A 57,671-nucleotide genomic window follows, 5' to 3' on the forward strand; every position below is an offset into this window, starting at 1 on the left:
CTTACTCTCTTCTAGCTTTTTCGCTTCTTCTTGTTTCTTACTCTCTTCTAGCTTTTTCGCTTCTTCTTGTTTCTTACTCTCTTCTAGCTTTTTCGCTTCTTCTTGTTTCTTACTCTCTTCTAGCTTTTTCGCTTCTTCTTGTTTCTTCTTCTCTTCTAATTCCTTTTGCTTCTCAACCTCACTCACTGGGTTTGCTGTTTCATCTACTAATAACTTCTCAAAATCTTGAATTTTTTTATCAATCACTTGTAAATTAACCTCTTTATCAACATACTCACAGTTTTCTTTCACTATATGAAAACCAGCATTCACATACGAGAATACTTGCTTATTCGATTCAGTTGTATTTCCTTTTAACTCTTCTTGTATTTGATTATAAGGTTCTTCTATTGATTTATATACTTTTTGTAACGCTTCTCTCTCAGCAGTTATTTTCTCACGCCCTTGCTTCCACGTAATAAGCGCCTGTTCTAACTCTTGAATGGAGGTAGCAGTTTCTTTTGATTTCATCCCTTCATACTCATGCAAAATGACTTCCTTATGTTCCTTAGCTTGTTCTATTAATTGATCAACTGTTTTTGGAAAAATACTTGCTGTCGAAATTGTAGCCGTTACTTTCGTTTCATGAACGAATGACGCTTCTGTATAAGTCATCATTTGAGAGCCTAAATAAAAAGTAATAGAACACAAACATGGCAATATAAGCATCTTTTTGAATTTGCGAGGTGGCTTCAGCATTTTAATCTCTCCTATCGAACAACTCGTTCTTTATCAAGAACTATATCTTTATTATAATAAAGTGAATTACAAAATGATATACAAATTATGTTTCTTTTTATATTTCTCTTTTAACATAAAAAGAGACTACCGCTTTTGATAGTCTCTTTTTGTTGTCCTTATTGTTTTCCTTCAGCATCGCCTTGTTGTGCATCAAACGTCCAAGTTAATTGTAACTTATCGCCTTGGAATTCATTTTGATCTTTTTTATTATCAACAAACTCAAATTTCACTTTGAATTTATCAGATTTACCTGCAGAAATACCTTTTTCATCCCAGAACCAAGCAGCTAAATCGTTATTTACCGCAGTAAGTGTGTCACCCTTCAATTTATCTAGCGTTGTTTCCTTTACGATTGTTTCATGCTTGTCTACATTTTTTAAGAATGTTACTTTAATATGCTTACCAAAATCATCTTTATTATCTTTCTTCACATCTTCTACTGTATAATCTGTTTTTAGTAGTACTTTTTTAATATCTAATGTCCCTTTATTTTCTAATTTAAATTCTTTTTCAACTGTATCACCAGGTTTTAAATTGGATACATTAACAACTGTTGATGGATTTAATGCTAAATCCAGCGTACCAGCCGCAAATGTATTGTTTGACACTTCTTTATCACTGAAAAATGCAAACGTTCCTCCGCCAACTAATGCAGCCCCTAATACTGCTGATGCGATACCCATTCCTAATTTTTTCTTTAAAGTCATGTCCATATCCCCTTAATATATATTTGTTAATTTCCTAATAGGAAACTATAACCAAAATAACTAGACGGATTGTTCTACTTTTTTCTCTTTCTTTTCTCCATCAATGCTACGAATCGCACTAAAAATAGTAATCGCTGAATAGCCTAGTAAAAAGATTCCTGGAATAATAAGAAGTAAAGCAGCTCCAGCTTTTGAATTCGCATAATTTAATGCATACCCTGCATAAGGAACTGTAATATCTGCATATTTCCCAATGACATTATCCGCAAGTACTGGTTCTAAATCAGGGCCATTGTTGTTATCCCCTTTTGTTTCATACATTACTTTTCCATTTGTATCTTTCACACCGATAATACGGTGAGTGATAATTTTTTCATCTTTCTCTTTAAAAGTAATAACATCACCTTTTTGATATTTAGAGCCATCTTTCGTCGGTTCTATCGCAATGATTGATCCTGTTAAAAATGTTGGTTCCATCGATCCTGATAACACTGATTTAAATTGATATCCCATCACCGTTGGATCCCCACCGCTAGCTTTTGAAGAAATAACTACAAAAGCTAAGCAAACCATTAATGCAAATAAAACAAATGAGATAACGTTGCTAATCACCTTCCAAATTAATTTCATTGTTTCTCTCCCTCTCCGTTGTTTTATATTATTTGAAGTATGCAATATTCACCTTCGTTCTTTAACAAGAACACAAGTAAATAATATAACGAACGAAATGGAAATGCAATAAGAAAATTTACAATTATTAGTTATTTCCAATATAAAAAGGACTGTGACAAATTCTCTTCACAGCCCTTTAAACTAGTAATTTATTTTTCTTCTGATTTCATTCCTTTTGTATTTCGGCGTAACACTACAAATAAAATGGCTCCAAATAATATGGCAGCACCTATCCCAATGCTTATTATTTTCACGTTTGATTCATTTACTTCAGGCTCGATCGTATCTTTTTTAGGCATTGCAAAAGTAACATCTTCTTTAGAAAGAACATTAACCGTCGCAATTGTTTGATTATTCTTTGTGATATCAACTGCCCCAACTACCTCACCACGATGAATTCCTTTATGATACAAAGAATCTTTATCTAATGAAGCCGCACGGAAAATCGTCCTCACATTTTTTCCTTCATCTTTCTTAAGCATCACTTCTGCACTTTTTTCAAGCTCGCTATCAATATCTTTATTTAAATACGTTGTCTTTTGATGCCAACTATGTTTATCTAGTACAGTTTGCTTCACAAATTGACCAAAAGAATAGTCCGCCATCTGCTTTAAATCTTCATAAATTTCAGGTCTTTGAGAAGCCATTACTACATTTATAATACGATTTCCATCCTTCTCATTTAATAGAACGAGCGTATTGCGTGCTTCATTTGTAAAACCTGTCTTACCGCCAATACTAAATGGATTTTCAAAATAAGTAGATTTATTAAAAATAGAAACCGTCTGCCTAGATGTCGTAACTGTCGTCCTTTTCGTATTCATCGCTTGCAAAATCTCAGGGTACTTTTGCACACCTCTCGTAATCATAGCCATATCAAATGGTGTTGTATAATGATTCGGATCATGCAATCCATTTGGCGTGACAAAGTGACTATCTGTCGCCCCTAATTGCTTCGCTTTCTCATTCATCATATTAGCGAAATTCTCAACACTTCCGCCAATACGCTCCGCAATCGCATACGACACATCATTTGCACTCAGTACCATTAAAATCATAAGTGCAGTATTTCTATTAATCGTCTCACCAGGTTGAAACTCAATTTGATAATTACTCTTCTCTTGATCTAATGCTAATTGTGAAAACGTAAATTGATCCTCTGGCTTCGTATGTTCCATAAGTAAAATCGCCGTTAACACTTTCGTCATACTAGCCGGAAATGCACGATGATGTGCGTTTTTGTCATACAAAACATCTCCAGTTTTCGCATCAATCGTAGTTGCAAACTGACCAAAAACATTTGGCCCTTCCTTAGGTGGTGGTGCCACTTGTTCTGGATTCACTCCAATATTCGTCTCAGCACGTAACGTCATAGGTGTCAAAAAAAATAAACAAATAACGGTAATGAAAGCCAAAATTTTCTTAAAATTTACCATATGACTCTCCCTTTTCACTATACTCTCACAGTTTAAAAATTGAATCTACCAATCTACATGTAATTTGTATTAAATTGGAAGAATATTTACTGTTTTTTACTATATCATACTTTTACGATGAAGAACATAAATATACAATAAAAAATAAGAAAGAATTATTCTTTCTTATCCTTCTCATCAATCAATGAATCTATTAAATTTTGACTAGCTTCCTCAGGTGTAATCTCATCTGTCATCCCCATAAACGACCAACCTTTAGAATCGACCCACTCAACAAACTCTTGCAAAAACTCATCATGTGTAACATCCACATCAAGAATTGAGCCATTAATTGAAATCGTTCTATTTTTAGATACGCGCATCTTGAACGTTTTCCTTACCATTACGATAATTCTCCCTTTACTTTTGAATATTTATAAAATAATCTTGTATCTCTGTTATACATGATTTTCAGTAAATTGTAAAAAGGATATATTGGCCAATTTGCATATTGAAACTGAAAATCTATCATCCTGCAAAAATATGAAACGATATGCAAATGATCATAAATTACTGAATACATTCACATAAAAATAAAACAACTTACATTGTATCACACCAAATACAAATGACTTTCGTACAATAGAATGGAATATACTAGAAGAAAACTTATAATGAGGAGGAACTCCATGGCGCGTTGTACGTATTGTAAAACGAAGTGGAAAGTAAAAGATGTGTGGTCGATACTCGTGACATTCGAAAAGGATTACCCGTATTGTTTTGGAAGGCAGTATCTATCTAATGACACCTTTCTTCATGCTAATGCCGCTCTACCTCTATTATTCCTATGTCCTTTACTTGTTGATTTAAACGATGAAAACCCTTTGGATAAATATCTTAAATAATACGACCGCTACATCCTACTAAGTTTTTTCTCATTATTATCCCTTCAGATACTACTCGCATAATTGCATATGATTTCCCTTTTAAAACTTACTGAAAAAATATTGCGAAATTTCAGTTCATTATATATAATTGCTTTAGCATAAAGATTGAAGAGGCTGTTACATACGCACTTTTGAAGATCCCGTAGCTCAGCAGGGAGAGCGCCACCTTGACAGGGTGGAGGTCGCTGGTTCGAGGCCAGTCGGGATCATAGGAGAAACCCCTTGCATTGCAAGGGGTCTTGTTATTTATTAGTACTTTTAAGGTATTACAAAGATGCTTATTCTTATATTCTGGTCAAGATTTGGTCAATAACCGTTTCTTTTGCTCAACTGTTACTTTTTTTATTAGGACTAAGTTTTATTCTTATACCTACATAGAGGATAGCAAAACTAAAATCTTTCTGCTAGTTTTTTTAAATTTTGGTACTTTAATACACAGTTTCCTTATTAAATAATCATGTCACCCTGACACCATAGAAACCCAGAAAGCTCATCCTTCTGATCGAACATTATCAGATAGTTTAAACTTCAATTTGTCAGAATACCTAAAATTAATAAACTAAATTTCTTCTCCTTAATTTGCTTCAAGGGACATAGATTACATACTTTCTTCAATATCTATAACTTTTTCCATAAGTTGCAAACACCCCAGAATAACATAATCTAGCATCTTAATAAATACAAGTTAATCATAGAACGGCCACTTAATTTGATTAAATTCAAATAGCATCTTATTACCGACTGTTGGCTCAATCGATTTGACGAACATAATTTTACCTAACAGCCAATCCCTATAAGCTGACTTATTGCTACCACTTTTATTCTTTATATATTCTAAATGTTCCTTTACTCCCCTTTTTTTCAAAAAAAGTAGGTGTTTCCAAATATCTCTTTTGTATTTTCGAGGTACTCTTAAACTAGTACCAGACACAATAAGGCCTGTAACTTTCTGCTGCTGCCCCTTTTTTCGCAATAATATTTTAGAGTGATTCAAATAGAAACCCTCATCTCGAACGATTTTATCTATCAAACTAATTTTCGGCAAACGATCATCCTCACCAGAAAAAGTTATGTCATCAGCATATCTCGTATACTGTACACCTAAAAAATCTGCTAGCCCCTTTAATCTTACATCTAAACGATATAAAACCAAGTTTGCAAGCGCAGGGCTTGAAGGAGCACCTTGTGGTAGAAAGGGGTGATCATGGTAAATAAAGTTAGTAGGACAGGTATCTTGGTAAAGTTTCTGTACATATTCGCCCGTTTCCGTAACAGTACAGAGCTTTGCTAAATCAACAGCTAAATTTGGGTGATATCCCAACGACTTAAAAACATTATAAACTTGTTTCTCTGTAACCATATCAAAAAAACGATACAAATCTAGTTTAAGAATTGCTGGCTGACCCAAATGTATTGTTGCATTTTTTTTTATAGAATCTCCTTTTTTAAAACCTATACAACTTTCATGAGTCCTAACTTTAGCAAGAATACTGTATAGTATCCAATGTTGGATATCTTTAAGAGTATTTTGAGGACATCGAATTTCTCGATATCCTTTCACTTTTTTGCTAATTTTAAATAAACCGTAATATTTCCTTCTATTCCTGATTATCTCTCTTATTTGTATATATGGAATATCCAACGTTAAAGCAAGATGTTTTAATGAATATAAAACTGGAAGGCCCAGATTCTCTAATTTTTCTGCATACTCTGTTGTACTTTGTATAAATTCTTTTGAATGGCCTTCAGCTTTCGCTTGATTTATAAAATCATTCCGAGGGAAATCTCCGTTCATTTCAGTTACCTCAATTTCTTCTGAATAATACTGTTTCAGCGAACGCGTTCGCTTGAAACAGCCTGTGCAACCCGCAGTGAAGCAAGTGGGTGTGCAGGCTTGTTATAAAGTTGCTTTATGCCACTAAGACAAATGCCTTAGCCTCTACACTCCCTATGAAGTGAATCTAGTAGTAAACGGAGGTAGATTCGTCTAACTGAAGTTTACGTCTCCCCTCGAAATGATTTGGGAACGTAAAGTACCGTAGGAGCATTAATAGTAGATCTAACCTCTCTCAACCGATACTCAATGACCTTACCCAATATCTCATTATACATTAATTCACCAAATTGGGTTAAATTTTTATTTTGATCAAATATTTTTCTTTTTCTTCCCTCTTCCATTAGGTCTTCATAATCTTTCAGAGCTATACCAAGTATTTGGCATATAACTGGTATAGCTCTTCTCTGTTTTAACATGCGAATTATACAGAAAATTTGAAAGTCAATTTTTAAGATATAGTTAAATTCTTCTGTACCGTTTTTCCTATTCCTAGTTCCTTGACCTGTAGCTATCTTTGAATAAACCTCAGTATCTAGGACTCTAACAAGACTTAACCAGTAAGCAACTTCTTTCCGGAAGTCTTTAGACCAACTCATGCGGTCTTTTGAGTATCTAGGAAAAATCGGAAACCATTTTTTCCCGGATGACCAAAAAATAGGTAATAAATTATTTGGTGCCCCATATGAAAATGTCACCATCCCTTGAGTATTTTTATATCCCAACGGTTCATTCCAATTTATGCGTTGACCACATGCATAACAGAATTCTCGAAGTTCTCGAACTCGTTCGTATTTTCCGAATGGAGAGCGATTCTTTAAAAATGCTTTATAATGTTTTTTCCAATATATTACCTTACAATTGCTAATTTTCTCTTCTAATTGATTTACAGCATTTTCTTGTACTACAACTGATATCCAATAACTCGGTGTATCAATTCCTATCTTATCCTGAATATAATTTTTATAATATTTTGCTGCGGAGCCCCCACTCCCAAAATAATCGTCTACAAACACAAAAAAGTATTCTTTCCCTTTATACTCGCTTAATTTTTCAACATCAACTACTATTTCGAATCTGTGTTTGTTTTTATCGAATATTTGTGTTTTTCTTAAAAAATAAACCATGGCGGTTCCACTTTTGCCAGGCATACCAACTGGGACAACTATAATTTTTGTACTTTTTCTCCTTTTTTTGATTCTCCTTTTAATTAATTCATCGATATAGACTTTTTCCGGAATATCGGGCAGTATTACTTGTAAACAATAGTTATATGCTTCGAGTATCTCCGAGTCGTCTATATACTCTACCATGCTTAAAACGGTTAGTGCATCTTCCCATTTTGTCGGTTCAAAATTCTTTAACCATCTTAAAATGTCAAGTTCATCTACCGCTCTATTAAACCTCCTACAGATAAGATGGATTTTCTCTTGGTATTCTTCTAATTCTCTTCTTAAGTTTGAATCTAAAATAATCTTTTTTCTCACAATAATCCCTAATTTCTTTTTTTATAATTTTACTATGCATACCATTAACAGGTACATAGCAACCTATACTAAGTATCTCAGTCAATAAATTAAAAATGGATAGAGCTTTTTTCAGTATAATAAGTTGACTTCTGAAAAAATTAGCTTAAATCACCTTATATAAGTTATTAATAGAAGTCTATACAAAGGAGCAGTTTCGTTACTAAGTACAAACAACTTATAGCTGTATAGCTATAGAATGAATACAAAAAAATTCGCCCTCTAGTATTTGTTCATCTCAATGTACATTTTATTTTTCAAGTATTTATAACTGATGCCTGTACACCATTCAACAAACTGGTCTCTTCCTATTACAAAAATTCTTCTTTTTCCCCATAAAAAACCCCCTCCATAATAAACAGTACAGTAACTTCCTTTTAACTGTCCACTATAGGGGGATAATACCACAATATATAAATTACTATTTTTTTCAAAACAACCTTTACAAAGGGTACATTTCAATTTTTTAAGGTTCTTCTTTTACTATAACTGCTCCCCTAATAATTATTACTTTAGAGCTACCTTATTGGTCATATCTTCGTTCCATTTTTCTTAGCAATAATTACCTCAGCCTTATTCTCTCTTATCGTCTAATAAGATTCCCATAGATAAAAACAAGATAGCCTGTTTTATATAGAGAAATGAGTATCAAAAGCGTATCTCCTCTAAGAGGAATTAAACAAATTTAATCTAAATTAACTTCAACATAATACTTATCATCCTCACCAAACAGCATTTTGCCAAATTTGATCGCCGTATCTTTCTGCATACTAGGTAATAAGTGGCTATAAGTATCAAGTGTAATTCTTACATCAGCATGTCCCAAACGTTCTGATACAATCTTTGGATTTACTCCTTGTAACAGCAGTAACGTAGCATGAGTATGTCTCATATCGTGAAATCGAATTTTAGGGATATCCGCTTTTTTAATGATAGATTTAAAGACTCTACGAATATTACTTTTATGAGTAGGTGTACCAAATTCTGTACATACTACTAAATCTAAATTCTTATAAGAACGATTTTTTTCTCTTTCTCCCCTTATAAATAGCCAATGCTTTTTTAAGGCTGTAACCGTTTCTTCTGGTAAATCAATTGTTCGTGAACCTGATTTTGTTTTTGTATATGGCAACAAGTCTTTCCCATCACTACTAAGCGTTTGTGTGATACGCACACACCCGTTTTCAAAATCCACATCTTTCCAACGAAGTCCCAGTATTTCTCCTTGTCTCATTCCTGTTGTTAAAGCTAGTAAAAAAGCTATATAGTATCTTCCACTCTTTTTGGCATACTTCAAGAACTGCCTTACCTCTTCTACATCCCATACCGTTATCTCTTTCTTTTCTGCTTTCGGCCGATCTACAAGAGAAGCAGGATTACGAGCTATTAGTCCCCATCTTTCGGCTTTTTTCAATGAATCATTAATTAATGTATGCACCTTTTGAATATTTTCATCCGACAAAGCTTTTTCTTTTGTTAGCTTGTTATATAACCCTTGTATAATTATCGGATTAAGTTTTGTTAGTTCTACATCTCCTATTGCTGGAATGATATGTTTTTCAACAATCCATCTATATGTATTTAGAGTTTGCTTCTTTACCTTCGTCATTTTATCTTCTAAAAATCGCTCTAACAAATACTCTTTGTAGAGAATTTTATTTGGCTGTATATATGTTCCCAATGTTAGTGATTGTTCTAACTCTAACATTGCTTTGTGCGCTTCTTGCTTTGTTTTAAATCCTCTCTTTTTAAATTGTCTTGGTTTGCCGTCTTCTTTTTTTCCATGCGTTAAAATAAAATACCATTTCTTAGTATTTTGATCTTTCTTTACTGTTCTGCCTGCCATTATCTTCACTCTCCTAAATGTACAAGTAAAAAAGCAGCGACAATTTCATCGCTGCTTGAAAGATTAATAACTATTTCCCGTGTACTCTTCTATTTTCATGTTCACTTTAGAAAGCACATATTGTTGAATACATACCTTAGGAATTCGATACGACTTTCCAATTTTAAATGATTTAACTTTTCCTGATTGTAATAATTCGTATGCTTTATTTCGTCCAATGTCTAACATTTCCATTAACTCTTCTACGTGTACAACATCATCATAATTCTCAAACACTGCCGATCACCTCTTTTCTTAACGTTCAAACTTATAATATCTATCTAGAAAATCTATCTTTACTTAAATGTTTATGGAATATTAAATGTAATCATCTTTCGTTATTTGATATTAAAAAGCTTTATTCAATATGTTTTTGGAAGTAGATTTACTCCTTATTTGCTTTCTAAAATCACCTAAATGTATAACCGTAATGTCACCATTCGAATCATTTTTCTCTATAAATTTTCTTAATCTCTTTGAATTCCCATAATATAACCACAACCTGTTTTCGGTATGAACTGCTTTCAATTTAGCAATCGATCTTTTACGCAAACCTCCGTCTATTGATATCGCCCACTCAATATGCCCTAACTCATTCATCCAAATCACGTCAATATAACCACTTTTGTTCACAGCATAGTTTTCTAGTTTCATCCTTGCTCCTTCATATCCAAATTTTCTCCCTAACCTAATCACATAATTACATAAATTTCTATTCAATTCATCACTGTTTTTCACATCTTTTAACAGTACATTTATTCGCTTAACTACCATATTTTTAACATATATACCATCAATCGTATTCAGCTTAATCACCTCGTCGTATTTTATAGCTTATTAAAAACAAAAAAAGAGATGTATTTTCTACAAAGCGTAGCAACCATCCCTTCATCACTCTATTACACTGCTTACAAAGTACTTTCTCTCCCATAACATTCGTAAACTTTTAATCGTCCACTATATTATTAGACTGTTTTTCTTGGTAATCTTTGAAATAATTCAAAATGTCCTCTCTCAGATTTGGTAATTTTGATATTCCCCACTCTGAAGGTAACGCAACTGGATTAACTTCTAGCTTTCTAATCTGATTTAATCTTTTACTAAACCAATCTGCAGCTTTTTTACCATCTGGTTGCATCTCTATATATTTCATTCTAGCTCTCCATATACTTCCTTCTCGATTAATTAATTCATAGCATTTTCGCAATGCAACCCTTTGAATTTGACATGAAACCTTATTAATAATCTCCATACCTTGATCATAAGTATAATAAGTTCCAGAACCCACGATAAAATCATAGAAGTACATAATTCTTTTCCTAGTTCGCTCTATGTCTAAAAATGTTAAAACTGAATTATCTTTTGTTTTTATATAACGCCTTACATCTCTAGTTTGAATTTCTAGACGAAATTTCCCTCTTAGTTCCTCGAGATTGTTATATTGCTTCTTTGTCTTTCTTTGCTTAATACATTGAGTTAAATAACGATCATACCAATTAATCGTTATGTTTCCCCCTATATATACATTATTTTCCGCATCAAAATATTGTAATGAATTTGAATTACACATATAATTCGGCAAATTCCCTTTTTTAAATAAGAACATATATCTAGAAAGTAGCTGCTCGTCTACTTTTAAATCAATTGCATCATCAACTCTTTTTACTTTCCAACAAAATAGATCTGGAGCAACCAGACCTATTTTATTTCTCAATATGTAATTAAATTGATGCCGCACAGTTACAAATTCATGAAGATGCGTAACATTATTGTAATTCCCTGCATCTACCAATAACTTTGGTCTTAACAAAATTTCCATTGCTCTATAACCATGTTTCTTATTATTTCGTAACCTTATTTCTTCAAATCCATATTTCGCTAAACCATAGGTAATCAATGCATTGTTATCACTTCCTTTCTTTTTATGAATAGGGCTTAATGAGTTACTTCTTAAAAATAGACCTAACGCATTAACAGCTGCACCATACTCACGTTTAGTAAATTCCCAAGTAATGTACATGGTATCAATCACTACACAAACACCTCCTGTCTCGTAGAGTAGGGAAAATGCAATAATACAAAGAGTGTAAGCGGAGGGGGGGATATAATTTAACTCAAAGAAATGTTACATACAAAATAAAAAAGTACACGTTAAAAAACGTGTACTTTTTTATTTTTCTTTCTGTTCTTTTATGTATTCTTTCGCTCTTGCCCAATCCAGTCTAAAAGCCTTTATAGAAGACTTAGCTACATTTATCGTTTTCTCTATGGTACTAACTTGAATTTTTTTCATTTCTTTATCAGGATCTGGTTGCAATATAACTCTATTTTTATATAGTTCCTCATAAATTTCTTTTCTCATTTTTAAAGAACTAATTTTTTGTTGATTATCATTTGGCAACTCTTCAATTCTTTTAAAAATATTGTTTGGAATATATAAAATCTCTTCACTTTCAAACCAACCCACACTACTAGAGTGATCAAGTGAACTATCGTTTTTATCCTGAGGTTCGTTATTTTCTAGCAATTGAAGTAAATTTTCAACAAAATAAATATGTTTAGCTTTTGTACGTTCTGTATCCACTGAAATAATAGTTGTACTTTTATGTTTAAAAACTTGTAAAGCATCTTCTTGATAATGCTCTATCATTTTATCATCTATTACTTCAATACTACTTCCGTAATTTAGTAACAAATTGAAACCAACTAATAAAAGTGAATCCATGTGTATTTTGTTTATATCATATTCTACATCATCTTTATTAAAAAGGTTTTGGTAATCTTTATAAAGTTCAACCAATTCCTCTCTAATATTCTTTCTTTTTTTTATATCACTAAAAATTTCAGTAAAAAAATTAATAAAATGAGCTACACACATTGTAAACGATTCAGAATTTAATTTAGCCTTGTTTAATAATGATGTATCAACCTGAATATCGCTTATATTCAAATTCAAAGTAAAATCTTGATTGATTTCATCTTCATTTAACAAGAGAAGCATATTCTCATTATTATAATTATGTAATAACTTTCGGGCCATGGATATTTTTTGATTCGGTTTCTCAGTATTTATAATAAAAACACCATCGCGAATTTTGGATGACATACTTCGCAATTCTTCAATGCTGCAAGGTCCATTAGAATGAAATGCCGCATTAACACTTTTTATATTCGGCTGTCTATCATATAAATTACAAAAAAGATTCGCAAGTTCAATCCGACTTAAGTCACCATTATTTCCCGTAATACATATACAGAACTTATTTAAGTTTGACTCGCTATATTGAATTAAGCTTGTTACTACAGAAAGAAATGTATATGCTAGCAAAGGTATTGTTATCTTCTTATCCGTAATATCTATCATAGCCATCGTATCTTGAAAAGCTTTTTCTGGTAATATATCCTTATTCATCTTTAGTTTGTACTTAGATAACAAATTCTCATCATATATAATACCGTTACTACAAGAATTCATAACAGGAACATATCCCCATTTACCACTACATTTTATCCATCCCGTTTGATCTGTGTATATAATTTTCGATTTTTTCTTTAATTTTGTTTCTGCATATTCACGCATAACAAGAAGGTATTTATCGTATTTTTTTATAAAATTGCTATTAGCCTTTAACCTAAACTGCTTCTCAAGCATACTCGAAGCCAACCAATCTGTTTTCTCTAACACTTCTGTTCGTAAATCGATGTCAAAAATATCATACAAGCGTTCATTTAATTTTATAATTCGAATTCTTAGTCCTACTTCTTTTTCCTCTCTACCACTTGAATAGTATATCTTATGAGTTGGGTATATAAAAAAATTATTAATCACCTGATCGTTAGGACCTGTAATATCAAGATTCCACCTTATCGACATATTGACTTTATGCTTTTTAAAAATACGTTTAAACTCTTTACTAATCTCAAAAATTGCTTCTCTTTCATTTCGCTCGAGTCTTTTACTTTCTAAATTGTTGTATAGCTTTTTTGTTTTTATAGTGTCCATTTCAAACTCCCCAATAAAATTTAATTACTATGTAAACAACATTACAACAGGAATGAAAAAACCAGATAAATAAGAAATACACATAATTATCATAATAAAATTATATTTATCTTTCTAGATAAAGTTCCATATTGTAATATGTAATCTTGTAATTTTGTAATTTTTTATAGAGAATAATGACTCAAAAAAAGAAAGGAACAAGTTATTTGTTAACTGCTCCTTCTGTAGTCTATCTATGAACAAAATATTATCGTTTTAGTATTTCTACTTACATTTATTTCTTATTTACTTTATAAGCTCTTAGCAGTTAATAACTATATTTCAATACAATCTTTCTTTTCTAAATAAAATCATCCTGCCACTCACGAAGACACCTAGAAGCACATAAATAAAAAGAATTATTTCAATCTCTTCTATATAAAATGTAATTTTAATCACTTATCTTTCTTACCAACTATTTGTATAATAACTTTAATCACTTCAAGTATGATCTCACCAGATTTAGAACTCATCCTTTTCACCTCTACTTTCAATGTTATTCCTTATTTAGTAATCTGATGGTAAAAGCATAGTTGCATATTCTTCACTATCCACTAACCACACTTTACAATTAATCCCTCCCTTAGAACTCAACTTAAATTTGTATTCCAATTGCAAAGGCGGATACTCCTGTGTATTACAAACAAGTTGATATTCCTGATTTGATTCCAACTCAAATACTTGTAAGTAATCCAATTGATCTCCAGCAGCTTTTCGACAATCAATAATAAGCCATAAAAATTGTTGTAATTCGAATGGAATTATATTCTGTACCGCTTTTGTAGCATAACGCCTCTGATTTACATCAAACATATATGTCCTTCCTCCTTTTATTTAAATGACATAGGCAAATTATATTTCTTCTTACATATGCCCTTTTTCTTTGAGTGAAATAAAACTCTCCTCACAAATAATAAGATGGTCTAACACATCTATACCTACAACTTTTCCTGCTTCAATGAGTCGTTTTGTAACTTCAAGATCTTCTCTGCTTGGAGTGGGATCATTACTAGGATGATTATGTGCAACAATAACTGAAGCAGCATTTGAAATAATTGCTGGTTTCAGCACCTCACGTGGATGTACAATACTATAATTTAAACTACCAATATGACAAACGTTGATAGCAGTAGGTTGATTTTTAATATCAAGACAAAGCACAATAAAATACTCTCGATCAGCCCCATCTAGAAATTGCTTAAACAACAAACTTGCATCTTCGGGAGATTTCACTCTTCTTTCTTTGTAAAGAAGACTGCTCTCTTTTACCATTTTTAGTTTTACGATGTCGACTCGTTTTGCTGGTTGATTCATACAAACAGATGATTCTAATACTCCTTGCTTGCCTGATCTAATCTCACGATATATCACTTTTTACTCCTCCAATCATAAGAAAAGGGTTACTCTTCATTGGAAAAGCAACCCTTCTTGTATTAATTCATATAAATAATATATATTTATTAAGTTGAAGTTTACCGTATACTTGTTATCTTCTGTATAATAAATTCCCGTCTTACAATTGAAAACTACTATCTTTATTACCAAATAGAAAACGAAGTTAACAATATTATATAGATCCTAATTTATTAATCATGACATTATGTTTCATATATTATCAAAATACACTTTACTGTAAAACAATTGTTAATCCATTAAATAATTTATAAAATTAAAACAAGAAATACTACATACTCATTGAATAATAATTTCTTTGAATTGTTAAAGGAGAAAATAGATGAAATACTTTACACATACAAATGAGAAGTTGAACAAATTTCAGAATTTTTGGCATCAAAACTGTTTTAAAGAAGCAATTAATACCTTAATTGATTGTTTTCCTTTAATTAATGCTACTAATATTTCCATAGATAACCCTATCTTGCCCATTTCTCCTTATCATACAGCTTATTCTAAAGAGCGATATGACTTTTCTAACAAGGTTTCATTGATGTTGAAATATAACAAAGATATTGATTCTCTTTCTGAAGAAGAAATAGCAAATAGCGATAACCGAATAGGCAACGAATTTTTTTACTTATTGAATGACATCAAAGAGTATAAGAATAAACTTAATAAATTAGACTATGCTGCTGCAGGTCAATCGCTTATTACCATTCAGGATCATAGTTCACAATTCTCAGTCAACTTTAGGTACTATCTATTTTCATGGATTATTGAACAATCACAAAAGAACTTTATTTACCCACACCGAAAAAAGTTTATGCCAGATGTGCTGAAATTTTTTATTCGCTCACTAAACCCAAAGCGTCACAGCGATTCTCAAGAATTCATTCAAAAAAATAAGTTTATTTTAGATGAATTGACTCCTTTGCTTTTACGTTATTTTGATGTTAGAAAACCAAACCAAAAACAGGCTCAAAGTGGGTTGATAAGAATATTAACCGATACAGTGTATGAACTTAAAATGGTAGATAAATTGTTACCTCTGATGCGCAATTTTGATAATCCTTATAATACTAATCCCATAAAGATTATAGAGATAGCTTATAATGCAGAAAATGAGTACTCGCTATACTTTTGTATAGATAGACTTAGGGAGTTCCTTAGAAGATACCGGTATGAACCAGTCTGGAAGGATATTTTTAATGAAGCTAAAGCTTTTCTGGTAGAAATATTAAAATGGATAGCGAATTCATTAAACACCAAAGCATACAAGGAAGTCAGCTTCGGGTATTTATTTCAACATATAAATCAAAAACTAAGTAAAGAAGAGGTTATTTCGGAATTAGAAAAGGAATTTTCTAAAAAAAAGGCAAAATTTGAGGAGATAATTAAACAAAATTCTAGTGATAAGATCTATCAGTTTAAGCACCATGAAGTCTTAGAATTATTAAGCTTATTAAGTAGTTTAAAAACAGATATTGCGAGAATGCCTTTTGGGAAAGAATTTAGAGAAGAATTACTAGATCAAGAAGAGAAGTGTATAATGTATCGTGATTTACCTCAAGAGATTTATTTAGATTCTCTAGAATTAGAGATTGAAAAATTAAAATCTAAGGTTACCTCTTTAGAGATAAAGAAAGTTAGAGAAAAATTTATAGATAGAATAGAAAATCTAGATAAAGATTCAGAGGAATTTGAAATTGAATTAAAAGAGTTATTGGAAGAAATTGATTGTATTGTAGAAAGTAAAATTAAAGATTTAAAATACGAAAACGTTAGAGAAGTGGAGAAAGAGCTTAAACTAAAATTTGACAAGGTGATATCGATTTATGGGGATTGTTGGATGATTATACAAAAAATCAACTGATTATAGGAGAAATATTATTTAAACAGTTCGAAGATACAGAAAGTACAATCAAAAAATATCCAAATAAATTGGAAGTAAGAAATCTAGAGTATTCATCACCTGCATTACCTTTTACAAAAGCACTAGAACATGTTTTATATAAATTCTTCATTTTTGAATTTAGGAATTATTGTATCGAAAATAATAAACATGTACCCTATAAAGTTCAAAATATATTGGATCCAAATAATAAGGCATTCTTCTCATTAGGAAAATTAAGAAACATTCTAGCCGATAGACAGTACTATAGAGTCTCTATAGACTATTTTGAATCTAAGTTTAAAGGGGAAGTAATGCATTCGTATAGAATAATTAAAAACCAAAAATCTGATGGATCACCCTTTGATACTGTAGATGACTCAAGTTTACCCATTTTAAAGCATATTGATGATGTCGCAAAATATAGAAATAAAGTTGCTCATAAAGATGGTGTTGATTTTGCCACTGCTAAGGATATTCGAAAAGCAATTATTGGTCTTGATGAAATAGATATGTCAAAGGAAGAATTTATGGAGCATCGTAACAGAGGGATTAGAATACTTATTTCTCTTTTAAATGATACAAGATAGTTAGTATCTGGTTTCATGTTTGTATCAAGTACACTCTAAAAATAGAACAGGCTTAATATGGATCCAACCTATTTAAGGTAATTCGAATATTAATTTTTAGGGGAAACGAATCCCGACTTATAAGGGTTCGTTTTCCATTAAAAACCTTTAATAAAGTCTTGTAAGCCTCCTCCATATTCTAATATTTACATTTGTCTTACTTAGTTCAAAGTTTCTTTTATTTTTTATTACTATTTTCATCAATTTATAAAAGTAAGGAACCGTAATTGGTTCCTTACTTCTTCTTTTAATACTAACTATGAAACGCACTCAGCATGTCTAGAGTTATGTGACAAAACATAGAAATGTTGTAGAATGATGAAAAACAGCTTATAAGATCGTAAGTTGTTTAGATAGAATGTTGAAGCTTCTTCTCATCTTCTTCAAATCTTGCTAATTTAGCAATACCTGTTATACCATTTGCAGTTGCTACATCTACCACATGATTGTAGTAATCTTCATTGTCAATAAACATCAAAAACTTATTCTTTGCTCTTGTCACACACACATAATGATTTTGTACATTTTCATCTCGATATATTTTATAATATCGAGCAAAACTTAGTACTTGTTCAAATTCTAATCCTTTTGAAGCAAACACTGTCATTACTTTATATTTCTCCTCTGTTAGTCGAAAAGCCATATCATAGTCGCTATTACACATACTTTCACAGAATTTTATAATTTCCTCTTCTGTAAATAATATTCCTAAGTAGTCCCCTAATTTTTTTATTACTATTGATATCTTTTCAGGTATTATATATTCAGCCTTCTTTAAACAACTTATTATACTATTAATCTCAATTCTAGTTTGCTTTCTTTCATCAATATCGGTTCTTTCTATAAAATCATAAATAGAATACGTTGAATTCTTAGTATATAAAGCTAGTTCTTTTAATAAATAACCGTTAGGTAATCCTTCATCGATAGGGGTTTTAGGGATAAATACAAAATTATATCCAGCTGCATTCAATAAATCTGTTATTTTAATTGCATCCTTATTAAAATTTGCAATAATAGTTATTTCTTTATTAAGATCTATTACGTTATCTTTAATTAAGGCATTAAATACATCTCCAAAGCCACTAAAACTACTTCTCTCATAGAAACTATTAAAAGAATTGTATTCTTTAAAAACTACATTTTCTACGACTTTGTTTGGAACAGTAAAATATTTCGGATTATGAAAAAGATTAGCGTAATTCTCTATTTCTTTATCACAACGGAAATTAGTTACAAGTTCATAGTAGTTGAAACTTTCTTCTTTCAATAGATCAAAGATATTGCTCATCGCCCCTCGCCATAAGTAAATGGCTTGTTTTGAGTCACCCACAATAAATAGTTTGATATTCAAATCATTTTTTAATTTCATAAAGAAGCGATGCATATCATAATCAGAATCCTGATATTCATCAATAAAGATTGTTGCATACTTCGATTTCATATATTCTTGCGCAGCTATAGATTTTTCAAGAATATTAAAAGCAAGCCTAAAGTTAAAGTTACGTTTATTGTCCTCAAAACTACCTAAAATGTTATCTGTTTTTAACTGTTCTAATCCCGTTGCAAAGTCCTCGAATTTATAGCGACTTCCATACTCGACGGAGTAATCCTTTCTGTAATCCTTACCGTATGCATCAATAATAAAAGGTCTTATAATTTCATTCTCAATAAACGAATCATTTGTCATAACTACAAAAGGGGTTTTAATTTGGTTTCCAGCCTTCTTTTTTATCTCTCCTGTAGCTTTCACAGTAAAAGTGACGGCTGCTATCGTTCTATGGTCTTTGATTTTTTCCATTTCAATTCCCATCTTCTTGACCATTATAGTAGTTTTTCCAGATCCAGCACTTGCTGAAACCACAATGCTATCATTATCCTCTAAAATATCATCTCTCTGCTTTTGATCAACTAACATCTGACACCAACTCTCTTAAGGCCTTAAATAACTCATGATTAATAATAGCTTTGCAATCTTTGCTATTCAGTTCCTGTGTCAATTCAATCATATTTAATAACTTATGATTTTGAAGGTATTTAATCGGTGATTTCCCAAGAATCTCCTCTAATCGCTCTCCAATTACATCATAAAGATCATGTTCTAAATCAATTTTGGATAAAAAGATATTATTCTCTTTTAAGTTTTGTATTTCTTTTGCATTTTCCTTAAAAATCCGGTTTTTTTCAGCAAAAATTAGCTCCCTTTTCAACTTAACGTTTTCTACTTCCTTTCCTTTATCATTAATAACAAAATAATCTATCTCAACACTTTCTTTAGGGGTCCCATTCATAAGTTTTATACACCTATTAATGCCAATTAAATCAAAATTTTTAGGTTGTCCTTTTTTAGCCTTTAAATCATTGTCCGTTTTTACAATAGGAGTTATATTTAATCCTTTTAATACTTTTACATATGGTTCAAAATTTATACCATTAACATCTAACAAATACCCCCCATCTAATTCGTAAGTAGGATGAACTTCTTCTAGAATTTTTTCAAATAATACTTTTTCAGATGGCCCTTCTACTAAAAGTACTTTATCTGCAAATAATGCGGTGGCTAGAGATCTATTTAATTCTTTTTTTACGTTCTTATAGTTATCCTCTACATGATAGATGTACGATTCACAGTTGGTTTTATTTTTAGAATAAATGCGTATAAGTGAAGCATTATCCATTTCGTATAATAACTCTGGTGAATGAGTTGATAAAAAGAAATAAGTATAAACTTCAGATTCAAACAATTGTTTTGATAAAGCTATTTGCATCGACCTATGTAAACTATTCTCAGGTTCTTCTATTAAATAGATAATGATTTTATTACCTTCCTGCTCTTGAATAAGATGGTTAAAGATAGAATATGCTAAGATTTTTTTTCTTCCATCTCCCGAAGTAGGATAAATATTTTCATCATTATCTCTCTTTATATAAGGAATCAAATTCCCAAAATATCCATTAATCGACAACTCCGATTTCATTTCAATAGAGATATCTTCCTTTTTCAGCTTTTTATATTCCTTGGTAATAGTCGTTTGAAAAGATTGAATAACTTCCATACTACTAATCTTATCATTTAGCTGCATCCCTAAACTCTTGATTTCGTTAGAGATAGCTATATCAGATTCATCTAACTTTGTTTGATCAAATAACTGTTTTCTATTTTTTGAAAAGGTTTTATCTAAATCAATCGTTGGATCTAGATAAACTATTTTAAACAAGCTGTCTAAAGGACTAAAGATACCACTTTGCGCCAATTCTTCTAATTCATCAAGTTTATTTCCCCAATAAATTTTCGGTACTCCAATATTTTCACTTTCATCATAAGCACCCTTTATTTGAAAGAAAAAAACATCTAATTCACTTCCTGTTCCCGATCTCGCTCCACCAACTTTCGCAATAATATGCTTTGAATCATCGTTAGTATCTCGGTCTGCTATTTCAACACCTAAGGTTATAGTGATTACCTTACTAGTATCATTTTTAAAGTAATCTGTTTCTTTAAAACCATTTTTACGTATTTCTCTGTCCAATAAAAACCTGAGTGCATACATAAGGTTAGTTTTACCAACATCATTCATACCAAATATAACATTTTGGTTCGTCAGTTTAATTTCAACCTCTTCGAAATTCCTGAAATTTTCAACTTTTAAACTTTTAAGCTTCATGATATTCCTCCTATAAATGTAGTCTAATATTATCTTCAAAGCTCATCATAACCATGCACTTTAAATAACGATTCTAAACGCTGCATGATATAGTCATGTGCCCTTTCTGTTATTTGAAGATGTGATTTTTGTCTATGTGTATAAATAATCTCATTAAAATTAGACTTGGGGTTAGGATACAATCCTCCCTGGAGCTCACGAGCAAGCTCTCTTAAAGTAATCCCTTCTTTAATAGGGGCATTTAAAAAACGTCCACTCTTGAGTTCAACGTAATAAGGATATCTTTTTCTATCGCTTTGATTAAATGGTGCAGTTTCCTCTACAATGTTTTTTTCATTAAAACCAGCTGTTATTACATAACCTACAATTATTGGTGTTCCATTGTTATGTTTATCAGTGCTTACCATGGTCATAAACAATAATTGGCCTTCTTTTATTCCTGATGGTGATTTTGGAAAAAATGTACGGTTCCGATGTTCCGTTTTTCTTCTCTCAAAATAAGTTAAGTGATTTGGAATACGATTTTCACTATTCCCCTCAAACTTCAACCAAATACCAGTGTTTCGTTCTTGAATTTGCTCTTCATCCTCTTCTTGAAGAATTTTTTCTAAAATATCCTTTTCATCTTTATTATTCAATTGATGAGGTTCCTGTAAATCAATTTCAGCTCCCCATTTAACTATATTTGGGTGTATTATTACTGGTAATTCGTTTTTCCTTGGCTTTTTCTGTGAAGCTGCTCTTCCTGTTACTGCATCATCACAATAAGGTTTTTCTTTTTCAATGCGTTCTATAGTTACTTCCCAGTCACCGGAGCTTTTAATATCAGTAAGCAAACCATTAAAATAGTTATTACATTCCGTAGAAAACTCCGGTTCTTTTTCCATGAATATTCCAAATTCATGATTTCTATAGAATCCATTAAAGGTAAAATTAGCTGATCCCATAATCACAGACTCTTCGTCGAATATATATAGCTTAGTATGCAGATCCTGTAAAGCATAGGCTTTTACTCCAACCTTAATAAGTCGTTCTAAACCAGCAAGGCTGCTAACACCTTTAATAAAATCTTCTCTATCAAAACGCGTTATTAATACGCACTCTATATCATATCCAGTTTCTTCAATAAAGTTAACTAATGCCGTTGCTGTCTTATAGCCTATAAATGGTGAAATTATTCGAATCTGTTTCTCAGTTGACTCTAATAATGAAAAAAAAGTGTTCCCAAAATTTTTATCCAAAAAGCTAATAGGCAAATTTATACCTCCCCCGATTAAAAAAATCATTATTTCCCTTTAGTATAAACCAAATATTGGTTTATAGGAGATGAAAATAAGCTAGTAGATTTTGAATTCTATTAGCTCAGTTTAAAAGCTTATTTACTTATGATACCGTTCTTTGTAATATATTCATATTTATCTGTCTCTTCCAATTCCTCTGTAATAGATACATCATAACTTTCCAGAACTCTAAGATATCTATGCTCAATTACTAAAGTTTTTTCTATTTTTAAAAGAAAAGAGAAATCATTAATAGCGATTTCTCTTTTCCCTTTATTTAGAATATAGATTATTTATTTTATCAAACAAATAATCAAATAATAATATTGTTTTTAAAGCATTTTGTTTAGTAGGGTAATCGACATCAGCACCATGTAGGATAGCATGCCTACTCAAAAAAGAATCAATCAGATCTCCATGTGCAAATTTTGCCAATACCGTATCCTTGTAAAATTTAGTTATAGCATCATCAAAAGACTTAATAGACTTATCTCCTAAAATTTCTTCAATATGCCCCTGTAATTGTTTTCCACTCATTTGTCCTGTATGTCCTTTTGCTTGTGCAATAATTCCCTCAGCTTGAATTATAAGTACAGGGATTATTAAACTATATTTCTCTAAAAAATATGCATCCATCGCATCAGCTAAAATTCCCCATCTCTCCTTACACCATTCCGCTGAAATCCACCCGTCTCTCATTTGTTCTAAATCTTGTTTTCTATATACATTGTCTATATATTCATCAAATTCCTTACGAATATTTTCCTTGCCTTTTTTTCTATATTCAATAACCATGGCCATTTCATTTGGGAACATGGTATCGGGTGGTGGATACCCCATTTCCATCATAACTTTTTTAAACTCTTCTCTTTGAATTGCTTCTTCTTCTTCCCTTTCATCAATACTCCTCATCCACTTACCCATACTTCCTTCAAACCTTCTTGAATTTATGTAGCCACTTGACAATTCTTCCATTCCTTTCATCTCTAAATTTAACCAACAATAGTTTGTATTTATAAAAAATCAATTATAAACTTTACATAACCTTTTTAAATCAACTTAAAGCAAAAATCCCTAAAAAAGGAACCTCTAGTTTTTGAAATTCAAACTTCTATTTTTGTACTATTAATATAACCAACTTTTATTCTTTAGTCCCCTCATAATTTCTGATAAAATTATACAAGTCCTCTTCTAACTTATGTACCGTACTCTTTAATTCTCTACGGAGTTTTATATACTCTTGTAGCTGATTATCAACAAACATTAATTGTTCTTTTACAGGAGAAGTCTCGTTTTTTTTCTTTTTCAATAAGTTTGTAAGTAAACTTAATAAAGCTTCCTTATTAGATTTCACTTTATCAATTTCGCTACTAATTTCATTTGATAGATCTTCTCGTAATCTATTAAGTTCAAAAAGGGTTAATTCCTTTGAATTATTCATTAAAATTTCACTCCCTATACTTTCCCTACAAAATTCATTTATCGTATTTTTCATATCTAGATAATTCCTATCAGTATCCTTAAGTAAATTGATAATTATAGTATCAATAGCTTTAATAGCTTCTTTACTCTGGAAAACTTCTTCGGGTATATTGATCCCTTTTTCCTTTGCAATACCTCTAATTAATCCAACGCATGTAGAAGTCAAAGTTCTATAATTTGACTTATCACAACTTACAGTTAGTTCTAGTATTCTCCATTTAGCCGCATTATTTCTTAACTCTTTTGGGAGTACCGAGTCTTTTCCAACTGGACTCATTATTTCTTCAACATTAAAGTTAAAACTTTGAATATTACCGCTATCTAACCATTTTTTCAAATTATATATTTCAACATATAATGGTCTATAATAATTAGTAATATCTTTTTCGTTTACTTTTTCCTTTTCAAATGATTTGCTCAAATCATTTAACGTCTTAAGAGCTTTTATTCCTTCTACTAATAGCTTAATATTTACTTCATTCATATAATTACCACCTATCTGTTAAAATTATTGTACAACGATAATTATAACAAATATTTCCGTTTAATTACTTTACAGGATAAATAATCTAAATGCATAAAAACCGGTCAAGATTCTGGTCAAGAAATTTCATTTTTCTACGTTACATAATTTGCATAAGAAAGTATAGAACACCTTATAAACCCTTGATACAACTACCTTTCCGCTCGATATTTCCAAAACGTAAAACATACGTTTCTTATCTTGACAGGGTGGAGGTCGTGAGTTCGAGCCTCTCCGGGGTCATAAAACCTAATAGTATCAAGGATTGAGAGGGTATTCTCAAAAGCTAAAACTGTGGAAGTCTTCATCAGACACCACAAGTTAACAGAGGACTACTTCTAGTCAGCAAACTAGCTGGCTCAGGGGGAGTCCTCTTTTTGTTTCCATAAAACTAAGAAAGGGCTGAAAAGAAAATGCTACTTAAGTTTGTATAGTAATTAAAATTATAGTTTTTACACTCATTGAAATCAGTGAGATAACTCTTAAGACTACTGTTTCTTTAACTCAGATCCCTATCCCCCTCAGATATCCTAATTTAACGATACTCTACTTAATAATTCTATACAAAAATAAAGCAAGGATTTCTCCCTGCTTCTGTTAATTTCTTTTATTGAGAAGATTAGCTATCAATATTTTCATCTGTCATTCTATACAATTTATATCTATTTTGCCCTCTTCTTTTTTCGATTTCTAAATATTACCTCTAATACTACTACTGCGATGAATCCTACAGTTAGTTGTAAACCTGTAAACAGAAGTTTAACATTTAGAGGGATATCAGGTGCACTCCACAGTAACGCTGGAGGAATAAGAATACCAATGATTACAATAATTCTCATTATCTCCCCCATTTTGTTTCTCCTATCATATCTTTAAGATTTACGTTTTTTTTACAATTCTACTAATTTCTCACGTAGGACCAATTCACTCTCAGTCATATACCCTCTATGCATTTCCTCTACAATTTTATCATGATTAAAACATAATACTTTTTCATCACCTAGATAGCTCACTGGATAAGGAACACCTATATAATCGAACTCACGCTTATCCGCTGAAGTAACCATTCTTCCAATAATCATCACAAATTGCTCTATATCTTCTAGCTTCACAACTGTTCCGATTGGTAAAAGTTTCATAGTTATTCTCCTTTTCTTTTCTTTTTAATAATGTAGTCTATTAAAGTAAGTCCACCCAACCCGATTGCACCATAAACGAGCATGCCGAATGTATGTACCATCTTTTCTTTTAATGAAAATGGAGCTATTAGCCCTGCAATGATTACAATTACAATTGCTATCATCATTACGATTCTCGCAATTTTTATCATCATACTACTCCTTTGTATTCTTCTCAAATTTAGCAAAAAAACCTCCGCCATGAGCTTTACCAAAGTATGCACCCCTCTCTTGACCGAGGTGTATTTTAGCCCCTCCAGTACTAAATCCATATTCTAGACGAACTGTTAAATCATGATCCTTAAAAAATGGGATAAAGTCTGGAATATCAATTTTTTCAAATAAAACTTCATATTTCTGTTCTGTAACTTCCGCTCCTAACTGAAAAGTATACTCATCTATTCCAACAACAGCAGATGCATCTGCAAACTTTTGTGTAACTGTTGCTTTTTCTGCCAAACTGCTATTTATTTCTTTTTCTATTGAGTCCTCAAAAAGAGAAGCACCAACTTTAAATCCTACTACTCCCCCCTCCTGCAACATCACTAATAAATGTCTTTTCGTCCATTGGAACACTGGTCTCTAAGGAGCCATTTCCCCCTTTAAAAGTAAGCTTTGTTCCTTTTGAAATTTCATATTCACCTTTTATCAATGAACCTTCTTCTATCATTGTGAATACTTCTGTTTTTTCGCTTAATATGTTGGATTCACTATTTTTAATAGGTTTTTCACTTGTTTCAATTTTCCTTGTTACTTCTCCTAGCCTTTTCCCAACTTCTTCTGCTTTGGCAGGTTCATTCGTAACATAGTATTCTTGATCCTCCCATACTAACATAGGTGGCACTTGTTCTCGTTTGTTACATATTATATAAGTAGTACTAGCTACAAGTAATAGAAATGTTAATAAAAAGAAGATAGTTTTTTTATTCATATAATATGCTCTCTATCTATCATTTTATTAAATTATATAATATCCATTATATGTATTAAATAGATTTCGAAGGAATGTTCAGATTTTACAACAAAAAGAAAAACCTTACTCAAGTAAGGTTCCTTCTATAGTGACTGATTTATTAAAACGATCATTACGATAATCGCTATAAACATAACAACTAAACAGCCGATCATTTTATAAAAGCCTCTTTTCGTTAACGTCCCGCCTTGCACGTCTTTCCGAATAAATAAGAATACGGCTAAAAATAATACAAGTCCAATGCCAAAAGCATACATCATTTGCATATGTTAATCTTCCTTTCTCTATTCCATCTTAATATCTTTTTGCCAAAACAACAAACGAGATAAAGACGGTACTCATCGTAAGTGCCATAAGTATGTTCAGTAGTTCAACTGCAGATAGTGTAATAACATTTAAGTTTAAGCCAATAGAGAAAAGAAGATAATACGCTGTTAATGCAAAAAAGCTGAAGAACATGCCTTTATAACGAATTAATTTCATCCGCTCGTCTTTTTCTTTAAATTGCGGATGTAAGTAGCTTAAGCAAAAACACATAATCATCATCGCAAGCACTGTATAAGTTGGAGTTGGTGGTGCAGAATGCGTCATTATACCTGTTAGTATCATAAATCCACTCATAAATAGAAAAATAATCCCCATAATTACGAAGTACTTTTGTGAATAATTCATCTTTACTCCTCCCCTTCTTTTCCTTCATAAATAAATACATGTTCTATCGTTGTCTGAAATGTTTTTGCTATTTCAAATGCTAACGGAAGTGACGGATCGTATTTTCCTTTTTCAATTGAAATGATGGTTTGTCTGGAAACGCCAAGTTTCTCAGCCAATTTTTCTTGAGATAGTCCAAATTTTTTTCGGTATTCGACCATTTTATTTTCCAAGGAAATTTCTCCCTCCTCCCTTATAGCGAGTATATACGTAAAGCAAACTTTACGTCAAGTTTCCTTTACATTCATTTTAATTATTATTCACGCTATTTATATAGAAGAAACTTTTTCAATTTCAGCACGTCTATTTTGTAATGAAACATGGAACAATGTAAATAACTGTTACTATATCTCCACCTCTCTTTTTTTAAAATTTAATATCTCCATATTTGTTTTATCCTTTTAAAATATTTCATTTATCCCTTTATTCCACGAGATACGTTATTGGTTTTACGCTGTTTTTCGTCATATTTATAGAAACTAACTGTTTATGAAGCATTTTTTATGTTTAGCAACTTTTTTTGTAGAAATCCTTCACTTTCCTTTCAATATTTAACACTATCTAAATAAAGTTTACGATAAATTCATAATTTTTTATTTTTTATACTATATTCCGTTATATTGTTGTATAATATCAATGAAAGCGCTTATTATTTCAATATACATAATTCGAACTTATTTTTATCGAAACATTCTAACTATTATACTTATATTTACATGCAACAATTTTAGTTATTTGTATAGGTATACCAAATATATCCACCCTATTTTTCTGTAAAATTACTTTATAACATGAAAGATTAACTTGGGTGATAAGTTATTGTGAATGTTTTTTTACAAAACAGATAAGTAATAGTGTTTGGTATTATGTAAATTATTGTAATAACATAAGAGTAAAGAAAAACATTTACATTGATTATTGGTTCATCAATTATTGAAAAGAGCAAAATGCACCTTTTTGTATGGAAAAAGGATTATATGCATTGGGAGGTTTAAACAAATGACGAGGAAGAATACAACGACAAACCCTTGGGCCAAGTTCCACGGTCCGAACCTTGGTTATGTTATTGAACAGTATGATCTTTACGTAACTGGAGCAGGTTCTGTTGATCCGGAATTACAAGAGCTTTTTGAAATTTTTGGAGCTCCTTCGTTTCAAGATGATGTCGTAACAGGGGACAACACAGCAACACATTTTTCTCCTCAAAACACAGGTAACATTGAAAAAATTCTTAAAGTCGTTCAACTTGTTGAACAGATTCGTTCTTTCGGGCATACGTTGGCTCACATCAATCCGATGGAAGATGCTGCAAATGGACAATCTCTTCTTGAGAAAGCAATGAACGAACTGAGCGATGCTGATTTGAAAGCGATTCCAGCAAAAACAGTATGGCAAGATGCACCAGAAGGTATTCACACTGCACTTGATGTAATTCATAGATTAAAAGAAGTGTATACACAAACTTTAGCTTATGAATTTTCTCATATACAAGATAGTGAAGAACGCGCGTGGTTGCATCAAATGGTGGAATCAAATTCATTGCGTCAACCACTATCAAATAAAAAACGAACTGCTCTTTTAAAACGTTTAACAGCTGTTGAAGGTTTCGAGCAATTCTTGCATAAAACATTCGTTGGGCAAAAGCGTTTCTCTATCGAGGGCGTTGATATGCTTGTACCTGTTCTAGATGAAATTGTGCTAGAAGGTGCTAAAAACGGCGTAGAAGATGTCATGATCGGTATGGCTCACCGCGGTCGTCTAAGCGTACTTGCACACGTATTAGAAAAACCATATAGTCACATGTTTGCCGAGTTCAAACATGCAAAAATAGAAGGCGCAGTAGCAAATTCTGGCTGGACTGGCGATGTGAAATACCATTTAGGTAGAGAACAAGTCGTTAGTAACGAGGAAGTTAGCACTCGCGTTACATTAGCAAATAACCCAAGTCACCTTGAGTTCGTTAATCCTGTTGTAGAAGGTTTCGCACGTGCGGCTCAAGAAAATCGTAAAAAATCTGGTCTTCCAGAACAAGATACTTCAAAATCATTCGTAATTTTAGTTCACGGTGATGCTGCATTCCCTGGTCAAGGTATTGTATCTGAGACACTCAACTTAAGCAGATTAAACGCGTACCAAACAGGCGGAACAATTCATGTTATCGCAAACAATGCAGTTGGTTTTACGACTGATAGCTATGATTCTCGTTCTACGAAATATTCAAGTGACCTTGCAAAAGGTTTCGATATCCCGATTGTTCACGTCAATGCTGATGATCCAGAAGCTTGTCTTGCTGCTGCTAATCTTGCAATTCAATATCGCATGTTGTTCAAAAAAGATTTCTTAATCGATTTAATTGGTTACCGCCGCTACGGTCATAACGAAATGGATGACCCAGCAGTTACACAACCACAAGTGTACAAAAAGATTAAAAATCACCCAACTGTAAGAGCAATTTATGCAGACCAATTACAAGCTGCTGGTGTTCTAAATGCAGATGAAATTGAAACAATTACACAGTTTATACAAGAGCAATTAAAATCTGACTATGCACAAGTACCACCAGCTGATACGAGCGATGCAACAATTCACGTTAAAGTGCCAGATGTTGTTGCAAAAGGTATTCAGCCAATTGATACTGGTGTTGAGCTTGACTCACTTCGTGCAATTAATGAAGGTCTACTCTCTTGGCCAGAAGGCTTTAACGTATATCCGAAAGTGAAGAAAATTCTTGAGCGCCGTAAAGATGCTCTTGAAGAGAACGGTAAAATTGAATGGGCACTTGCTGAGTCATTAGCATTCGCTTCTATTTTACAAGAAGGTACGCCAATTCGTTTAACTGGTCAAGATTCACAGCGTGGTACATTCGCGCATCGTCACATCGTATTACACGATACGGATACAAATGAAACATATTCACCATTACATCGCTTACCAAACATCAACGCTTCATTCTCTGTTCATAACAGTCCGTTATCAGAAGCTGCTGTTGTTGGTTACGAGTATGGTTATAACGTATTCGCACCTGAAACACTTGTTATGTGGGAAGCGCAATATGGTGACTTCTCAAATACTGCGCAAGCATTATTTGATCAATATGTTTCAGCTGGAAGAGCGAAATGGGGTCAAAAATCTGGTTTAGTTCTTCTATTACCACACGGTTATGAAGGTCAAGGACCAGAGCACTCTAGTGCGCGTCCTGAACGTTTCTTACAGTTAGCTGCTGAAAACAACTGGACAGTTGCAAACTTAACGAGCGCGGCACAATACTTCCATATTTTACGTCGTCAAGCATCTATCTTAGGAACAGAAGCTGTTCGACCATTAGTATTGATGACGCCAAAGAGTTTATTACGTCACCCACTTACGCTTTCAACTGCTAGTCAGTTAAGCGAAGGACGTTTCCAACCTGCTTTAGAACAAGAAAACCTTGGTACAAAACCAAACAAAGTAAAACGTCTTGTTTTAAGCACAGGTAAAATGGCGATTGACTTAGCTGCAGAAATTGAGTCTGGTAAACATGAGTACAACTTAGATGAAGTTCATGTCGTTCGTATTGAGCAACTGTACCCATTCCCTGCTGAGAAAGTTCAATCTATTATTAAACGCTTTAAAAACTTAGAAGAAATTATTTGGGTTCAAGAAGAACCTCGTAATATGGGCGCATGGCATTACATGGCTCCAATTCTGTTCGAACTAGCTAGAGATAAAGTGAAAACAGGTTACATCGGACGCCCAGATCGCTCTAGCCCATCTGGCGGCGATCCATTCGCTCACAAAGCTGAGCAAGAACTAATTGTTGCACACGCTTTAGATGTGAAGTATAACTTCCGTCAAGATAAACAAGAAATTGAAGTTTACAGCAACTAAAAAGTAACAATGAAGGTTTCTAGCTTGTTTCCCTGGGCAGATATTCTGCCCAGGGGGGCGGCTAACAAATGGAGATTACCGAAGACAAAAGAAGAAAAAACACACCGTTAGGCAAATAAGGGGAGGACATTTAAAATGATCGAAATTAAAGTACCTGAGCTTGCAGAATCTATTACTGAAGGAACTATCTCACAATGGCTTATCAACGTAGGCGACAAAGTTGAGAAAGGTGGCAGCGTTGTTGAGCTTGAAACTGATAAAGTCAATGTAGAAATCATTGCAGAAGATTCAGGTATTGTATCGAAGTTACTAGGCGAACCTGGGGATACAGTTGAAGTTGGCGCAACTATCGCAATTTTAGATGCAAACGGAGCACCAGTTGCAGTAAGTACACCTGCACCGGCTGCTGAGCAACCAAAACAAGAAACAGCTGAAGCACCAAAAGTTGCGGCACCAAGTGCTGAACAAACTGCAACTTTACAAGGTTTACCAAATACAAACCGTCCTATCGCATCACCAGCTGCTAGAAAAATGGCTCGTGAATTAGGAATCGACTTAAACGACGTACGTAGCACAGATCCACTTGGACGTGTGAGACCACACGATGTACAAGCTCATGCTGCAGCACCAAAAGAAGCACCAGCTGCTCCAAAAAGTCCAGCTCCTGCTCCAGTTGCAAAAACTGAATTTGAAAAACCAGTTGAGCGCGTGAAAATGTCCCGCCGCCGTCAAACAATTGCAAAACGCCTTGTAGAAGTTCAACAAACATCTGCAATGTTAACAACATTTAACGAAGTTGATATGACTGCAATCATGGAATTACGTAAAGAGCGTAAAGATGCTTTCGAGAAAAAACATGATGTACGTCTTGGTTTCATGTCATTCTTCACAAAAGCAGTTGTTGCAGCATTAAAACAATTCCCATTATTAAATGCTGAAATTCAAGGTGACGAGCTTATCATTAAAAAATTCTATGATATCGGTATTGCAGTAGCAGCTCCAGATGGATTAGTTGTTCCAGTTGTACGCGATGCGAACCAATTAAACTTCGCTGAAATCGAAAGCGAAATTCGTGAATTAGGTAAAAAAGCACGTGACAACAAACTTTCATTAAAAGAACTACAAGGTGGTACATTCACAATTACAAACGGTGGTGTGTTCGGTTCTCTAATGTCAACACCGATCCTAAACAGTCCACAAGTTGGTATTTTAGGAATGCACAAAATCCAAGTACGTCCTGTTGCAATTGATGCAGAACGTATGGAAAACCGTCCAATGATGTACATCGCTTTATCTTACGATCACCGTATTGTTGATGGTAAAGAAGCAGTTAGCTTCCTTGTTGCTGTTAAAGATATGCTTGAAGATCCAAAATCATTATTATTAGAAGGTTGATAGATTAATAATCTATTATATAAAGGCTGTAGAATAATCATTCTACAGCCTTTTTTGCGTTCATACGGGACAAATCGCATGACATAAACTAATAATGTATGCCTATAACGTAAGGAGGATTAAAATGAGTAACCTTCCAATTCATGCAAAATTGAAAGCAAATAAGGATACCTTCTTCCTCCCCGACTCAAACGGGGGTGTCTATTTTCGAAATAACGCCAGTTCATTTCGTATGGACGGTGATGGAATTTATAATTGGATTGAAAAATTAATGCCGATGTTTAACGGTAATTATTCTTTAGCAGAAATAACGGATGGTCTCCCTCTTCCCTATCAAAATCGTGTACTTGAAATTGGAGAGATTTTATATACAAATGGATTTGTCCGTGATGTAAGTCAAGACGCACCTCACGAATTAAACAGCGCATTACTTGATAGATACGCTTCACAAATTGAATTTCTAGAAGCAGATTCTCACTCAGGCGCATTAAAATTCGAAACGTACCGCAAAGCGAATGTCCTTATAATTGGTTCTGGAGATATGCTTACTTCCTTAGTTTCTTCTTTATTAGAATCCGGATTACCTACCTTTCATTACCTTGTGACAGATTATGAAGAAACGAATTACGACCGCATTCATGAGCTAATAGAACTTGCACATGAAGTGGATGATACTGTACTTGTTCAAGAAATAGATACGACAATTGATCGTCCTCTGCATGAAGTGTTCGAGCCTTTCGACTGGATTTTGTACGTTTCTCAAAATGGAGATATTGATGGCCTAAGAGCAGCTCACACGATTTGCAAAGAAGTAGGAAAGAACTTCATACCAGCCGTCTGTTTATCAACACTTGGTATAGCTGGTCCTGTCGTAATGGCTAATCGTGAAGAATGCTGGGAATCCGCATGGCATCGGCTACATGAAACGACTTTACAAAATGAAAATTCATCAGCCGCCTTCTCTCCTATTACATCTGCAATGCTAGCAAATATAATCGTTTTTGAATTATTTAAGCACGTTGCTAATGATTCTTACCGAGAAAAAGAACCTCAATTCTTTTTATTAAATTATGAAACACTCGAAGGAGCATGGCATCCTTTTATAAAACATCCTCTCGCAACTGATGAAAGTTTTACAATTGATACGCTAGAAGACCTTTCTGAACAACTTGAGCATCGGTCTAGCCAACATACTTCAACTGAATTATTCCGTTTTTTCGATTCATTAACTTCTAAAGAAGCTGGTATATTCCATGTATGGGATGAACAAGATTTATATCAATTACCATTATCACAATGCAATATTCAAGTAGCTACACCGCTATCAGATGGTCCAGCTTCCCTCCTGCCTCTTATGACTTGCGCTGGTTTGACTCATAACGAAGCGCGCCGAGAAGCTGGTTTAACAGGAATTGAAACCTATGTAGCAGAAATTATACACCGCCTTATCCCTGAACATAACGATATCGGTATTGGCGCTGGAGAAACGATGACAGAGGGTGTATACCGGGCATTACAACAACATTTGAATCACAAATTGTATGAGCGACAGTCACACACGCTAGAAGAAATTACGACGGTCGACTTAACTGAAATTCATGATAAACATTGTAGATTTTATTACGATGCCCTCGCTACAATTCATGAAACACCAAAAATCGCAATGGGTGAAGAGATTCTCAGCTTTCCAGTCGTTTGGGTCGGTATAAATAATCATTGGTACGGTGCATCTAATATTAATACGACGTTAGCGTTACGAAACGCACTACAACTATCACTTCTCCACAATCAAAATGAAGAGACTCCTTACAGAACTAATATTTTGCCTGAATCCTCTATCATTTTATATGATACTGATTCTTTTAGATTAGAAATACAAGAGGAAGAAGAAATTCCAAGTACGCAATCAGTACAGCTCGCCTTACAACATTTAGAAGAACATAATTTCTATCCATTTGTATTTGATTTGGCAATTGAATCATTTTTGAAAGAAAACTTAGATGGTGTGTACGGGGTTTTAATTGCAAAGGAGGATAGTCTATGACTCAAAATATATTACTTATAGGAGATGGCCTTCTTGCAGACTATGTACATGATCAATTATGCAAACAATATTCCATCATTCGCCAACATACAATTGCAGACGAAATCCCTGAAAATATCGACCTCGCTCTCGTATTACACGACGGCTCTCCTTCTACGATTCATCATGACGCTGAGCTAACTTTCCGGTCAAATCATATTCCGTGGCTACGTGGTTTTACTTCATTTGGTGAAGGGGTTATCGGTCCTTATATTCATCCTCTTGCAGCGGGATGTACTCATTGTGCCGATGGACGACGCTTTATCGCTGGATTTGATCAAAAAGAAATGTGGGAGCTACAACGAAAATATGCGGTAAAGGAAGAAAACGTAACAAGGCGTGATGTACGTGCCACCCAAAATGGCATTCTGCAAATGTGCCATCTTATTTGCGCAGAAACAGAGAAAATATTAACTCATACTCATTCTTCTTTAGAAAATGAACTCATTTTACTAAACTTACAAACACTGCAATGTACACGTCATTCTTTTCTTCCAGATCCGCTCTGCCCCGTATGTAGCAATTTACCTGATGACACGGCAGATGCAGCAGTGATTTCATTACAACCGAGCTTAAAAACAAATGATGCAACATATCGCTGTCGTTCCATTCATGAACTAAACACTTTTTTAACGAAGGACTATTTAGATTACCGAGTCGGTATGTTGAACGGAAAAATGCAACATTCTTTACTACCATTTGCTGACGTTATTATAAACATGCCATTAATGTTTGGAAATGAAGGGGTTGCAGGCCGAACTCTTTCATTTGCAATAAGTGAAGCAACTGCCATTTTAGAAGGTTTAGAACGATATTGTGGTATGTCACCTCGAGGAAAAAAGACAAATGTGCATGGTAGTTTTCATGATTTAAAGGATTATGCACTAAATCCCCTTACGCTCGGTGTACATACAAATGAACACTATAATCGTGATGGTTTTCCATTTAAACCGTTTGACCCTGACTATGAACAAAACTGGGTATGGGGATATTCATTGTCACAAAACCGGCCAATTTTAGTTCCTGAATCAATCGCTTATTATAGCCTCGGTCATCGAGATGCTTACGTATATGAAACATCAAATGGCTGTGCCATTGGTGGTAGTTTGGAAGAAGCAATTTTTCACGGTATTTTAGAAGTTGTAGAGCGTGACGCCTTTTTGCTCACTTGGTATGCTGAGTTACCTCTTCCGCGCCTTGATCTTAGTTCAGCAAACGATACAGAATTACAATTAATGATCCAGCGGCTGTACACGATTACTGGGTATGAGTTATATGCTTTTAACGCAACGATGGAACATGGTATTCCAAGCTTATGGGTAATTGCGAAAAATACGCGTGAACATGGAATGAACGTTGTTTGTGCTGGAGGCTCTCATTTGGATCCCGTCCGCGCTTTAAAGAGTGCCATTCACGAAATAGCAGGCATGTTACTTATAACAGACGATGAGCTTGAACAAAAAAGAGAGCACTACGAAAACTGCTTACAAGACCCTTATCTCGTTAGCCAAATGGGAGACCACAGTATGCTGTACGGATTGAAAGAAGCAGAAGAACGTCTCCACTTTCTTTTACGTGACGATGCCCCGATGCAAACGTTCCAAGAAATGAACAGGTTACAATCATTTGATCTTGATTTAACATCCGATCTTCATCAACTTTTAAACCGTCTAGGGCAATCTGGACTTGAAGTAATCATTGTAGATCAAACCGTACCTCTTATAGAAAAAAACGGATTACATTGTGTAAAAGTCATTATTCCAGGCATGCTACCGATGACGTTCGGTCACCATCTTACTCGGGTTACAGGACTGGATAGAGTGTATACCGTACCGATGACGCTTGGATATAGCGCTGAGCCTTTAACAAATGAACAATTAAATCCACATCCGCATCCGTTTCCATAGTAAAGGAGGGATTCTATGCAGCTGGATACTTTTTTACATCATCTCCATTTTTCTATAGACGAAATTATGCCGAATCATGAAGTGGACTGGGAAGATGCACCGCTTCCTTATAAATTATATCGAAATGTACCTATCATTCCTCTCTCTTTAGAAATCCCATTATCTTTACCCAACTCTTCTACTACACCTACTTTGAATGAGATTGGTCATTACCTTTGGTGCTCATTTGGTTTAACCCAGTTATGTCAGCTAAATAGCGAGAAAATTTTATTCCGAAGATCTATCCCTTCCGGCGGTGCTTTATATCCAAATGAATTGTATATATATTTAAAGATTGACGATTATCCAGACGGTATTTACCATTACGATGCCGCGCATCACCGACTTATCTTACTACGCGAAGGAAATTTCGATTCTTATCTTTCAGAAGCACTCGGCAATCGTTGTAACTTACAGTCTTGTTTTGGTGCTGCATTCGTATCCACTATGTTTTGGAAAAACTACTTTAAATACAATAACTTTTCGTATCGGCTTCAAGGGTTAGATAGTGGTGTTCTCATCGGACAATTACTTGAATGTGCCAAACAGTTCGGTTACACAAATGGCGTATATTTTCAGTTTTTAGATCGTGCAATCAATCATTTACTCGGACTGCCAGAAGGCGAAGAAAGCGTGTATGCTGTTGTTCCTTTTAGTACAGAGCCACAAACTGATTGGTTTCACAATGATTACCGTGAAAATAAAACAGTTACTTCTCATAAGTTGTTACAACAAATTCCGCCGCTCGCACATGAACATTTCGTTCGCTCAAAGCATGTAAATGAGTATCCGATGATAACAAAAATAAATGAAGCTTCTATGATCGAATCGACAGCACAGTTTCAAACACTAACTCATGAAGAGCACTATCAACATCATGAGCACGCTATACAACTGCCGAAAGTAGAGCATTTATCTTATGATTTCTTACAACTTTGCAGAAAACGGTATTCCCCTGATGCTGACTTTACTTTAACGAAATTGGATGCAGCCGAGCTCGCTACTTTACTACAAGAAGCGAGCCTCTCCTTCCCTTATTACAACGACCTTGACAGTAAGTATATAAATGAAAATGCACGCGTCGCATTATATGGGTGTTTCTATAACGTAAAAGATATAAAAAACGGGGCTTACGCTTATAATAGTAAAACGCATTCCATACAACCACTTCGATATGGGGACCTTCGTTATCCCCTTCAATCTAGTATGACGATGGATAACGTAAACCTTTTTCAAGTACCGCTTTGCTTGCATGTAGTCGGAAAGAAAGATTATTATACACGTGCATTAGGCTATAGAGGATACCGCATTCACCAAATGGAAGCAGGTATACTCGTTCATAAACTCGTTTTTGCAGCGACCGCGATGGGGATGGGCGGGCATCCTTTACTTAGTTTTGATACAAATTCATGTGATCAGTTGTACGGGATAGATACTGGGAATGAAACGTCTCTCATTCAAATTCCCGTTGGGGCTTATCGGGCGCGGAATTGGTTAAAAGGGGATTTGCGTATTTAGAAGCACGCCGGCTATCGGCGTGCTTTTTCACTAGATTAATTTAAAGATACTCTTAATTTGTCTCGCAAATAACCAGTTTTTCGTACCATAGTTATCATTTAAACTATCTAAATTGATAGTTTGTCCGTTAGCAAACTTTAATTCTAGCGTTGTATTTTTATCGTTTGTTTTTAAGTTACTATTTGTAATGGCATCATACTTTAATTTTTCAATTTCAACATATTCGTCTTTTTCTTGTCCGATCACGACATGGTCTTGGAAGAAGAACAATACTTCTACTTTCTTACCGAAACAAAATACATTTTTCGTATAAATTAATGTCGCATTATCAAGTCCGACGCATACTTCTTTCATCTCTTCAATAACGTGTCCAAAGTCTTCTTCATGTCTTGTGTTTGATTCAGCAATCCATTCTTCGATTGTTTTCATATTAATTGCCATACTGTGCCCCCTGGTTCGTTCATTGCTTTATTTTAAAGTAAATACTATATGACAATATAAGCGATACATACTATGTTTTCAAGGGTGAAAGATATATTCAAAATAAAGTTAAATTTCAAAGTAATATACTAAAAGAATCCATTTCATTATATTTCAAACGTTTGAACGAGACATTTTTCATCATCGATTAACTGTATTTTCTCATCAAATTCGATGTTTAGCTCCCTGTATACTTTCTTCCAAAAAGAAACAGCCGGTACATTTTTCACAAGTTCGATAACGAAATATTTTCCTCGTTTCTCTTTTAGCAAACTCTCAATAACTTGTTTACCGATTCCTTTTCCTTTGTACTGATTCAATATGAAAATGTCATTTATACCAAAATCGTTTTCCTTCTTCAAAAATGGACGTTCCAGTAGTAATAAAAATCCTACAATCTCATTATGACTTTTAATAAAATACGGAGTGATTCCATCATTTACCCAAAACATATGTAAATCTTCGTATTCAAAAAATCCATTTGCTTCAATTGTTATATTGGGTGTGAACTTAGAGAGGTCATGCAGATATAGTGCATACAAATTACGTAATATTTCTTTTTCTGATTCTTGAACGGTTTGCAGTGTTACAAACATTTTTAATAATCCCCTTCCCCATATGTAGCTATTTCCCAATCCTCTTCATTCGACAAAAATGATGATTACCCTTTAACAAAAAAATAGCACTTAAAAAGTGCTATTCTGCTCTCCTTGCCGCTTGCTGAATTGGATCCCAAACGCTGTTATATGGTGGTGCGTAACTTAAGTCGACATCTTCTAAATCGTGAATGCTCATTTTATTGAAGAGTGCCATTGCGATTACATCAATCCGTTTATCTACACCTTCTTCTCCAATTACTTGTCCGCCTAATAATTGTTTCGTGTCAGAACGGTATAGTAATTTCAAATAAAGTGGTTTCGCATTTGGATAATAGCCCGCCATATTTGTCGAATCTACTTTAACTGCTTTATACGGGATATGTAGTCCGTTTGCTTCTTTTTCATTTAAGCCTGTTCTTGCAAGCGTCAAATCCATAAATTTAATAATACCTGTACCTAACGTACCTTTAAAGGCTCTTCGTTTATCCAGCATATTTAGTCCAGCAAGTCGCCCTTGTTTATTGGCAGTCGTTCCGAGCGGGATATGATCATGAATTTCCTTTATAACGTGGTAATGTGTTGCGCAATCACCAGCTGCATATACGTCTTGCACATTCGTTTGCATATATGCATTTACTTCAATTGCCCCTTTATGATTTGTACGTATATTTGTTCCTTCAAGAAAATCAGTATTTGGCTTCACTCCGACAGATACTAAAACAAGATCCGCTTTATACGTAGCTTTATCCGTTTCAACTGCTTCTACTCGTTCATTCCCTTTAAACGCTTTTACATTTTCATTCGTTAAAATTTCAATATGATGTTTATCTGCTTCTTTATGTATATATTCCGCCATATCTGCATCATAAATTGTACCGATATGATCATTTCTCTCAATCATTCTTACTTTCTTACCAAGTTCGACGAAAGTTTCTGCCATCTCAAGTCCAATTGCACCTCCGCCAATAATGGTTACATCTTCAACTTTATTCTTTTCTAGCGTTTTTAATATGCGCTCAGCATCCGGAATTGTTTTTAAAAGATGAACACCTTGTAAATCTCGGCCTTCCCATTCTGGCATAACAGGACGTACTCCGGTCGCAATTAATAATCGATCATACGAAAATTCAAAGACATCTTTCGTCTTCGTATGCTCTGCGTATACTATTTTCTTTTCCGTATCTACTTTCGTTACTTCATGTCGTACTTTCGCATCAATTCCATATTTATCACGAAACGTCTTTACATTACGGGCGATTAACTTTTCCGTTGAAGCAATAGCACCACTAATGACATACGGTAACCCACACTGCGCGTAAGAATAAATTTCACCTTTTTCTAACGTCACAACATTTGCATTTTCATCGTTTCTAACAATTTGCATCGCTGCACTCATACCAGCTGCATCTCCGCCAATAATGACATAGTTCACTTTACCACTCCTTCTTTTTTACATACTCTTTACGTTTTCCATATTTTATAGAAATAACACCTACTTCCATTGTAAAGAAAGAGAATTTCATCTTCAAATTTTGTGCACAAACCTATGCCTGAATAGGTAACCGTCGTGTCTTATAAACAATATGTTTAATATGCTATAACAGTAACTACCGAAAGTAGGTGAAACATACATGTGCGCCGGCCTTCTCGTCCAGCTCCCAGAAGAACCGAGAGAACCAAAACCCGCCCTTCCACTTGAACAAGAGTTTACCGTTAGTGCAACTTTATACAGCGCTCGCGCTTGGTTATCTGACAATGACACTTTCCCACAAACTATTTGGAAAGCCACTCGCTTCTCTTCTGCATCACACGCCAATAAATCAATCTTCCCAGTTGGTACTGTGAAAATTATAAATTTTTCTGATGATACAATAACAGTTACTATATCCTCAGAATCAGATGATACTCTCAAAATAGTCGTCCCGCCTCGTTCCGAAGCGGCTTTAACATCTAGTTCTTTATCTGATGTGCAAGCCAGTACATCAGGAGGAGCAAGCAAAGTCACATTCCTCTTTCATATCTTTTTCTCAAGAGAACCTGGTCCAGCTAAAAAACCATAGAAAAGGTACAGTTGTGCACTGTACCTTTTTCATATGTTCTATTCTCTTGATTTATTCAGTTCAACATTATAAGATTCAATCTTCAAACTGAATCACACACTTTGTACATACATTCATCCACCTTTTCTTTAGAGGCCAGTTATTCCCTGTGTAAAGGTTTGAATTATCGTGCTAATGTAAGACCACAGCACAATAAATGTTGCAATTCCGATTAAAACATTTGCAATAAGAAGTGTATAAATAGGGTCTAATCCGCCGTTATCTAGCTTTACTATAGCGACAATTATACTAATTGACATATACGTTGTGGCCAGCCCTAATAAGATTGGTAAGAAAAAGATTAATAAAAAGCTAAACAGAAAAGAAAGAACTAATATAGCAATAGCTGGCGTCGCTATCGTTCCCCATATACCGAATACTTCAAGAAACGAAAAAGATGATTTCATCATCTTCCCACTGACAAAAATAATAAATCCGACAAATAAAGTTAAAATGAGTAAAAATAAAAAGACTGTTATAGAGTCTCCAAAGAAAGAAGGAGTAGATAAATCTGGCGCTAACGTTCTCGTAAGTGCTGCCCCAGCACTCATCATTCTATAAAAAATACATGCCCCTAAAAAACAAATAAGAACAAGACTTACAATTCCATTTCGTATTTCAATCTTGCCGCTTTTCATAATAGCTGTCGGTGCTTGTAATGCGTGTTTAAAAAACTGAAAATAGCCGCTCGCAAACCGCTTCGCTTGCTCTACCGTTTCATTTGGTCGAGTTTCCTTTGCTTGTTGTGCTACGCGTGCCTGTTGCTCACCTTCTCCCTGTGCACTACTCGCTACTGCTCCCTCCGTTAACGAATGTCCACAATTCCCGCAAAACTTTGCCTCTGTTGCATTTTCTGTGTGACACGCCGGACATTTCATTCTCTCATCCCTCCTTAACCATATACCGTATAGGGTGTTACAAATTCAATATATGACTTTGTACATAAAACATGACTACAAGAAAAAGATTATGAAATCCTTCTTTCAAAAGAAATATATGTGCTAGCAATCTTGAAAAAAAATGCTATTATGAAACAGAATAAAGTGAAACTTTAATCAGTGGGGGTTTTCTTCATCCCCCACTGATTATTAGTTGAACCAATCGGACTTTTATGGGCAGTTGATCCCCTACCTAACTTCTTTGCTTTCGCTGAATTTTGAGGTGGGGGTCTTACTGCACATTAAAGTCGGATAAATAATGTTTCTAACAGATTGGATGAAAGACAATGGAATTGGTAAACTCAATTTTTCAAATACTCCTTACAAGCGTAATCCAATTATTTTCTTTAATTGGCGTTATCATTGTAATTGGATTTCTATTAGGCTATTTAGAATCTCTCACACGAATGTATTGGTCGAGAGCTTTCGGAAGAAAAGGATTTCTTTTAACGGCGTGGATTGGAGTTCCTATTCACGAACTTGGACATGCCATTATGTGTGTACTATTTCGTCATAAAATTGTAGCAACGCAGTTCTTCCCAACAGATACAAGTCAAGGCGCTTTAGGCTACGTACAACATCAATACAATCATAAAAATGTATATCAACGAATTGGGAACTTCTTTATCGGCATCGGGCCTATTATTTCTGGTATTACCGCACTAATCCTTTTAATGCGCTATTTCGTACCAGATTCATATTTTTTATTTCATACAACTCTCGAAAAAACAATCACTTCTACTTCTATTAATGTAGAAATGGTTCAAAACATGCTCTTGTCGACATTCGTATTATTGAAAAGTTTATTTACAATAAATAATGTATTGAATCCTTCCTTTTGGCTATTTTTATTTATCGCCATTTGTATTTCTGCACATATCGCTTTAAGCAAACCAGATATTAAAGGATCAATAGACGGCATTATCGTCATGTTTATCGTGTTATTTTTATTCAATATAATAGCAGGGCTGTTTCAGTACGATAGTAACCAACTAATTGGCAAAGTGATGAAGTATAATATGTACCTCATTGCGTTTTCTAGCGTGGCACTATTGTTCTCTTGTCTTTCTACACTTGTTAGTTTTGGTTTTTATAAAATAAGAGGAGGGCGTTCTATTTGAACGCCCTCTTCTTATTAATTCGAACCTATAATGATATCCTTTGTTTTTATAATCATTAATTTTCTATCGGTTGTTGATATGTAATATGTATCATTTCGGTTAGAAATGATAGTCCCCTCTATACGTTTTGTTTCTTGTCCCCATGTATACTCTATTTTTTGATAACCATTTGTTTTCATAATGGAATGCATATAATCCCCTCCTTTTATTAAATAATAAGGAAGAAATACACCTAAAATAAGAAATACTGCTAATATATATAAAAAAGCTGTAATTGGCTTTTCAATCAATAAAACCCCTTCACTTCTTTTACTCTTCTGTTGTTTAAATTTAGCTCGAATTTTTAAAAATAATATATATATAACTAGTAAACCTATTAATATCATTATTGTAGTAATAAGATTCTCTATCATTTTATAAGCTAATATTAGCACTAGTGGAAAACCCGCAATACACCATAAAAATATCTTCAACCAAAGTAATTTCTTTTTATTCCCAATGGATTTTACAACGATAGCTAGTGGGACCCCTATAATAAATATAAAAATAACAAAACCAGGAATCAACACTTTCTCTAACCACATTAAATTGTATTTTTGTGCAATAAAAAATAAATTAAAATATAAAGAAATACAATATATAACAGCTAGAATAGCCAGTTTAACTTCTTTAACCCAAACATAATAGTATATGATTGTAAACAGCATAAAAAATGGGAGTATCCAAAATAATAACACTTTAGAATAGTTTGCTAAGGTTACACTATCTGCCAAAAAGCCTACAAGAGCTAAATTTACTAATCCCACTGCTATTATAATTAAAACCCACGAATTTAAAGTTGGCTTTTCAATAAGTAGTGAAATTAAGAATAAAACTATAATTCCAATTAAAACAATATAAAAAAAACCTACCGAGAAAGCTACCTTATTATCAATTGGGACAAAATTTACTGCTACTGATAATAACGATTGATCTTTTTCACCACCAAAATAATATCCCCATAAGAACAGATATCCAGTAATGTACGCAACTGTTGATGTTATTAAAACGATTATTATAGATATGATACGCTTACCAAGAAATCCTACCGTTATAAAAGGAACATTCTTTTTTAAAAATTCTTTTGTCATTTGCAACATCTCTAAATACCTAGTTTTATCCAACGAAAAATCTCCTCCTAGCATTTTATTTTTAAATAAATATAACATTATATTAAAATATAATAATTAAAAATTCAAATTATCTCCCCTTATTATTTAATACTGCAAATTAACTGCAAATTGTATTCTAACCAGAAGAGCTAGTTCATTACGAACTAGCTCTTCTCATCACTTATTGTTCTTATAATCACAATGCTCAACGGGAACGCGAGCATGTCCCTCTTCATCCGTACACCATGACTGTGACTGGAAGGCAAGGAAGATACCGATCCATTTTTCTTCCTTTTCAAAATGAATAAGTATTCCTCCGTCTTGCCATATACCATTATCACCTTTCCATTTCTCTACATTCCCTTGATTCATGTGAATATCATGTATCCCGTTTCCTGGTTCGAAATGAAAGTAAGAATCAGGTGTATTTTCTTCTGGTCCCCATCTTTCACCGAACGCGTAAATAATTGCTTTTTCTTCTATTGCTCGTTTTATATAACGTTCTATTTTTTCATTTAAATCATTATCCACTCCTGCTTTTTCAGCAGGTAAAGGAATCATTTGTTTCGAATCAAATAAATTACCTCTTACATAATCTAAAGCTACTTCCGGCTCATTGTTTTTTATTTCTGTAAAACCAAATGGTAATGTCGGTAAAATATGAATTGCCTCTGACCGAATATCGTTACTCGCAAAATATAACACTTCTGACGGATAACTTTGCGACTTTACGTTAATTGCAATGCGATAATCTACTTCTGCTTCATCTTGTAAATGAACTTGATAATGAGGTGTTTTTCCTTTTCCAATCTTTGATTGTATAACTGTACCTTTTAACACGCCGTAGTTTTTTAGGGCCATACATTTCATCTCCTATTCATTTAATAGAAGCTTTTCATGTTTAAAACATTATCCAATTATAAAAAAAATCCTCCTATGTTAGGAGGGTTTTTAATTTCTCAACATATACCAAACAATAACCTCTACCACTACAAGCAACACCGCACCAAAAATCATTAACGTCGTTTTCTTCAATAGTTCATTTTCACGATATGGTATGTTACATAAGTAAGCGCCAAGTGTAATTCGTGACGGGCAAGCGATTGTCGCTACTGATGACGCTGTATTTTGAAGCGTTGTAACGTATTGCCACGGGAGTGCTACATTTTGCGCAGTTTGCATTTGTAGTTTTATAAACATCGCATTTGATCCTGCGTTACTACCTGTTAAGAATCCACCTATTGCTCCGATGAACGGAGCAACGAAAACGAAAAAAGTTCCAAATGTTTCACCAGCCGTTTTTGCAAGTAATGAATGCATGCCAGATGCACCCATTAGTTCTGAAATGGCGATAAACATTGTCGTCGTAATTGCAAATGGAATCCATTGTTTTATCGTTTGCGAGATTGATTGTTTAATAATATGAGATGGAATGCGGAAGAAAACAATCGTAAATAAACAAGTCATACCGAGCCAAAATCCTGGTGAATATAGCATTTCTAGCTTGTAAGAGTATGATTTTAAATCAAGGACTGCATATGATCTGAACAAATCATGTAATGCTGGCACGAGGCGAGAAAGCAATATACAAACAGTTAAGAATATATAAGGGCTAATAATTTTTATAATAGATACTTCTCTTTCCGTTGTCGCAGCATGTTCTGTTATTAGGTTTTGTTCGTTTTTTCCTTTTAATTTAACGATAAGAAAGCCAAATGTAATGGTAACGATAGAACTTAATATACCTGCGAGTTCAACACTTACATATGCGTTAGAAAGGTAGATTCCGAGAGAAAATAATAAAAAGAAACCGAATCCTTCCTTCCACTTTTCAATCACCGCCTGCCAGCCACCTACAACATGTAAGGAAAGAATGACAAAATAAGCAAACATCGGAATGCTTAGTAGTGCTGTATTTGTGCCAAGTGTTGTAAGGGGCATGTTTATAAGCTGCGAACCGATAATCGTACCAGTTGCCATTGCCCCCCATGAACTAGCTAGTAAACCAATAAATGAAAGTAGTACAGCTTGAAACGGTTTATAGCCTAATGATAGAAAAATAGGTGCTGCAACCATAAAGCCAATTCCAAATCCACTTACTGATTCAATTAGTGGGCAAATACCAAAACACATAAGAAGCATTTGTAATAAACGATCGTGTGTCACTTCTTCTAGAAAACGTGCTACTTGATCGATGTACCCCATTTTGTTCATGAGGTGAAATAAAAAAATACCGAAAAATAAAACGTATCCGACAATAAAACAAATTAACCAACCTTTAATCGTTGCGTGCACAGTTTTACTTATCCCTAGTTGAAACGTTGGCGAGAGTAAAACGATTCCAACAGACACCGCATAAGAAATTAACGAGGACCTTAATGACGTTTGTTTAAATAAAAATAAACAAATGAAAATCATCATAATTGGGATAAGTGCCAACAATATGGCCATGTTATCATCTCTTTTCATTAAAAATACAATTTTTAACTATTATATAACAGATACCATAAATTTCAATTGTTTTTGCAACAGATTTAAAAAAGGAGCCAAACGGCACCTTTTTCATTCACCCCCATTTTCTTTTATCCTGAAAAACCGTCTGCTGTCCGACCATTTTGTCTAACAGAACAAACACAATATAAGCACATATGACTTGCAATACAACATTTCCAAATTTCATGAATTCAAATGAATAGATCCATCGGAATACTTCATTTAATAATACAATCGAAACGATACTAAATAGTTCTATACTAATCGAAAATATACATATTTCTAAAATAGATTGCTCTTGAATACGATTTAAGTTGGAAAAGATGAATACATATCCTAAAAATAGAGCCATCAACTCTATTTGCGTCATGCTAATGAGCCAAGCGTATAGTGGTACAGTTAAAAGAAGATATAGTAGTTTCCGTCTTAGCATGCTTTCTCACCCTCTAAATTATATGTATTTTCTGTATATTTTAACATTTATTTCGTAAAACAAAAAGAAGAGACTTATGCCTCTTCTTTTTGTTTTGTTGCCTGTATTAATTCACATATTTCTTCTCGTTTTTCATTTTCTAACAGCTCAATCACTTTACTTCCAACGACAACGCCGTCACATATTGTAATCATCTCTTCTACATGTTCCTTTGTTGAAATACCGAACCCTGCCACTACCGGTAAATGCGTATGTGATTTTACTTTTTCTAAATAACTATGAATCTCATCTTTAAAATTTTGACGTACTCCCGTTACGCCCGCTACTGTAACAGCGTAAACAAATCCTTCTGATTCACTCGTAATTTTCTCGATTCGCTCAATTGGGCTCGTAACGGTAACGAGTGGGATTAAAGCGATATTTTCATTTCGGAGAAGCCGTACAATAATGTCTTGTTCTTCATACGGTAAATCTGGAACAATAATACCGTCTACCCCTGCTTCTATACAATTTTCGATGAATTGTTCTTTTCCGAATGCAAGTACTGGATTTAAATATGTCATAAGTACAAACGGAATTTGTACTTCTTTCCTTACCTCTATTAATGCTTGAAAAATGCCTTTTACTGTTACACCGCTATCTAGTGCTCGTTTTCCTGCTCTTTGAATTGTTGGGCCATCTGCAACTGGATCTGAAAACGGGATACCAATTTCAACGATGCTTGCTCCTGCTTCATCTAGAAAACGAATTCTTTCTTTTAACTTTTCAAGGCCACCATCTCCGCCCATTACGTACGGAATAAATGCTTTCTTACCATTTTCAAATGCTGCTTTAATTTTTTCTACTCCCATCTTTTACACCTCTTCCATATAACGTTTTATACTCTCTACATCTTTATCACCACGGCCAGATAAACAAATGACAAGCCCTTCGTCTTTCTTCATTTGCGCCGCTAATTTTAATGCATATGCGACAGCATGCGAGCTTTCTAACGCCGGGATAATTCCTTCTTTTTTCGTTAATAATTGAAATGCTTCTAACGCTTCATCATCTGTAATGGAATGATAAGAAACGCGGCCAATATCTTTTAGTAAACTATGTTCTGGACCAACCCCCGGGTAATCAAGTCCAGCTGAAATAGAGTGAGCTTCTTGAATTTGTCCTTCTTCATTTTGCAGAAGGTACATCATCGATCCGTGGAGAACGCCAACGCTTCCTTTCGTTAAAGTAGCTGCATGCCTTTCTGTATGAACGCCTTTTCCAGCTGCTTCTACGCCGTAAAGAGCAACTTCTTCATCGTGCACGAACGGATAAAACATGCCCATCGCATTACTACCGCCTCCAATACAAGCAACGACAGCTTCTGGTAACTTCCCTTCTAACGCTTCATATTGTTTTTTTGTTTCTTTCCCAATTACACTTTGGAAATCACGAACAATTTGCGGGAATGGATGCGGTCCGAGAACAGATCCCATAATGTAATGTGTATCATGCACGTGTGAAACCCAGTAGCGAAGCGCCTCGTTCACCGCATCTTTTAATGTGCCGCTACCTGCCGCTACACTTTCCACTTTCGCTCCGAGCAATTCCATTCGGAACACATTTAATTTTTGACGTCTCACATCTTCTTCTCCCATAAAGATGACGCATTCTAATCCGAGTAGAGCACATACAGTAGCTGTTGCCACTCCGTGTTGCCCAGCTCCTGTTTCAGCGACAACTTTTTTCTTGCCCATTCGTACTGCAAGTAGTGCCTGACCGATTGTATTATTAATTTTGTGAGCTCCTGTATGGTTCAAATCTTCACGTTTTAAATAAATCTTTGCACCACCGCAATACTTCGTCATATTTTCAGCATAATATAGCGGTGTTTCTCTTCCGACGTACGTTTTTAAATAATGATTTAATTCCTTTTGAAATGCTTCATCTTGCATCGCTTCTTTATATGCTTCTTCTAGTTCTAGTACAGATTGCATTAACGTTTCTGGAACGTATCGTCCTCCGTATATACCGTAATGTCCTTTTTCATCTGGATATGCGTAGTTCATTCGGAACACTCCTTCGCTTTTATAATAAATTGTTTTATTTTCTCTACATCTTTCTTTCCTTCTGTCTCTACTCCGCTGCTCACATCGACCATATATGGCCGAACAGTTCGAATTGCTTCTTCTATATTAAGAGCGTTTAATCCACCAGCTAATATCGTTTTCTCTCGCAACTCTTTTGACATATGTGCAAGTAGTTCCCATGAAAATTTCTTTCCATTTCCTCCGTGAAACTTTTCTTTTGGGCTATCAAACAATATATAATCCGTTTTATATGCTTGAGCATTTTTCATATCGGTCTCTGAAGTTACTCCGAGCGCTTTTATACACGGAATATTCAATCTTCTAATTTGATGATTATCTTCATCCCCATGTAGTTGCACATGCGTTAACCCGCATTCATCTGCAATTTTCTGGATCACTTCTACTGATTCATTTACGAAAACACCGATTTTTAACACGTTGGCTGGAAGCTCCTGAATGATTTCTTTCGCTAGCCCTGGAGTAATTTTTCGCTTACTTTCTGCAAAAACAAATCCGAGTGCATCTGCTCCGTATTCGCAAGCACGTTTTGCTGTTTCCATATCAGTGATACCGCAAATTTTCACTTTCATATATTCACCTTACAATCTTCAAAAAAGGTGCGAATAGAAGATGATGTCATAAGTGCTTCCCCAACTAATACACCTTTTGCTCCAGCTCGCTTGACGCGGATCATATCTTCTTTTGAATGAATTCCGCTCTCACTAATCCAAAGTAATTTCTCCTCATTTAATCGTTTTCCAAGCTTTTCTGTTTGGCCTAAATCGACTTCGAATGTTTTTAAATTACGGTTGTTAATACCGATAACGTGCGGATTTAATTCGATTGCAATTTCTAATTCCTCTTCATCATGAATTTCAACAATTGCTTCTAACCCTTTTTCTAGTACGTAGCTATACAGCTCTTTTAACTTCTCTTTCGGTAACGCTGCTACAATTAATAAAATAATATCTGCGCCAGCTTCATATGCTCTATCAATTTGAATCTTATCAATTATGAAATCTTTACATAAAAGCGGAATGTTACTTTCTTCTCGTGCTGTTTGTAAATCATAAAAAGATCCTTTAAAAAATTGACCGTCTGTTAAAACAGAAACTGCTCCTGCGCCGCATTCTTCATATGTTTTCACTTGTTTTCGTACATCAACGTGTAAATTGATATCTCCTTTTGATGGTGATGCTCGCTTTACTTCTGCAATAACAGTAAACTGATGTAATGATTCTACGAGTGAATGTGTCTTTCTACTTTCTTTTATTGGTGTATATGTTTCATATAATGCCGCAACTTCCTTTTTCTTCTGTTCTACAATTTCATCTAAAATCGTCCCCATTTTAATTCACCCTTTCTAATTTTTCGTTACTTGCTGCAATTAATAAATTTAGTTTCGCTAATGCTTTTCCAGAGTCAATGCTATATGCCGCGAGTTTAATTCCTTCTTCAATCGTTTCCGTTTTTCCATTTGCGAAAAGAGCTAAACCTGCATTGAATAAAACTGTATCGCGATAAACACTCTTTTCTCCGCTCAATACGCCGAGCGTAATCTTTGCATTTTCTTTTGAATTCCCCCCTCTAATTTCTTCATTTTTCACTCTTGAAAAACCATACTTTTCTGGATCAATACTCATTTCTACTATTTCATTATCTTTTAAAAGGACTACGTGATTTTCCCCTTGTAATGACGCTTCATCTAAAAAACCACTTCCGTTTACGACAAGCGCTTGTTTCCGGCCTAACTTTTGTAATACTTGCGCAACTGGTAGTAACATATCTCTTTTATAAATGCCGACAAATTGTGTTTCTAAATTCACCGGATTTGTTAAAGGGCCAATTAAGTTAAAGATTGTCGGCACGTTTAATTCTTTTCTTATTTTCATAATGCGTCTTAATGCTGGGTGCATCGCTGGTGCGAATAAAAATGCGATTCCGACATGCTCTAATAAATAATCAATTTCGTTTGGCGTACTGCTAATATTTACACCGAGTTCTTCTAATAAATCTGCACTTCCTGTTTTACTAGAAACAGCACGGTTACCATGTTTTGCAACCTTTACACCAGCTCCTGCCAGTACAAATGCCGATGTTGTACTAATATTAAACGTTTGGGCACCGTCACCACCTGTCCCGCAGTTGTCCATCGCTCCTTGTATATAATTTGAAAACGGTAATGCCTTTTCACGAAGAGCTCGGACGAGACCGTATATTTCTTCTGCAGTTTCACCTTTCGCTTTCAGTAAGACTAAGAAAGCTGCAATTTCACTTTCCAATATGTTTTCATTTAATAAAAGAAGCCCTGCTTTATACATTTCCTCTTCTGTTAAATGTTGACCCTCCACTAATTTACGAAGATAGTTATTCATACCCTTTCCTCCTCTTTTACCTCTGTTAAAAAGGCACGGATTAACTTTCCGCCTTCTTCTGTTGCAATTGATTCCGGATGAAACTGTAATCCAAAGAGCGGATAATAATTGTGACGGACTGCCATTATTTCTCCGTCGTCCATCGCTGTCGCTAATATGTCAAAACACTCTGGCAAGCTCGTTTGCTCTGCAACAAGGGAATGATAGCGCATTGCCGTTAGCGGCTGTGTAGCGTATGAAAAGATTGACGTTCCGTTATGTTTCACACGCGATGTTTTTCCGTGTTTAATACGTTCTGCTCTTACAATGTCTCCTCCAAATGCAGCTATAATCGCTTGGTGGCCAAGACAAATCCCTAATATGGGAACGTTCTTATAAAAATGACGAATCACTTTCATACAAATTCCAGCATCCTCTGGTTTTCCTGGTCCTGGTGAAAGTACAATTCCTTTCGGCTTCATTTCTTCTAATTGTTCTATCGTTATTTGATTATTTCTTACGACAACAATATCTTCTTCGTATTCACCTAACAGTTGATACAAGTTATATGTGAATGAATCGTAATTATCAATCAGTACAATCATTTCATTACCTCCAAAAGCGCTCTCGCTTTATTTAACGTTTCTTCATATTCAGCAACTGGGTCTGAATCGTAGACGATCCCCGCTCCTGCCTGAACGTATGCTTTCTCATCTTTCACGACCATCGTTCGAATGGCGAGCGCCATATCAAGATTCCCTGAAAAACTAACGTATCCAACCGCACCTGCGTATATATTTCTTTTTTCATTCTCTAGCTCATTTATAATTTCCATCGCTCTAATTTTCGGAGCACCTGATACCGTACCCGCCGGTAAGCAATACGCTAATGCATCAAATCCGCTCATTTGTTTTCGCAATGTTCCGTAAACTTCAGATACAATGTGCATAACGTGAGAATATTTTTCTACTTTCATATATTTATCTATCGTAACTGAGCCGATTTCACTCACTCTACCAATATCATTTCGCCCAAGATCTACAAGCATCATATGCTCTGCTCGCTCTTTCTCATTTTCTAACAGCTCTTTTTCAATTTCCGTATCTTCCTGCTTTGTCTTCCCTCTCGGCCTCGTACCAGCAATTGGATTTGTCATCACTTTATCCTCTCTTACCGATAGCAAACTTTCTGGCGAAGAACCGAGTACAACATAATCTTGAAAATCGATATAAAACATATATGGTGATGGATTGGCAATTCGTAGTTTTCGGTATAACGCGAATGGATCACCAATACATTCACTTTGCAAACGCTGTGATAATACGACTTGGAATATGTCCCCGGCTCGAATATGTTCTTTCGCCGTTTCTACCATTACGCAAAATTCTTTTTCCGTTATAGAAGAAGTGAATGATAATGTTGATCTTATTTCAGTTACTTCCGCTTCTTCTCCCTGTAGCACTTCCTCTTTGTATACTCGCAGCCTTTCGTATACTTCTTCATAATCTGCTGCATCATCTTCCCTGCATACATATACAAACGACAACTTTTGGCGTAAGTGGTCATACACGATAAACTCACGGTACAGTAAAAGGTGTACCTCTGGAATATTCAATGGATCGTGTAAATTTGCTCCAATGTTTTCATATTGCCGAATAACGTCATAGCCAATATAACCAACTGCTCCTCCGCAAAACGGAAATGGACTGTCTACTTGAGCTGACGCAATCACTTCTTCTAACACTTGTAGTACGTTACCTTGTAACTTTTCTGTTTGACCGAAAATCGTTCGTTCCACTTCCGTACCGATACTTTTCACTTCCCCATACGGATTACACCCTAAGTAGGAATAGCGTCCTTTATCTTGATGAAGCTGTGAACTTTCTAATAAAAACTTTTTCTTTCCCTTCATACGTCTATATAAAGAAATTGGCGTAATGCTATCTCCTTCTTCTTCAGCAATTACTAAAAATGTTCTTCCTTGTTCTTTTTGCTTCATAAATTTCTCTTTTGTCATCATGCCTTTCACCTCAATCTGAAAAATAAAAAAGTCCCCTACATATCGAAAATATGTAGAGGACGATAAATTTACCGTGGTACCACCTCATGTTGGACGCAAAAGCATCCCGCTTTATTCAGGTACAAAATTTATACCTTATCCTTGTAACGGCGGAACCCGGGTTGCCTACTGAAAATAATTGTTCAGCATACCTCTCGTAAGCCCATTCCGTATATGGTACCGCACCAGGCTCCCACCTATTCCCGGCTCTCTGTAACGTCTCCAATATACGTACTCTTCTTACTTAAACGATTTCATTTATTTAATTTTTTATACACAAAAAGGGAGTACTCATCCTATAGAAAGGACGGGTACTCCCGTGGTGCCACCTTAATTCGTTACGAATGTAACGCACTTTACCGTATCAAAAACAATACGTGTCTCTTGTATCGATGAGATCATGTCGCCAAAGCCTACTTCTTTCGTTTCGGTTTGGAAGCTCCGAAGCCCATTCCACATCAATTCCATACTGATTCGCACCAACCATCAGCTCTCTGACATGTTCATCATGTGTACTCTTCTTCATCAAAGCTTGCATTTTTTTAAGTTGCACTCATTATAGACCTGACTTTTTTCACAAGTCAATACTTTTTTAAAAATTTTATTTTTCTTTCCTTTCAATATTATATTGACAAAACAACCTCTTTTTATGTAAATATAATAAATACTCTATTAAAAATAAGGTTTTTTGTATGAATATTATATATTAAAAAAGTAAAATGGCATCGAAAAACGCTTACATTTCTGAAAATTCATATTTCTGTATGGATTTTTCAGAATAATCATGATAGATTATAAATATGCATAACGCATCAAAAGACATGACAAAAGGAAGGGGAACTTCATGAGTACGCAGATGTTAACTTTAACTTCAATCTCTATTTACATGCTCGGGATGTTAGTCATTGGCTATTTCGCCTATAAACGAACGTCCAACTTAACAGATTATATGCTTGGCGGGCGTACACTAGGCCCCGCAGTAACAGCATTAAGTGCTGGAGCATCCGATATGAGTGGGTGGCTTTTAATGGGCTTACCCGGTGCAATGTTTAGCGTTGGATTAAGTAGTAGTTGGATTGCGATCGGCCTGACACTAGGCGCATACGCAAACTGGCTATATGTCGCTCCTCGCTTACGTACCTACTCTGAAATTGCAAACAACTCTATTACTATCCCAGAATTTTTGGAACACCGTTTCCACGACAAATCTCACATGCTACGCTTAGTATCTGGACTTGTTATTATGATTTTCTTTACTTTTTATGTAGCTTCAGGACTCGTTTCAGGTGCTGTATTATTTGAAAATTCATTTGGTATGAACTACCACGTTGGATTATTCATTGTAGCTGGCGTTGTTGTTGCTTACACATTATTTGGTGGTTTCTTAGCAGTAAGTTGGACAGACTTCGTGCAAGGAATCATTATGGTAATTGCTCTTATTCTTGTTCCTACTGTTACAATTATGAATGTAAATGGACTTGGTCCAGCATTTAGCACAATTAAATCAATTGATCCAACATTATTAGATATTTTTAAAGGTACTTCTGTATTAGGTATTATTTCATTATTCGCATGGGGCCTTGGTTATGTTGGACAACCTCATATTATCGTACGCTTTATGGCAATTTCTTCTGTAAAAGAGATTAAAAGTGCGCGACGAATTGGTATGAGCTGGATGATTTTCTCTGTTGTCGGAGCTATGTTTACTGGTCTTATCGGTATTGCGTACTACTCAGACAAAGGATTAACACTATCCAATCCAGAGACAATTTTCCTTGAACTTGGAAAAATTTTATTCCACCCACTGATTACTGGATTTTTATTAGCCGCTATTTTAGCAGCAATTATGAGTACAATCTCATCTCAGTTACTCGTTACTTCTAGTGCTGTAACGGAAGACTTATATCGTACTTTCTTTAAACGTTCTGCTTCTGATAAAGAGCTTGTATTTGTCGGCCGTATGGCTGTTCTTGTTATTGCATTAGTTGGGTGTGCATTAGCGTTTAAACAAAATGATACGATTTTAGCTCTTGTTGGATACGCTTGGGCTGGATTTGGCTCTTCATTCGGACCTGCTATTTTATTAAGCTTATATTGGAAACGTATGACGAAGTGGGGCGCACTTGCTGGTATGATTTCTGGTGCCGCTACAGTAATTATTTGGACGCAATTCAAATTCTTAAAAGAATTCTTATATGAAATGATTCCTGGTTTTACTATTAGTTTACTAGTAATCGTAATTGTTAGTTTACTAACACAATCTTCAAAAGAAGTTGAAGAGCACTTTGAGACTTTTGAAAAGCAACATAGTCATAATCTATAAAGGAAAAGCTCTGCTGTTATCGTATCAGCAGAGTTTTCTTTTTTCTCAAAGTTCGACAATCTTCTGCTCGAATTTAACAATTTCTTTATGTTTCATTAAATTAAACGTAACACTACTCCTTTATAGTAGTACTATCAGCACTTATACAGAAAGGGGACTCCAACATGTTAGCAGCTTTCCAGCAACAACAAACACGAAAATTTTCACCTATCACAAATACTTCTACGTCTTGTTTAAACATACAACCTAATCCACCCAAAATTTCAATTGCTCCTTCTGTTATTTCAGTCATTGGTGTTCATATGGAAAAAAATAAGTTAAAAGTAAGAACGGGACAAAGCACTGAGTTATCAGCTTCTGTTTTGCCAGTGCATGCAACGAATCAAGAACTTATTTGGACCAATATGAATGCTGATGTTATCACACTGTATCCAAAAGGTGATACGGTAACGATTACCGGAAAAAGTGCAGGTAGAGCAGTCGTAATTGTTACAACTACTGAAGGAAAGTTCAGGGACCTATGTATCATTCATGTACAACCTTATATGACAAACCCAAAGTAAAAGAGTGGCTATGAAGCCACTCTTTTACTTTATTTCAATGTGTGGATTTTTACTTGTAACAAGATTGATAAATTGCTCTTTATCTTTAGGAGAAATAATTTCTGTTTGATGTGTGCCGTAAACAATTTCAAGTCGATCAAACGATAAGGCGTAGGCTGCTACTGGATTTTTCGTATTTGAAATTTGTTTTATATCTCGTATAAATATGCGCTTTTTCACGAAACCTGATCTAATAGTAATTGTTTCTTCTCCAACAATATATTTTGTTGAAAACCAACTCCACATCAATAAGATAACTAATGGGATTGTGAAAAACAAAAGAAAATATTCTCTTCCTGCAAATATTGGAGCAAAACACGCTCCAATGACAACGAAAAAAATCGGATATAGCCATGCATCTTTTTTTGATGGAAATTCCACTAAACTTCTCCTCTCTTGATTTAAGTCAATGAACCTCCTCTTCTTCTCTATTACAATGAAAACACCATTAGGATAGGAGGACGTATTATGACTGAACGAAAGTATGCATTACTTGCTGGCTCTTCTCTTCTTGTTATGGCATTCATTGCATTTTTTTCTTACGGTTTTGTTCATGGAAATCTCGTTGTACAAGAAAACGCGAGCGTGACATTCCATAATATC

At 34.3% G+C, this 57,671-nt stretch carries 55 protein-coding genes, 1 tRNA gene, 1 pseudogene and 2 other annotated features (1 of these 59 running past the window's edge); of the genes and pseudogenes, 14 read left to right on the forward strand and 43 right to left on the reverse strand.

Going from position 1 to position 57,671, the window contains the following annotated elements:
* From MR079_RS08365 to MR079_RS08385, 5 genes are all read right to left on the reverse strand, one after another.
* The coding region (locus MR079_RS08365) for a DUF4047 domain-containing protein (protein ID WP_242293846.1) at positions 1–738 on the reverse strand (738 nt) is incomplete at its 3' end.
* Between the two features lie 158 nt (positions 739–896).
* Positions 897–1,487 (reverse strand): CalY family protein, encoded by a 591-nt coding sequence (locus MR079_RS08370; protein ID WP_098556540.1) that lies wholly within the window; start codon positions 1,485–1,487, stop codon positions 897–899.
* Between the two features lie 60 nt (positions 1,488–1,547).
* Positions 1,548–2,117 (reverse strand): signal peptidase I SipW, encoded by a 570-nt coding sequence (sipW, locus tag MR079_RS08375; RefSeq protein WP_000767811.1) that lies wholly within the window; start codon positions 2,115–2,117, stop codon positions 1,548–1,550.
* Between the two features lie 191 nt (positions 2,118–2,308).
* A complete protein-coding gene (locus MR079_RS08380) occupies positions 2,309–3,595 on the reverse strand; it encodes a D-alanyl-D-alanine carboxypeptidase family protein (RefSeq protein WP_087994540.1) in 1,287 nt (428 codons plus the stop codon).
* A gap of 155 nt (positions 3,596–3,750) precedes the next feature.
* The gene (locus MR079_RS08385) at positions 3,751–3,978 is read right to left on the reverse strand and encodes a hypothetical protein (protein WP_000251858.1); all 228 of its coding nucleotides are present in this window, start codon (positions 3,976–3,978) and stop codon (positions 3,751–3,753) included.
* A gap of 285 nt (positions 3,979–4,263) precedes the next feature.
* Between MR079_RS08385 and MR079_RS08390 the strand changes: the two genes are divergently transcribed.
* The gene (locus MR079_RS08390) at positions 4,264–4,479 is read left to right on the forward strand and encodes a hypothetical protein (protein WP_139869736.1); all 216 of its coding nucleotides are present in this window, start codon (positions 4,264–4,266) and stop codon (positions 4,477–4,479) included.
* 178 nt (positions 4,480–4,657) lie between these two features.
* A tRNA-Val gene (locus MR079_RS08395) sits at positions 4,658–4,730 on the forward strand.
* Positions 4,731–5,206: 476 nt separating this feature from the next.
* On the opposite strand, the gene MR079_RS08400 is transcribed toward MR079_RS08395, so the two are convergent.
* The 9 genes from MR079_RS08400 to MR079_RS08440 all read right to left on the reverse strand — a co-directional run bounded on the left by MR079_RS08400 (position 5,207) and on the right by MR079_RS08440 (position 15,179).
* Positions 5,207–6,316 (reverse strand): reverse transcriptase family protein, encoded by a 1,110-nt coding sequence (locus tag MR079_RS08400; protein ID WP_242293847.1) that lies wholly within the window; start codon positions 6,314–6,316, stop codon positions 5,207–5,209.
* Between the two features lie 203 nt (positions 6,317–6,519).
* On the reverse strand, positions 6,520–7,842 hold the full coding sequence (locus MR079_RS08405; protein WP_242293848.1) for a phosphoribosyltransferase-like protein: 1,323 nt from the start codon (positions 7,840–7,842) through the stop codon (positions 6,520–6,522).
* A 724-nt stretch (positions 7,843–8,566) separates the two neighbouring features.
* On the reverse strand, positions 8,567–9,727 hold the full coding sequence (locus MR079_RS08410; RefSeq protein ID WP_242293849.1) for a site-specific integrase: 1,161 nt from the start codon (positions 9,725–9,727) through the stop codon (positions 8,567–8,569).
* A 63-nt stretch (positions 9,728–9,790) separates the two neighbouring features.
* Positions 9,791–10,003 carry a helix-turn-helix domain-containing protein gene (locus MR079_RS08415; protein WP_098162888.1) on the reverse strand — a complete coding sequence of 71 codons (213 nt, stop codon included), beginning with the start codon at positions 10,001–10,003 and terminating at the stop codon, positions 9,791–9,793.
* 111 nt (positions 10,004–10,114) lie between these two features.
* On the reverse strand, positions 10,115–10,420 hold the full coding sequence (locus tag MR079_RS08420) for a hypothetical protein (RefSeq protein ID WP_242293850.1): 306 nt from the start codon (positions 10,418–10,420) through the stop codon (positions 10,115–10,117).
* 292 nt (positions 10,421–10,712) lie between these two features.
* Positions 10,713–11,798 (reverse strand): hypothetical protein, encoded by a 1,086-nt coding sequence (locus tag MR079_RS08425; RefSeq protein WP_242293851.1) that lies wholly within the window; start codon positions 11,796–11,798, stop codon positions 10,713–10,715.
* A gap of 138 nt (positions 11,799–11,936) precedes the next feature.
* A complete protein-coding gene (locus MR079_RS08430; protein WP_242293852.1) occupies positions 11,937–13,769 on the reverse strand; it encodes a hypothetical protein in 1,833 nt (610 codons plus the stop codon).
* Between the two features lie 546 nt (positions 13,770–14,315).
* Positions 14,316–14,621 (reverse strand): DUF960 family protein, encoded by a 306-nt coding sequence (locus MR079_RS08435; protein ID WP_242293853.1) that lies wholly within the window; start codon positions 14,619–14,621, stop codon positions 14,316–14,318.
* Between the two features lie 51 nt (positions 14,622–14,672).
* On the reverse strand, positions 14,673–15,179 hold the full coding sequence (locus MR079_RS08440) for a JAB domain-containing protein (protein WP_242293854.1): 507 nt from the start codon (positions 15,177–15,179) through the stop codon (positions 14,673–14,675).
* 364 nt (positions 15,180–15,543) lie between these two features.
* On the opposite strand from MR079_RS08440, the gene MR079_RS08445 reads away from it, so the two are divergent.
* Both MR079_RS08445 and MR079_RS08450 read left to right on the forward strand, forming a co-directional pair.
* Positions 15,544–17,079, forward strand: coding sequence for a hypothetical protein (locus MR079_RS08445; RefSeq protein WP_242293855.1), 1,536 nt, complete (start codon positions 15,544–15,546; stop codon positions 17,077–17,079).
* Positions 17,052–17,687, forward strand: coding sequence for a hypothetical protein (locus MR079_RS08450; RefSeq protein WP_242293856.1), 636 nt, complete (start codon positions 17,052–17,054; stop codon positions 17,685–17,687). Before MR079_RS08445 ends, MR079_RS08450 begins: the two co-directional genes overlap by 28 nt.
* Positions 17,688–18,075: 388 nt before the next feature.
* On the opposite strand, the gene MR079_RS08455 is transcribed toward MR079_RS08450, so the two are convergent.
* The 13 genes and pseudogenes from MR079_RS08455 to MR079_RS08515 form a co-directional block, all read right to left on the reverse strand.
* A complete protein-coding gene (locus tag MR079_RS08455) occupies positions 18,076–19,644 on the reverse strand; it encodes a UvrD-helicase domain-containing protein (RefSeq protein ID WP_242293857.1) in 1,569 nt (522 codons plus the stop codon).
* Positions 19,634–21,391, reverse strand: a complete 1,758-nt coding sequence (locus MR079_RS08460; RefSeq protein WP_242293858.1) for an ATP-dependent nuclease — start codon at positions 21,389–21,391, stop codon at positions 19,634–19,636. Before MR079_RS08460 ends, MR079_RS08455 begins: the two co-directional genes overlap by 11 nt.
* 35 nt (positions 21,392–21,426) lie before the next feature.
* Positions 21,427–22,647 carry a phospholipase D family protein gene (locus MR079_RS08465; RefSeq protein WP_242293859.1) on the reverse strand — a complete coding sequence of 407 codons (1,221 nt, stop codon included), beginning with the start codon at positions 22,645–22,647 and terminating at the stop codon, positions 21,427–21,429.
* 297 nt (positions 22,648–22,944) lie between these two features.
* Entirely contained in the window at positions 22,945–23,646 is a 702-nt protein-coding gene (locus tag MR079_RS08470; RefSeq protein ID WP_242293860.1) for a hypothetical protein, read from the reverse strand.
* 166 nt (positions 23,647–23,812) lie between these two features.
* The gene (locus MR079_RS08475) at positions 23,813–24,637 is read right to left on the reverse strand and encodes a hypothetical protein (protein ID WP_242293861.1); all 825 of its coding nucleotides are present in this window, start codon (positions 24,635–24,637) and stop codon (positions 23,813–23,815) included.
* 701 nt (positions 24,638–25,338) lie between these two features.
* Positions 25,339–25,527 (reverse strand): hypothetical protein, encoded by a 189-nt coding sequence (locus MR079_RS08480; protein WP_242293862.1) that lies wholly within the window; start codon positions 25,525–25,527, stop codon positions 25,339–25,341.
* 39 nt (positions 25,528–25,566) lie between these two features.
* The gene (locus MR079_RS08485) at positions 25,567–25,815 is read right to left on the reverse strand and encodes a DUF4176 domain-containing protein (protein ID WP_087994546.1); all 249 of its coding nucleotides are present in this window, start codon (positions 25,813–25,815) and stop codon (positions 25,567–25,569) included.
* Between the two features lie 2 nt (positions 25,816–25,817).
* Positions 25,818–26,006, reverse strand: a complete 189-nt coding sequence (locus MR079_RS08490; protein ID WP_000589990.1) for a hypothetical protein — start codon at positions 26,004–26,006, stop codon at positions 25,818–25,820.
* 4 nt (positions 26,007–26,010) lie between these two features.
* Positions 26,011–26,400 carry a hypothetical protein gene (locus tag MR079_RS08495; RefSeq protein ID WP_167496999.1) on the reverse strand — a complete coding sequence of 130 codons (390 nt, stop codon included), beginning with the start codon at positions 26,398–26,400 and terminating at the stop codon, positions 26,011–26,013.
* A gap of 112 nt (positions 26,401–26,512) precedes the next feature.
* Positions 26,513–26,785 (reverse strand): annotated as a pseudogene (locus MR079_RS08500) (hypothetical protein); the annotation flags it as partial.
* Between the two features lie 125 nt (positions 26,786–26,910).
* Positions 26,911–27,093, reverse strand: coding sequence for a DUF3976 domain-containing protein (locus MR079_RS08505; protein WP_001178300.1), 183 nt, complete (start codon positions 27,091–27,093; stop codon positions 26,911–26,913).
* Positions 27,094–27,121: 28 nt separating this feature from the next.
* The gene (locus MR079_RS08510) at positions 27,122–27,499 is read right to left on the reverse strand and encodes a hypothetical protein (protein ID WP_001109914.1); all 378 of its coding nucleotides are present in this window, start codon (positions 27,497–27,499) and stop codon (positions 27,122–27,124) included.
* A gap of 2 nt (positions 27,500–27,501) precedes the next feature.
* Complete coding sequence (locus tag MR079_RS08515) at positions 27,502–27,711, reverse strand: helix-turn-helix transcriptional regulator (protein WP_000428510.1); 210 nt, start codon at positions 27,709–27,711, stop codon at positions 27,502–27,504.
* Between the two features lie 826 nt (positions 27,712–28,537).
* Here MR079_RS08515 and odhA point away from each other — a divergent pair.
* The 5 genes from odhA to MR079_RS08540 all read left to right on the forward strand — a co-directional run bounded on the left by odhA (position 28,538) and on the right by MR079_RS08540 (position 38,347).
* Entirely contained in the window at positions 28,538–31,405 is a 2,868-nt protein-coding gene (odhA, locus tag MR079_RS08520; protein WP_242293863.1) for a 2-oxoglutarate dehydrogenase E1 component, read from the forward strand.
* A gap of 135 nt (positions 31,406–31,540) precedes the next feature.
* Positions 31,541–32,800 (forward strand): 2-oxoglutarate dehydrogenase complex dihydrolipoyllysine-residue succinyltransferase, encoded by a 1,260-nt coding sequence (odhB, locus tag MR079_RS08525; RefSeq protein WP_242293864.1) that lies wholly within the window; start codon positions 31,541–31,543, stop codon positions 32,798–32,800.
* A 124-nt stretch (positions 32,801–32,924) separates the two neighbouring features.
* Positions 32,925–34,844, forward strand: coding sequence for a putative thiazole-containing bacteriocin maturation protein (locus tag MR079_RS08530; RefSeq protein ID WP_242293865.1), 1,920 nt, complete (start codon positions 32,925–32,927; stop codon positions 34,842–34,844).
* Positions 34,841–36,790, forward strand: a complete 1,950-nt coding sequence (locus tag MR079_RS08535; RefSeq protein WP_242293866.1) for a TOMM precursor leader peptide-binding protein — start codon at positions 34,841–34,843, stop codon at positions 36,788–36,790. Before MR079_RS08530 ends, MR079_RS08535 begins: the two co-directional genes overlap by 4 nt.
* A 15-nt stretch (positions 36,791–36,805) precedes the next feature.
* Positions 36,806–38,347, forward strand: coding sequence for a SagB family peptide dehydrogenase (locus MR079_RS08540; RefSeq protein ID WP_242293867.1), 1,542 nt, complete (start codon positions 36,806–36,808; stop codon positions 38,345–38,347).
* A 30-nt stretch (positions 38,348–38,377) separates the two neighbouring features.
* Here the strand turns inward: MR079_RS08540 and MR079_RS08545 are convergent, their stop codons facing one another.
* The 3 genes from MR079_RS08545 to MR079_RS08555 all read right to left on the reverse strand — a co-directional run bounded on the left by MR079_RS08545 (position 38,378) and on the right by MR079_RS08555 (position 40,858).
* Positions 38,378–38,788, reverse strand: a complete 411-nt coding sequence (locus MR079_RS08545; RefSeq protein WP_071715902.1) for a DUF3908 family protein — start codon at positions 38,786–38,788, stop codon at positions 38,378–38,380.
* A gap of 146 nt (positions 38,789–38,934) precedes the next feature.
* Positions 38,935–39,423, reverse strand: coding sequence for a GNAT family N-acetyltransferase (locus MR079_RS08550; RefSeq protein WP_242293868.1), 489 nt, complete (start codon positions 39,421–39,423; stop codon positions 38,935–38,937).
* A gap of 100 nt (positions 39,424–39,523) precedes the next feature.
* Complete coding sequence (locus MR079_RS08555; protein WP_242293869.1) at positions 39,524–40,858, reverse strand: FAD-dependent oxidoreductase; 1,335 nt, start codon at positions 40,856–40,858, stop codon at positions 39,524–39,526.
* 199 nt (positions 40,859–41,057) lie between these two features.
* On the opposite strand from MR079_RS08555, the gene MR079_RS08560 reads away from it, so the two are divergent.
* Complete coding sequence (locus MR079_RS08560; RefSeq protein ID WP_074567599.1) at positions 41,058–41,486, forward strand: hypothetical protein; 429 nt, start codon at positions 41,058–41,060, stop codon at positions 41,484–41,486.
* Between the two features lie 128 nt (positions 41,487–41,614).
* On the opposite strand, the gene MR079_RS08565 is transcribed toward MR079_RS08560, so the two are convergent.
* Positions 41,615–42,403: a zinc ribbon domain-containing protein gene (locus tag MR079_RS08565; RefSeq protein WP_139869748.1), complete on the reverse strand. Its 789-nt coding sequence runs from the start codon at positions 42,401–42,403 to the stop codon at positions 41,615–41,617.
* A 347-nt stretch (positions 42,404–42,750) separates the two neighbouring features.
* On the opposite strand from MR079_RS08565, the gene MR079_RS08570 reads away from it, so the two are divergent.
* Positions 42,751–43,584, forward strand: coding sequence for a hypothetical protein (locus MR079_RS08570; RefSeq protein ID WP_242293870.1), 834 nt, complete (start codon positions 42,751–42,753; stop codon positions 43,582–43,584).
* A 14-nt stretch (positions 43,585–43,598) separates the two neighbouring features.
* Here the strand turns inward: MR079_RS08570 and MR079_RS08575 are convergent, their stop codons facing one another.
* The 11 genes from MR079_RS08575 to trpE form a co-directional block, all read right to left on the reverse strand.
* Positions 43,599–44,747, reverse strand: coding sequence for a hypothetical protein (locus MR079_RS08575; protein ID WP_242293871.1), 1,149 nt, complete (start codon positions 44,745–44,747; stop codon positions 43,599–43,601).
* Positions 44,748–44,912: 165 nt separating this feature from the next.
* Complete coding sequence (locus tag MR079_RS08580) at positions 44,913–45,596, reverse strand: DUF2278 family protein (RefSeq protein ID WP_242293872.1); 684 nt, start codon at positions 45,594–45,596, stop codon at positions 44,913–44,915.
* A gap of 90 nt (positions 45,597–45,686) precedes the next feature.
* Positions 45,687–47,186 carry an L-lactate permease gene (locus MR079_RS08585; RefSeq protein WP_139869755.1) on the reverse strand — a complete coding sequence of 500 codons (1,500 nt, stop codon included), beginning with the start codon at positions 47,184–47,186 and terminating at the stop codon, positions 45,687–45,689.
* A 115-nt stretch (positions 47,187–47,301) separates the two neighbouring features.
* Positions 47,302–47,661, reverse strand: a complete 360-nt coding sequence (locus MR079_RS08590) for a DUF4029 domain-containing protein (protein WP_242293873.1) — start codon at positions 47,659–47,661, stop codon at positions 47,302–47,304.
* A gap of 74 nt (positions 47,662–47,735) precedes the next feature.
* Positions 47,736–48,512, reverse strand: a complete 777-nt coding sequence (trpA, locus tag MR079_RS08595; RefSeq protein ID WP_139869758.1) for a tryptophan synthase subunit alpha — start codon at positions 48,510–48,512, stop codon at positions 47,736–47,738.
* 3 nt (positions 48,513–48,515) lie between these two features.
* Positions 48,516–49,709: a tryptophan synthase subunit beta gene (gene trpB / locus MR079_RS08600; protein ID WP_139869759.1), complete on the reverse strand. Its 1,194-nt coding sequence runs from the start codon at positions 49,707–49,709 to the stop codon at positions 48,516–48,518.
* Positions 49,706–50,320, reverse strand: coding sequence for a phosphoribosylanthranilate isomerase (locus MR079_RS08605; protein WP_139869760.1), 615 nt, complete (start codon positions 50,318–50,320; stop codon positions 49,706–49,708). The genes trpB and MR079_RS08605 overlap by 4 nt, the downstream gene beginning before the upstream one ends.
* Positions 50,317–51,078 (reverse strand): indole-3-glycerol phosphate synthase TrpC, encoded by a 762-nt coding sequence (gene trpC / locus MR079_RS08610; RefSeq protein ID WP_139869761.1) that lies wholly within the window; start codon positions 51,076–51,078, stop codon positions 50,317–50,319. Before trpC ends, MR079_RS08605 begins: the two co-directional genes overlap by 4 nt.
* Before the next feature lies 1 nt (position 51,079).
* Complete coding sequence (gene trpD, locus MR079_RS08615) at positions 51,080–52,105, reverse strand: anthranilate phosphoribosyltransferase (protein WP_139869762.1); 1,026 nt, start codon at positions 52,103–52,105, stop codon at positions 51,080–51,082.
* Entirely contained in the window at positions 52,102–52,689 is a 588-nt protein-coding gene (locus MR079_RS08620; RefSeq protein ID WP_139869763.1) for an aminodeoxychorismate/anthranilate synthase component II, read from the reverse strand. The genes trpD and MR079_RS08620 overlap by 4 nt, the downstream gene beginning before the upstream one ends.
* Entirely contained in the window at positions 52,686–54,104 is a 1,419-nt protein-coding gene (gene trpE, locus MR079_RS08625) for an anthranilate synthase component I (RefSeq protein ID WP_139869764.1), read from the reverse strand. Before trpE ends, MR079_RS08620 begins: the two co-directional genes overlap by 4 nt.
* Before the next feature lie 52 nt (positions 54,105–54,156).
* Positions 54,157–54,401: a binding site (T-box leader), on the reverse strand.
* A gap of 42 nt (positions 54,402–54,443) precedes the next feature.
* Positions 54,444–54,681: a binding site (T-box leader), on the reverse strand.
* Between the two features lie 306 nt (positions 54,682–54,987).
* Between trpE and putP the strand changes: the two genes are divergently transcribed.
* Both putP and MR079_RS08635 read left to right on the forward strand, forming a co-directional pair.
* A complete protein-coding gene (gene putP / locus MR079_RS08630) occupies positions 54,988–56,466 on the forward strand; it encodes a sodium/proline symporter PutP (RefSeq protein ID WP_139869765.1) in 1,479 nt (492 codons plus the stop codon).
* Positions 56,467–56,630: 164 nt separating this feature from the next.
* A complete protein-coding gene (locus tag MR079_RS08635) occupies positions 56,631–57,029 on the forward strand; it encodes an Ig-like domain-containing protein (protein WP_139869766.1) in 399 nt (132 codons plus the stop codon).
* 24 nt (positions 57,030–57,053) lie between these two features.
* Here MR079_RS08635 and MR079_RS08640 read toward each other — a convergent pair whose 3' ends face one another.
* Positions 57,054–57,449 (reverse strand): PH domain-containing protein, encoded by a 396-nt coding sequence (locus tag MR079_RS08640; RefSeq protein WP_139869767.1) that lies wholly within the window; start codon positions 57,447–57,449, stop codon positions 57,054–57,056.
* A gap of 87 nt (positions 57,450–57,536) precedes the next feature.
* Between MR079_RS08640 and MR079_RS08645 the strand changes: the two genes are divergently transcribed.
* A protein-coding gene (locus MR079_RS08645; RefSeq protein ID WP_139869768.1) for a DUF4386 domain-containing protein crosses the window boundary here: on the forward strand, positions 57,537–57,671 show its start. It continues 537 nt past the right edge of the window; the window shows 135 of its 672 coding nt (coding positions 1–135); it begins with the start codon at positions 57,537–57,539; its stop codon lies off the right edge, out of view.

The organism is Bacillus cereus group sp. BfR-BA-01381, from assembly GCF_022663555.1.
In the GTDB taxonomy this organism is placed as follows: domain Bacteria; phylum Bacillota; class Bacilli; order Bacillales; family Bacillaceae_G; genus Bacillus_A; species Bacillus_A pacificus.

Bases quoted from the DNA above. Each gene is read 5' to 3' on its own strand.
- trpE (WP_139869764.1), bottom strand. From the start codon at position 54,104: ATGATGACAAAAGAGAAATTTATGAAGCAAAAAGAACAAGGAAGAACA.
- MR079_RS08475 (WP_242293861.1), bottom strand. From the start codon at position 24,637: ATGAATGAAGTAAATATTAAGCTATTAGTAGAAGGAATAAAAGCTCTT.
- MR079_RS08570 (WP_242293870.1), top strand. From the start codon at position 42,751: ATGGAATTGGTAAACTCAATTTTTCAAATACTCCTTACAAGCGTAATC.
- MR079_RS08385 (WP_000251858.1), bottom strand. From the start codon at position 3,978: ATGGTAAGGAAAACGTTCAAGATGCGCGTATCTAAAAATAGAACGATT.
- odhA (WP_242293863.1), top strand. From the start codon at position 28,538: ATGACGAGGAAGAATACAACGACAAACCCTTGGGCCAAGTTCCACGGT.
- MR079_RS08435 (WP_242293853.1), bottom strand. From the start codon at position 14,621: ATGTTTGATGTAAATCAGAGGCGTTATGCTACAAAAGCGGTACAGAAT.
- MR079_RS08470 (WP_242293860.1), bottom strand. From the start codon at position 23,646: ATGGAAGAATTGTCAAGTGGCTACATAAATTCAAGAAGGTTTGAAGGA.
- MR079_RS08620 (WP_139869763.1), bottom strand. From the start codon at position 52,689: ATGATTGTACTGATTGATAATTACGATTCATTCACATATAACTTGTAT.
- MR079_RS08455 (WP_242293857.1), bottom strand. From the start codon at position 19,644: ATGTTAGTTGATCAAAAGCAGAGAGATGATATTTTAGAGGATAATGAT.
- MR079_RS08430 (WP_242293852.1), bottom strand. From the start codon at position 13,769: ATGGACACTATAAAAACAAAAAAGCTATACAACAATTTAGAAAGTAAA.
- trpA (WP_139869758.1), bottom strand. From the start codon at position 48,512: ATGGGAGTAGAAAAAATTAAAGCAGCATTTGAAAATGGTAAGAAAGCA.
- MR079_RS08635 (WP_139869766.1), top strand. From the start codon at position 56,631: ATGTTAGCAGCTTTCCAGCAACAACAAACACGAAAATTTTCACCTATC.
- trpC (WP_139869761.1), bottom strand. From the start codon at position 51,078: ATGGGGACGATTTTAGATGAAATTGTAGAACAGAAGAAAAAGGAAGTT.
- MR079_RS08550 (WP_242293868.1), bottom strand. From the start codon at position 39,423: ATGTTTGTAACACTGCAAACCGTTCAAGAATCAGAAAAAGAAATATTA.
- MR079_RS08580 (WP_242293872.1), bottom strand. From the start codon at position 45,596: ATGGCCCTAAAAAACTACGGCGTGTTAAAAGGTACAGTTATACAATCA.
- sipW (WP_000767811.1), bottom strand. From the start codon at position 2,117: ATGAAATTAATTTGGAAGGTGATTAGCAACGTTATCTCATTTGTTTTA.
- MR079_RS08400 (WP_242293847.1), bottom strand. From the start codon at position 6,316: ATGAACGGAGATTTCCCTCGGAATGATTTTATAAATCAAGCGAAAGCT.
- MR079_RS08370 (WP_098556540.1), bottom strand. From the start codon at position 1,487: ATGACTTTAAAGAAAAAATTAGGAATGGGTATCGCATCAGCAGTATTA.
- MR079_RS08590 (WP_242293873.1), bottom strand. From the start codon at position 47,661: ATGCTAAGACGGAAACTACTATATCTTCTTTTAACTGTACCACTATAC.
- putP (WP_139869765.1), top strand. From the start codon at position 54,988: ATGAGTACGCAGATGTTAACTTTAACTTCAATCTCTATTTACATGCTC.
- MR079_RS08445 (WP_242293855.1), top strand. From the start codon at position 15,544: ATGAAATACTTTACACATACAAATGAGAAGTTGAACAAATTTCAGAAT.
- MR079_RS08510 (WP_001109914.1), bottom strand. From the start codon at position 27,499: ATGAATTATTCACAAAAGTACTTCGTAATTATGGGGATTATTTTTCTA.
- MR079_RS08530 (WP_242293865.1), top strand. From the start codon at position 32,925: ATGAGTAACCTTCCAATTCATGCAAAATTGAAAGCAAATAAGGATACC.
- MR079_RS08540 (WP_242293867.1), top strand. From the start codon at position 36,806: ATGCAGCTGGATACTTTTTTACATCATCTCCATTTTTCTATAGACGAA.
- MR079_RS08420 (WP_242293850.1), bottom strand. From the start codon at position 10,420: ATGAAACTAGAAAACTATGCTGTGAACAAAAGTGGTTATATTGACGTG.
- trpB (WP_139869759.1), bottom strand. From the start codon at position 49,709: ATGAACTACGCATATCCAGATGAAAAAGGACATTACGGTATATACGGA.
- MR079_RS08505 (WP_001178300.1), bottom strand. From the start codon at position 27,093: ATGCAAATGATGTATGCTTTTGGCATTGGACTTGTATTATTTTTAGCC.
- trpD (WP_139869762.1), bottom strand. From the start codon at position 52,105: ATGAATAACTATCTTCGTAAATTAGTGGAGGGTCAACATTTAACAGAA.
- MR079_RS08410 (WP_242293849.1), bottom strand. From the start codon at position 9,727: ATGGCAGGCAGAACAGTAAAGAAAGATCAAAATACTAAGAAATGGTAT.
- MR079_RS08535 (WP_242293866.1), top strand. From the start codon at position 34,841: ATGACTCAAAATATATTACTTATAGGAGATGGCCTTCTTGCAGACTAT.
- MR079_RS08390 (WP_139869736.1), top strand. From the start codon at position 4,264: ATGGCGCGTTGTACGTATTGTAAAACGAAGTGGAAAGTAAAAGATGTG.
- MR079_RS08560 (WP_074567599.1), top strand. From the start codon at position 41,058: ATGTGCGCCGGCCTTCTCGTCCAGCTCCCAGAAGAACCGAGAGAACCA.
- MR079_RS08605 (WP_139869760.1), bottom strand. From the start codon at position 50,320: ATGAAAGTGAAAATTTGCGGTATCACTGATATGGAAACAGCAAAACGT.
- MR079_RS08380 (WP_087994540.1), bottom strand. From the start codon at position 3,595: ATGGTAAATTTTAAGAAAATTTTGGCTTTCATTACCGTTATTTGTTTA.
- MR079_RS08460 (WP_242293858.1), bottom strand. From the start codon at position 21,391: ATGAAGCTTAAAAGTTTAAAAGTTGAAAATTTCAGGAATTTCGAAGAG.
- MR079_RS08490 (WP_000589990.1), bottom strand. From the start codon at position 26,006: ATGATAAAAATTGCGAGAATCGTAATGATGATAGCAATTGTAATTGTA.
- MR079_RS08480 (WP_242293862.1), bottom strand. From the start codon at position 25,527: ATGGGGGAGATAATGAGAATTATTGTAATCATTGGTATTCTTATTCCT.
- MR079_RS08545 (WP_071715902.1), bottom strand. From the start codon at position 38,788: ATGGCAATTAATATGAAAACAATCGAAGAATGGATTGCTGAATCAAAC.
- MR079_RS08485 (WP_087994546.1), bottom strand. From the start codon at position 25,815: ATGAAACTTTTACCAATCGGAACAGTTGTGAAGCTAGAAGATATAGAG.
- odhB (WP_242293864.1), top strand. From the start codon at position 31,541: ATGATCGAAATTAAAGTACCTGAGCTTGCAGAATCTATTACTGAAGGA.
- MR079_RS08565 (WP_139869748.1), bottom strand. From the start codon at position 42,403: ATGAAATGTCCGGCGTGTCACACAGAAAATGCAACAGAGGCAAAGTTT.
- MR079_RS08585 (WP_139869755.1), bottom strand. From the start codon at position 47,186: ATGGCCATATTGTTGGCACTTATCCCAATTATGATGATTTTCATTTGT.